General features: G+C 25.2%; 60 protein-coding genes and 3 tRNA genes (2 of these 63 running past the window's edge). 29 read left to right on the top strand and 34 right to left on the bottom strand.

The window, feature by feature from the left end; translation table 11 throughout:
- The 9 genes in view from CRU93_RS01160 to yedF are tightly spaced (at most 45 nt apart) and all read left to right on the top strand, a layout consistent with a single transcriptional unit that may run on beyond the window.
- On the top strand, positions 1–322 hold the 3' end of the coding sequence (locus CRU93_RS01160; RefSeq protein WP_129102347.1) for a hydrogenase 4 subunit F. It extends 1,163 nt beyond the left edge of the window; the window shows 322 of its 1,485 coding nt (coding positions 1,164–1,485); its start codon lies beyond the left edge, outside the window; its stop codon occupies positions 320–322.
- A gap of 11 nt (positions 323–333) precedes the next feature.
- A complete protein-coding gene (locus CRU93_RS01155) occupies positions 334–2,073 on the top strand; it encodes an NADH-quinone oxidoreductase subunit C (protein ID WP_129102346.1) in 1,740 nt (579 codons plus the stop codon).
- A 9-nt stretch (positions 2,074–2,082) separates the two neighbouring features.
- Positions 2,083–2,631: a formate hydrogenlyase complex iron-sulfur subunit gene (locus tag CRU93_RS01150; RefSeq protein WP_129102345.1), complete on the top strand. Its 549-nt coding sequence runs from the start codon at positions 2,083–2,085 to the stop codon at positions 2,629–2,631.
- Positions 2,628–3,443: an NADH-quinone oxidoreductase subunit B family protein gene (locus CRU93_RS01145; protein WP_129102344.1), complete on the top strand. Its 816-nt coding sequence runs from the start codon at positions 2,628–2,630 to the stop codon at positions 3,441–3,443. Before CRU93_RS01150 ends, CRU93_RS01145 begins: the two co-directional genes overlap by 4 nt.
- Positions 3,444–3,453: 10 nt before the next feature.
- On the top strand, positions 3,454–3,801 hold the full coding sequence (locus tag CRU93_RS01140; protein ID WP_129102343.1) for a formate hydrogenlyase maturation HycH family protein: 348 nt from the start codon (positions 3,454–3,456) through the stop codon (positions 3,799–3,801).
- A complete protein-coding gene (locus tag CRU93_RS01135) occupies positions 3,798–4,253 on the top strand; it encodes a hydrogenase maturation protease (RefSeq protein WP_129102342.1) in 456 nt (151 codons plus the stop codon). Before CRU93_RS01140 ends, CRU93_RS01135 begins: the two co-directional genes overlap by 4 nt.
- Positions 4,254–4,266: 13 nt before the next feature.
- Positions 4,267–5,121, top strand: a complete 855-nt coding sequence (locus tag CRU93_RS01130) for a formate/nitrite transporter family protein (protein ID WP_129102341.1) — start codon at positions 4,267–4,269, stop codon at positions 5,119–5,121.
- A gap of 10 nt (positions 5,122–5,131) precedes the next feature.
- A complete protein-coding gene (locus CRU93_RS01125; protein WP_129102340.1) occupies positions 5,132–7,381 on the top strand; it encodes a molybdopterin oxidoreductase family protein in 2,250 nt (749 codons plus the stop codon).
- Between the two features lie 45 nt (positions 7,382–7,426).
- The gene (yedF, locus tag CRU93_RS01120) at positions 7,427–7,867 is read left to right on the top strand and encodes a sulfurtransferase-like selenium metabolism protein YedF (protein WP_309109271.1); all 441 of its coding nucleotides are present in this window, start codon (positions 7,427–7,429) and stop codon (positions 7,865–7,867) included.
- Between the two features lie 18 nt (positions 7,868–7,885).
- On the opposite strand, the gene CRU93_RS01115 is transcribed toward yedF, so the two are convergent.
- From CRU93_RS01115 to CRU93_RS01080, 8 genes are all read right to left on the bottom strand, one after another.
- Positions 7,886–8,254 carry an EF-hand domain-containing protein gene (locus tag CRU93_RS01115; RefSeq protein WP_129102338.1) on the bottom strand — a complete coding sequence of 123 codons (369 nt, stop codon included), beginning with the start codon at positions 8,252–8,254 and terminating at the stop codon, positions 7,886–7,888.
- A gap of 62 nt (positions 8,255–8,316) precedes the next feature.
- Positions 8,317–8,835, bottom strand: a complete 519-nt coding sequence (locus CRU93_RS01110) for a methyltransferase (protein WP_129102337.1) — start codon at positions 8,833–8,835, stop codon at positions 8,317–8,319.
- An 11-nt stretch (positions 8,836–8,846) separates the two neighbouring features.
- Positions 8,847–9,506: a TrkA family potassium uptake protein gene (locus CRU93_RS01105; RefSeq protein WP_129102336.1), complete on the bottom strand. Its 660-nt coding sequence runs from the start codon at positions 9,504–9,506 to the stop codon at positions 8,847–8,849.
- Positions 9,503–10,828: a TrkH family potassium uptake protein gene (locus tag CRU93_RS01100; protein ID WP_129102335.1), complete on the bottom strand. Its 1,326-nt coding sequence runs from the start codon at positions 10,826–10,828 to the stop codon at positions 9,503–9,505. The genes CRU93_RS01105 and CRU93_RS01100 overlap by 4 nt, the downstream gene beginning before the upstream one ends.
- Positions 10,828–11,520, bottom strand: coding sequence for a response regulator (locus CRU93_RS01095; protein WP_129102334.1), 693 nt, complete (start codon positions 11,518–11,520; stop codon positions 10,828–10,830). The genes CRU93_RS01100 and CRU93_RS01095 overlap by 1 nt, the downstream gene beginning before the upstream one ends.
- On the bottom strand, positions 11,520–12,545 hold the full coding sequence (locus CRU93_RS01090; RefSeq protein ID WP_129102333.1) for a DUF4118 domain-containing protein: 1,026 nt from the start codon (positions 12,543–12,545) through the stop codon (positions 11,520–11,522). The genes CRU93_RS01095 and CRU93_RS01090 overlap by 1 nt, the downstream gene beginning before the upstream one ends.
- Before the next feature lie 188 nt (positions 12,546–12,733).
- On the bottom strand, positions 12,734–13,486 hold the full coding sequence (locus CRU93_RS01085) for an acyl-CoA dehydratase activase (RefSeq protein ID WP_129102332.1): 753 nt from the start codon (positions 13,484–13,486) through the stop codon (positions 12,734–12,736).
- Positions 13,487–14,815, bottom strand: a complete 1,329-nt coding sequence (locus CRU93_RS01080) for a double-cubane-cluster-containing anaerobic reductase (RefSeq protein WP_129102331.1) — start codon at positions 14,813–14,815, stop codon at positions 13,487–13,489.
- Positions 14,816–15,050: 235 nt separating this feature from the next.
- Here CRU93_RS01080 and CRU93_RS01075 point away from each other — a divergent pair, with 235 nt between their 5' ends.
- From CRU93_RS01075 to CRU93_RS01065, 3 genes are all read left to right on the top strand, one after another.
- Complete coding sequence (locus tag CRU93_RS01075) at positions 15,051–15,851, top strand: AraC family transcriptional regulator (RefSeq protein WP_129102330.1); 801 nt, start codon at positions 15,051–15,053, stop codon at positions 15,849–15,851.
- 39 nt (positions 15,852–15,890) lie between these two features.
- Positions 15,891–16,787, top strand: a complete 897-nt coding sequence (locus CRU93_RS01070; RefSeq protein WP_129102329.1) for a DMT family transporter — start codon at positions 15,891–15,893, stop codon at positions 16,785–16,787.
- Between the two features lie 65 nt (positions 16,788–16,852).
- Positions 16,853–18,082: a DUF711 family protein gene (locus CRU93_RS01065; protein WP_129102328.1), complete on the top strand. Its 1,230-nt coding sequence runs from the start codon at positions 16,853–16,855 to the stop codon at positions 18,080–18,082.
- A 14-nt stretch (positions 18,083–18,096) separates the two neighbouring features.
- Here CRU93_RS01065 and CRU93_RS01060 read toward each other — a convergent pair whose 3' ends face one another.
- Positions 18,097–18,495, bottom strand: a complete 399-nt coding sequence (locus CRU93_RS01060) for a hypothetical protein (RefSeq protein ID WP_129102327.1) — start codon at positions 18,493–18,495, stop codon at positions 18,097–18,099.
- Between the two features lie 121 nt (positions 18,496–18,616).
- Between CRU93_RS01060 and CRU93_RS01055 the strand changes: the two genes are divergently transcribed.
- Positions 18,617–19,255, top strand: a complete 639-nt coding sequence (locus CRU93_RS01055) for a thioredoxin domain-containing protein (RefSeq protein WP_129102326.1) — start codon at positions 18,617–18,619, stop codon at positions 19,253–19,255.
- An 8-nt stretch (positions 19,256–19,263) separates the two neighbouring features.
- On the opposite strand, the gene CRU93_RS01050 is transcribed toward CRU93_RS01055, so the two are convergent.
- A complete protein-coding gene (locus tag CRU93_RS01050; RefSeq protein WP_129102325.1) occupies positions 19,264–19,926 on the bottom strand; it encodes a small multi-drug export protein in 663 nt (220 codons plus the stop codon).
- A 107-nt stretch (positions 19,927–20,033) separates the two neighbouring features.
- On the opposite strand from CRU93_RS01050, the gene CRU93_RS01045 reads away from it, so the two are divergent.
- The 3 genes from CRU93_RS01045 (at position 20,034) to CRU93_RS01035 (ending at position 24,047) form a co-directional block, all read left to right on the top strand.
- Positions 20,034–20,450 (top strand): DUF3010 family protein, encoded by a 417-nt coding sequence (locus CRU93_RS01045; protein WP_129102324.1) that lies wholly within the window; start codon positions 20,034–20,036, stop codon positions 20,448–20,450.
- 81 nt (positions 20,451–20,531) lie between these two features.
- Entirely contained in the window at positions 20,532–22,124 is a 1,593-nt protein-coding gene (locus tag CRU93_RS01040; RefSeq protein ID WP_129102323.1) for a cation:proton antiporter, read from the top strand.
- Positions 22,125–22,196: 72 nt separating this feature from the next.
- Complete coding sequence (locus CRU93_RS01035; protein WP_129102322.1) at positions 22,197–24,047, top strand: GGDEF domain-containing protein; 1,851 nt, start codon at positions 22,197–22,199, stop codon at positions 24,045–24,047.
- Positions 24,048–24,088: 41 nt separating this feature from the next.
- On the opposite strand, the gene CRU93_RS01030 is transcribed toward CRU93_RS01035, so the two are convergent.
- The 3 genes from CRU93_RS01030 to CRU93_RS01020 form a co-directional block, all read right to left on the bottom strand.
- Positions 24,089–24,652 (bottom strand): DJ-1/PfpI family protein, encoded by a 564-nt coding sequence (locus CRU93_RS01030; protein WP_129102321.1) that lies wholly within the window; start codon positions 24,650–24,652, stop codon positions 24,089–24,091.
- A gap of 53 nt (positions 24,653–24,705) precedes the next feature.
- Positions 24,706–24,927, bottom strand: a complete 222-nt coding sequence (locus CRU93_RS01025; protein ID WP_129102320.1) for a hypothetical protein — start codon at positions 24,925–24,927, stop codon at positions 24,706–24,708.
- A 67-nt stretch (positions 24,928–24,994) separates the two neighbouring features.
- Complete coding sequence (locus tag CRU93_RS01020; protein WP_129102319.1) at positions 24,995–25,966, bottom strand: endonuclease/exonuclease/phosphatase family protein; 972 nt, start codon at positions 25,964–25,966, stop codon at positions 24,995–24,997.
- A 54-nt stretch (positions 25,967–26,020) separates the two neighbouring features.
- Between CRU93_RS01020 and CRU93_RS01015 the strand changes: the two genes are divergently transcribed.
- Complete coding sequence (locus tag CRU93_RS01015; RefSeq protein ID WP_129102318.1) at positions 26,021–26,395, top strand: S24 family peptidase; 375 nt, start codon at positions 26,021–26,023, stop codon at positions 26,393–26,395.
- Here CRU93_RS01015 and CRU93_RS01010 read toward each other — a convergent pair whose 3' ends face one another.
- Positions 26,396–27,586, bottom strand: a complete 1,191-nt coding sequence (locus CRU93_RS01010; protein WP_129102317.1) for an EAL domain-containing protein — start codon at positions 27,584–27,586, stop codon at positions 26,396–26,398.
- Between the two features lie 146 nt (positions 27,587–27,732).
- Between CRU93_RS01010 and CRU93_RS01005 the strand changes: the two genes are divergently transcribed.
- The 3 genes from CRU93_RS01005 to CRU93_RS00995 are packed head-to-tail and all read left to right on the top strand — an operon-like array spanning position 27,733 to position 29,382.
- On the top strand, positions 27,733–28,161 hold the full coding sequence (locus CRU93_RS01005; protein ID WP_258238783.1) for a disulfide oxidoreductase: 429 nt from the start codon (positions 27,733–27,735) through the stop codon (positions 28,159–28,161).
- Positions 28,151–28,807 carry a thioredoxin domain-containing protein gene (locus tag CRU93_RS01000; protein WP_129102316.1) on the top strand — a complete coding sequence of 219 codons (657 nt, stop codon included), beginning with the start codon at positions 28,151–28,153 and terminating at the stop codon, positions 28,805–28,807. Before CRU93_RS01005 ends, CRU93_RS01000 begins: the two co-directional genes overlap by 11 nt.
- Complete coding sequence (locus CRU93_RS00995) at positions 28,804–29,382, top strand: TlpA disulfide reductase family protein (protein WP_129102315.1); 579 nt, start codon at positions 28,804–28,806, stop codon at positions 29,380–29,382. Before CRU93_RS01000 ends, CRU93_RS00995 begins: the two co-directional genes overlap by 4 nt.
- A 14-nt stretch (positions 29,383–29,396) precedes the next feature.
- Here CRU93_RS00995 and CRU93_RS00990 read toward each other — a convergent pair whose 3' ends face one another.
- Positions 29,397–30,272, bottom strand: coding sequence for a GyrI-like domain-containing protein (locus tag CRU93_RS00990; RefSeq protein WP_129102314.1), 876 nt, complete (start codon positions 30,270–30,272; stop codon positions 29,397–29,399).
- A gap of 147 nt (positions 30,273–30,419) precedes the next feature.
- On the opposite strand from CRU93_RS00990, the gene CRU93_RS00985 reads away from it, so the two are divergent.
- Positions 30,420–31,871 carry an acetyl/propionyl/methylcrotonyl-CoA carboxylase subunit alpha gene (locus CRU93_RS00985; RefSeq protein ID WP_129102313.1) on the top strand — a complete coding sequence of 484 codons (1,452 nt, stop codon included), beginning with the start codon at positions 30,420–30,422 and terminating at the stop codon, positions 31,869–31,871.
- A gap of 9 nt (positions 31,872–31,880) precedes the next feature.
- A complete protein-coding gene (locus CRU93_RS00980; protein WP_129102312.1) occupies positions 31,881–32,525 on the top strand; it encodes a carbonic anhydrase in 645 nt (214 codons plus the stop codon).
- 19 nt (positions 32,526–32,544) lie between these two features.
- Here CRU93_RS00980 and rraA read toward each other — a convergent pair whose 3' ends face one another.
- Entirely contained in the window at positions 32,545–33,030 is a 486-nt protein-coding gene (gene rraA / locus CRU93_RS00975) for a ribonuclease E activity regulator RraA (protein ID WP_129102311.1), read from the bottom strand.
- Positions 33,031–33,243: 213 nt separating this feature from the next.
- Between rraA and CRU93_RS00970 the strand changes: the two genes are divergently transcribed.
- A complete protein-coding gene (locus CRU93_RS00970) occupies positions 33,244–33,549 on the top strand; it encodes a hypothetical protein (protein WP_129102310.1) in 306 nt (101 codons plus the stop codon).
- 15 nt (positions 33,550–33,564) lie between these two features.
- The gene (locus CRU93_RS00965) at positions 33,565–34,320 is read left to right on the top strand and encodes a carbonic anhydrase (protein WP_129102309.1); all 756 of its coding nucleotides are present in this window, start codon (positions 33,565–33,567) and stop codon (positions 34,318–34,320) included.
- Positions 34,321–34,326: 6 nt separating this feature from the next.
- Here the strand turns inward: CRU93_RS00965 and CRU93_RS00960 are convergent, their stop codons facing one another.
- From CRU93_RS00960 to CRU93_RS00915, 10 genes are all read right to left on the bottom strand, one after another.
- Positions 34,327–35,085 (bottom strand): hypothetical protein, encoded by a 759-nt coding sequence (locus CRU93_RS00960; protein ID WP_129102308.1) that lies wholly within the window; start codon positions 35,083–35,085, stop codon positions 34,327–34,329.
- Between the two features lie 85 nt (positions 35,086–35,170).
- Entirely contained in the window at positions 35,171–35,680 is a 510-nt protein-coding gene (locus CRU93_RS00955; protein ID WP_164967596.1) for a GNAT family N-acetyltransferase, read from the bottom strand.
- Between the two features lie 31 nt (positions 35,681–35,711).
- On the bottom strand, positions 35,712–36,215 hold the full coding sequence (locus tag CRU93_RS00950) for an NADPH-dependent FMN reductase (protein ID WP_129102306.1): 504 nt from the start codon (positions 36,213–36,215) through the stop codon (positions 35,712–35,714).
- A 307-nt stretch (positions 36,216–36,522) separates the two neighbouring features.
- Positions 36,523–37,845 (bottom strand): hypothetical protein, encoded by a 1,323-nt coding sequence (locus CRU93_RS00945; RefSeq protein WP_129102305.1) that lies wholly within the window; start codon positions 37,843–37,845, stop codon positions 36,523–36,525.
- A 12-nt stretch (positions 37,846–37,857) separates the two neighbouring features.
- Positions 37,858–39,405 (bottom strand): P-loop ATPase, Sll1717 family, encoded by a 1,548-nt coding sequence (locus CRU93_RS00940; RefSeq protein ID WP_129102304.1) that lies wholly within the window; start codon positions 39,403–39,405, stop codon positions 37,858–37,860.
- Positions 39,406–39,984: 579 nt separating this feature from the next.
- A tRNA-Leu gene (locus tag CRU93_RS00935) sits at positions 39,985–40,072 on the bottom strand.
- 21 nt (positions 40,073–40,093) lie between these two features.
- A tRNA-Phe gene (locus tag CRU93_RS00930) sits at positions 40,094–40,169 on the bottom strand.
- A 14-nt stretch (positions 40,170–40,183) separates the two neighbouring features.
- Positions 40,184–40,268 (bottom strand) — tRNA-Tyr (locus tag CRU93_RS00925).
- 106 nt (positions 40,269–40,374) lie between these two features.
- On the bottom strand, positions 40,375–41,991 hold the full coding sequence (locus tag CRU93_RS00920; RefSeq protein ID WP_129102303.1) for a UvrD-helicase domain-containing protein: 1,617 nt from the start codon (positions 41,989–41,991) through the stop codon (positions 40,375–40,377).
- 3 nt (positions 41,992–41,994) lie between these two features.
- On the bottom strand, positions 41,995–42,744 hold the full coding sequence (locus CRU93_RS00915) for a hypothetical protein (protein WP_129102302.1): 750 nt from the start codon (positions 42,742–42,744) through the stop codon (positions 41,995–41,997).
- Positions 42,745–42,956: 212 nt separating this feature from the next.
- On the opposite strand from CRU93_RS00915, the gene CRU93_RS00910 reads away from it, so the two are divergent.
- The 4 genes from CRU93_RS00910 (at position 42,957) to CRU93_RS00895 (ending at position 48,735) form a co-directional block, all read left to right on the top strand.
- A complete protein-coding gene (locus CRU93_RS00910) occupies positions 42,957–44,015 on the top strand; it encodes an FIST C-terminal domain-containing protein (RefSeq protein ID WP_129102301.1) in 1,059 nt (352 codons plus the stop codon).
- Complete coding sequence (locus tag CRU93_RS00905) at positions 44,009–45,655, top strand: HAMP domain-containing sensor histidine kinase (protein WP_129102300.1); 1,647 nt, start codon at positions 44,009–44,011, stop codon at positions 45,653–45,655. The genes CRU93_RS00910 and CRU93_RS00905 overlap by 7 nt, the downstream gene beginning before the upstream one ends.
- 104 nt (positions 45,656–45,759) lie before the next feature.
- A complete protein-coding gene (locus CRU93_RS00900) occupies positions 45,760–47,538 on the top strand; it encodes an ATP-binding protein (RefSeq protein WP_164967595.1) in 1,779 nt (592 codons plus the stop codon).
- A gap of 84 nt (positions 47,539–47,622) precedes the next feature.
- Positions 47,623–48,735 (top strand): hybrid sensor histidine kinase/response regulator, encoded by a 1,113-nt coding sequence (locus CRU93_RS00895; RefSeq protein ID WP_129102298.1) that lies wholly within the window; start codon positions 47,623–47,625, stop codon positions 48,733–48,735.
- On the opposite strand, the gene CRU93_RS00890 is transcribed toward CRU93_RS00895, so the two are convergent.
- The 8 genes from CRU93_RS00890 to CRU93_RS00855 all read right to left on the bottom strand — a co-directional run bounded on the left by CRU93_RS00890 (position 48,732) and on the right by CRU93_RS00855 (position 56,837).
- Positions 48,732–49,994, bottom strand: coding sequence for a response regulator (locus tag CRU93_RS00890; RefSeq protein ID WP_129102297.1), 1,263 nt, complete (start codon positions 49,992–49,994; stop codon positions 48,732–48,734). The genes CRU93_RS00895 and CRU93_RS00890 overlap by 4 nt on opposite strands.
- A gap of 42 nt (positions 49,995–50,036) precedes the next feature.
- The gene (locus CRU93_RS00885) at positions 50,037–50,669 is read right to left on the bottom strand and encodes an HAD family phosphatase (RefSeq protein WP_129102296.1); all 633 of its coding nucleotides are present in this window, start codon (positions 50,667–50,669) and stop codon (positions 50,037–50,039) included.
- Between the two features lie 171 nt (positions 50,670–50,840).
- On the bottom strand, positions 50,841–51,185 hold the full coding sequence (locus CRU93_RS00880) for a hypothetical protein (protein ID WP_129102295.1): 345 nt from the start codon (positions 51,183–51,185) through the stop codon (positions 50,841–50,843).
- 290 nt (positions 51,186–51,475) lie between these two features.
- On the bottom strand, positions 51,476–52,036 hold the full coding sequence (locus CRU93_RS00875) for a TIGR00730 family Rossman fold protein (protein WP_129102294.1): 561 nt from the start codon (positions 52,034–52,036) through the stop codon (positions 51,476–51,478).
- A gap of 22 nt (positions 52,037–52,058) precedes the next feature.
- Positions 52,059–54,542, bottom strand: coding sequence for an RND family transporter (locus CRU93_RS00870; protein ID WP_129102293.1), 2,484 nt, complete (start codon positions 54,540–54,542; stop codon positions 52,059–52,061).
- The gene (locus CRU93_RS00865; RefSeq protein ID WP_129102292.1) at positions 54,539–55,117 is read right to left on the bottom strand and encodes a phospholipid-binding protein MlaC; all 579 of its coding nucleotides are present in this window, start codon (positions 55,115–55,117) and stop codon (positions 54,539–54,541) included. Before CRU93_RS00865 ends, CRU93_RS00870 begins: the two co-directional genes overlap by 4 nt.
- 3 nt (positions 55,118–55,120) lie before the next feature.
- Positions 55,121–55,888, bottom strand: a complete 768-nt coding sequence (locus tag CRU93_RS00860) for a VacJ family lipoprotein (protein ID WP_258238782.1) — start codon at positions 55,886–55,888, stop codon at positions 55,121–55,123.
- Positions 55,889–55,973: 85 nt separating this feature from the next.
- A complete protein-coding gene (locus CRU93_RS00855; protein WP_129102291.1) occupies positions 55,974–56,837 on the bottom strand; it encodes a M23 family metallopeptidase in 864 nt (287 codons plus the stop codon).
- A 159-nt stretch (positions 56,838–56,996) separates the two neighbouring features.
- Here CRU93_RS00855 and CRU93_RS00850 point away from each other — a divergent pair, with 159 nt between their 5' ends.
- Positions 56,997–57,671 carry the 5' portion of a YebC/PmpR family DNA-binding transcriptional regulator gene (locus tag CRU93_RS00850; protein ID WP_129102290.1) on the top strand. The gene runs 36 nt beyond the window's last position, so only the first 675 of its 711 coding nucleotides appear in the window; its start codon is at positions 56,997–56,999; its stop codon lies beyond the right edge, outside the window.

The raw sequence follows: 57,671 nt of genomic DNA, 5'->3' as shown, positions 1-57,671 counted from the left end.
TTGTTCTCTTGTTGGGGTACCTGGCTTTGCAATATTTGTAAGTGAGTTCTTGATGATTAAACAATCAATTATTGGTAATTTAAATATTGAAGTTACACTATTTATTATTGGTTTAATTATTATTTTTATTGCAGACTTTTCTCACTTTAATCTTGCAACATTTGGTGAAAGTAGATCAAAAGTATTAACAAATGAGTTGCCATTAAGTGCAAACTTACCATTAATTGGTCTAGCTGCATTAATTTTAATCTTTGGATTGTTTACAGTTAGTCCTTGGGTTACATTACTTAAAAATGCAGTAAATATTATTATGGGAATATAAGGAGATAGGCTATGAAAATAGGTGAAAATTTAATTAATAAAGTAAAAGAGAAAATAGCCATTAGTGATGTATATAGACAACCAGAAGATCAAATCACAATAACTGTTGATAGAAACGATCTTCCAGAAGCGGTTAGAATTTTATATTATGACTTAGGTGGTTGGTTATCTTCTATGGTTCCAAATGATGAAAGACAAATAAATGGTAATTATACTCTTTATTATATTTTATCAATGGAAGGTGGAAAAATGACGCCAGATGATGAAATTGCAAAAGAGGATAAATGTTGGATAACAGTAAAAACATATATTCCAGCAAATGATCCAACATATCCGTCTGTAACTCTTAAAGTTCCAGCAGCTGTTTGGTATGAAAGAGAAGCTTTTGATATGTTTGGCTTAACTGCAGTTGGTTTACCAGATCCTAGAAGATTGATGGTATCTGATGATTGGCCAGAAGATCTTTTCCCTTTAAGAAAAGATTCAATGGATTATAGACATAGACCAAATCCTGTTGATCATAAAGATGAACCAGAACATGAATTTATAAAACCAGAAGGTGCAGGAGTTTTAGATGTTCCTTTAGGTCCTTTGCATATTACAAGTGATGAACCGGGTCATTTTAGATTGTATTGTGATGGGGATACTATTATTGATGCTGATTATAGACTTTTTTATCAACATAGAGGAATGGAAAAATTAGCAGAAAATAGAATGAACTATGACCAAATGGGTTATTTAGCAGAAAGAGTTTGTGGTATATGTGGTTATGCTCACTCTATTGCTTGTATAGAAGCAGCTGAAAAAGCAATAGGTTTAGAAATTCCATTAAGAGCTCAAGCTATGAGAGTTATATGTTTAGAGATTGAAAGATTACATTCTCATCTTTTAAATATAGGTCTTGCTTGTGAAGTAACTGGTAATGTAAATGCATTTATGCATATTTTTAGAATCAGAGAATTTTCTATGGAATTAGCTCAATTAGTAACAGGTGGACGTAAAACTTACGGAAATGTTGTTGTTGGTGGGCTAAGAAGAGATATGACAGGTGATGAGATAAAACAGAGTTTAAAACTTTTAGAAACAATTGAAACTCAAACAAATGAAGTTTGGGATGCAGTTATGGATGATAAAAGTCAAGTGGGAAGATGGAAAGGTGTTGGAATATTAGATAAGCAAGTTGCAAGAGATTTTTCAGCAGTTGGACCAAATGTTAGAGGTAGCGGATTTAAAAGAGATTCAAGATATGACCATCCATATGATTTTTTAACTCAACTTGATTTTGATATTCCAACTGAAGATGGTTGTGATGTATTTGCAAGAGAGACAGTAAGATATAAAGAATTATTACAATCAGTTTCAATAATTAGACAATGTTTTGAGATGATGCCAGGAGGATTAACTGTTATTAAACCTCAAACGCTAATTAAACCTCAAGCTTTTGCAATTGGTAATGATGAAGCACCAAGAGGTGAAAATATTCACTGGATTATGCATGGTAATGCACAAAAAGTTTATAGATGGAGATGTAGAGCTGCAACTTATAATAATTGGCCATCTTTAAGATATCAGTTTAGAGGAAATACAATTGCTGATGCAGCACTAATTGTTTGTTCTTTAGACCCTTGTTATTCGTGTACAGAAAGAGTTACTGTTGTTGATGTTAAAAGTAATAAATCTAAAATATTAACACATAAAGATTTGAAAAGATATTCTCAATCTTTGAAAAATCATCCACTAAAAAATATGTAGGAGTAAGAAATGAAACTACTTGATATGGCAAACAAATATGGAAAAGCAACATATGCTTATCCTTTACAACCTTATGAGGTTGCAGAGAATTTCAGGGGTAAACCATCTTATACATATGAAAATTGTATAGGGTGTACAGCTTGTGGTGTTGCTTGTCCATCAAATGCAATAAATGTAAAACTTAATAAAGACAAAACAAAATTAGTTTGGCAATTTGATGCAGCAAGATGTATTTTTTGTGGTAGATGTGATGAGGTTTGTCCAACTGGTGCAATTGTTTTATCAAATGAGTTTGAACTAGCAGTTAAATTTGATAGAAATAATTTAAAAGAAAAAGGTGAACTTGATGTAGAGTATTGTGAAGTTTGTAATAAACCTTTTACAACAAAAAGATTAATTGCTTATGATATCGAAAGATTAAAAAAAGTAGGTTGGAGTAAAGAGAATATAGATTTAAAAGTTAAATATATAAGAACTTGTCCTGATTGTAAAAGACAAATAGAAACAGAAAAAATGTCAAAATATTATTATTCTAATAAAATAAGAGGTGCAAAATGAGTAAAACATACATAGTACCAGAAGATATAAAACAAGCAAATAATCTTGAAGCAAAATTAGAACATCTTAAAAATATTAAGCAAAGTTTTAATGTTTATAGAGTTGATTGTGGTTCTTGTAATGGATGTGAAATTGAAATTTTTGCAGCAACAACACCAATGTGGGATCCTGAAAGATTTGGGTTCAAACTCGTGGCAAGTCCAAGACATGCAGATATTTTAATCTGTTCTGGACCTGTTACAAGACAAATGTATTATCCTCTGTTAAGAGCATATGAAGCAGCTCCTGATCCAAAAGTAGTAGTTGCAATTGGTGCATGTGGTTCTAGTGGAGGAATTTTTCACGATGCATATAGTGTTTGGGGTGGAGTAGATAAAGTTATTCCTGTTGATGTTTATATTCCAGGATGTCCTCCCCATCCAGCAACTATTATTCACGGTTTAGCATCTGCACTTGGTATTTTAGAACAAAAACTTGAGTATAAAGAACATAAAGACGGTTCAAATGAAGCACCTGTAGTTAAGAACTCATTATTAGGAAATATTCTTTTTGAAAGGGATACTCTTGCTGAAGCAAAAAGATTAATGAGTTATTTCTTTGGTAGAAAATTATATGAAAAATATATGCATGCTTTATCTCAAGTTAAAGATATAAAAAATGTCCAAGAGACTAAAAAATTAATGGAACTTTATATTGAAGATGAAACAGATGATAGATATAAAGAGTGTATGAAAAGATTACATAATAGTGTTTATTTAAAATATATGAAACACTATAAAGTAATAAAAGAAGAAGATAAATTCCAACTTTAAGAAGTTTATTATGATTGAAGTATGTAGATTAACAAAAAGAAGAGTAGATCCCACATCAGAAAAATTGCCTCATAAATATGAGCAGGTAAAGATTTTTTCAATGGCTGTTGGGCATGGTGTAGGAACAGTTGATTTTATGGAGTGCATAGAAAAAATTGATGAAAAAGAGTACGAAGTGATTTTAAATAAATGCGAAGAGTATGCAAAATTCAAACTAGGAAATTTAACTAAATACTTTGAAGTTGAAGTATTTCCAGAACATGCACAACAGTTAATTCCTCAAATGCCAGATTGCTCTTTAAAAGAGATATTTAAATCTTTAAAAGAAGGATTTATAGTAATAAGGAAAAATCTATGAAAAAAGCAATCTTAACAATTGGAAATATATTAAGAGGTGATGATGGAATTACAAATTACTTAGGAAATTTAATAGAGGAGGAAGATAAGTTAGATTGGAAAATATTTTATGGGGAAGATATCCCTGAAAGTCAATTTAATAAGATAAGAGAATATGCTCCTGATCTTATTATTGTTGCAGATGCTATTACCGGTATAAATGTAGGAACGGTAGAGGTTATAGATGTTTCAGATGATGTAGATTATATGTATTCTACTCATAATCTACCAGCTCCTATTTTGATGAGTTATTTAAAAAATTTTTGCAAAAGGGTGCTTTTTTTAGGTTTAAGTGTTAATTTAGAAAATGTCTTAGATATTAACGATAAATTATCACAAGAAGCAGTAAATACAGCTCATAAAGCTTTAAAAAAAGTTATTGAAATAGATTCAATTTTTGAATCAGATAAGTAAATAAGGATTTAATATGTTATCGCCAGCAGATACGGCTCGTTCATTAGAAGAAAGTTTTGGTCATAAAGCAAAGATGCCAATTATTAGTATAATTTTTTTATCAATAATGGCTGGAGGTTCTATTGGTATGGGTGATATTTTTTGGGCCCATTCAACAGTAGGTGTAGCGCAAGCTTCATCACCAGGAGTTGCAAATTTTATAGGTGGTTTAGCTTTCTCTGTAGGACTTATGATGGTAGTTTTCTTTGGTGGACATCTATTTACAAGTTCTTTGATGACAGGGGTTAATACAATAGATCATAAATTATCATTTATTAAAATGGCAAGTTATTGGGTTATTGTATGGGTATTTAATTTTTTAGGGGCATTTATAGTTGCATATATGTATTATAAAAGTCAATTACCATTGAAATATGATGGAGCAATTCTTGAGCATTTCTTGCATTTAGGGATTGTAAAAAGTAACCTGTCTTTTGAAGCTGCTTTTTTAAGAGGAATTTTCTGTAATGTATTTGTATGTATGGCTGTTTGGTCAGCTCAAGGTGCATCAGATACATCAGGAAAAGTACTAGCTATAGCATTTATTATTGCAGCATTTGTTGCTTGTGGGTATGAACACGTTGTTGCAAATATGTTCATATTTAGTGAAGCTTTACTAGCAAAAGCATATTATTTACATGAAGTAGGAGGAACTCTTCAAGCATTGGCAGAATTTGCTCATACTTCAGTTGATAAGTTAGAAGCATTAAGTTTTGCAAATATTTTCCCTAAAAATTTATTACCAGTAACACTTGGTAATATTGTTGGAGGATTATTTTTTGTTGGACTTGTTGGATTTATGTCTCATAAATCAGATATGAAAAAATAAAGGTAATATTATGAAAAATACGAAAGTTATTTGTCCCTATTGTGGGACAGGTTGTGCTGTTACATTATCTTCAGAAAATAATAAGATAATGTCTGCACACGGTGTAAAAGGACATCCAGTAAATGAGGGAGAACTTTGCTTAAAAGGAAAATATGGTTGGGATTATGTAAGTTCAAAAGAAAGACTTACTAAACCTTTAATTAGAAAAAAAGATGGTGTTTTCTCTAAAGAAGGTTCTTTTGAAGAAGTTTCTTGGGATGAAGCAATCTCTTTAGTTGTTTCGAAAATGAATGAAGTAAAAGAGAATTATGGATCAGATTCTTTAGTAGGAAATTTTTCAGCTAGATGTACTTTAGAAGAGAATTATTTAGCACAAAAATTAATGAGAGCAGTAATAGGAACTAATAACGTAGATCACTGTGCGAGAGTTTGACATGCACCAACAGTAGCCGGTCTGGCTAAAACAATTGGTAATGGTACAGCAACAAACAGTTTTACAGAATTAGGAGTTTACTCAAATTGTATTATGATGATTGGTTCTAATCCAGAAAATGGACATCCAATAGCAGCAATGCATATTCAAAAAGCATTGAATAGAGGTTGTAAATTAATTGTAATTGATCCAATAAAAACAGAGTTTGCTCAAAAAGCAGATGTTCATATTCAACTTCCAGCTGAATATAATATTCCGATTATTAATGCTCTATTAAATCATATAATTGCAAATAATTTACAAGATGAAGAGTTTATTAATAGTTGTACAAATGGTTATGAGTATGTGAAAGAAGCAGTTAAAGATTATACACCAGAAAAAGTTGCACAAATGACAGGTGTAGATGAAGAATTAATTAAAAAAGCAGCAGAACTTTATGCTACAACAAAACCAGCTGCAATTACTCATGGTATGGGAGTGACACACTTCAATCATGGTGTTGGAAATGTTTATGATGTTTCTAATTTAATGTTAATTACTGGAAATATAGGAAAACTTGGAGCAGGAGATTTACCTTTAAGAGGTCAACAAAATGTTCAAGGTGCATGTGATATGGGTGTATTAGTTGATACTTATCCAAATCTTATGAAAGTTACATCAAAAGAAGGAAAAGAGTTTTTTGAAAAAATCTGGGATTGTAAACAACCTTTAAGTACAAAAATTGGTATTCACAAAACAAAAGTTCCAGATGCAATTATGGATGGAAGAGTTAAGTTCTTCTATACTATTGGAGAAAATCCAGTTATATCTGAGCCTAATACAAACCACTTTTTAAGAGGTTTATCTGAGCTTGATTTTTATGTAGTTCAAGATATTTTCTTAACTGAAACTGCACTAAAAGCTGATGTAGTTTTACCAGCAGTTAGTGTTGCAGAAAAAGAAGGATGTTATTTAAATGCAGAAAGAAGAGTTCAATATAATGAAAAAACATTAGAACCAAAAGGTGATGTAAAACAAGATTGGGAAATTGTTTGTGAAATTGCTAAAGCCTTAGGAGCTACAGATTTTAATTATAATAGTGCAGAAGAAATTTGGGAAGAGATTAGAAAAGCTGATCCTAAAAGATTTGGTGGAATTAGCTATGCTAGATTAAAATCTGAAAATGGTATTGCTTATCCTTGTCCAGATGAAAATCATCCAGGAACACCAAGCCTTTATATGGATAGAAAATTCTTTACAAAAGATGGAAAAGCAAATTTTGCTCCAGTTATTTTTATTGATGATAAAAATGATACTGAACAAGCCCATGAAGAATTAAAAGCAAAATTGAATCTTCCTCAAAACTATCCAAGTATGGTAGGTTCAGTTGATGAAAAAACAGATAAAACATATCCAATTGTATTATTAACTACAAGAAAAGTTTATCAATATACAGTTGGAACAATGACAAGAAAATCAAAAGCTATAGAGCATGGTGGAGATATTCATGGTCCTAGTGCTGAAATAAGTCCTTTATTAGCTGAAAAATATAATTTAAAAGATAATGATTATATTAAAGTTGAGAGTAGATATGGATATATAGCTGTAAGAGTAGAGACAACAGAAACTGTTCCAAATGATGTAATGCAAATGACATTTCACTATTGGGAAGGATTATGTAATGAATTAACAAGTGGTGGTTTAGATCCTATTTCTTTAACACCAACATATAAAGCAGCAGTAAGAATGGAAAAAATTACTGAAGATGAATATATTGAAATTTTAGCACTTAAAAAAATAAAATTTAAATCATCTAAAATTATATTTGATGATTATCATCACGCTTAATAAAAAAGAGGTTTTCCTCTTTTTTATTATTAAAAGTGCTTCTTTATAAAATTAATTATACAATACCTCTTTAAGCTTCTAGTTAGAAGAGAAAGCTATGGCAAACAAAGCTTTTTTATTAACTTACAAAAAAGGCAATTTATGCAAAATACATTAAATAAAACTGTTTTTATAAAATCAGATAAAATTGGTGAGGGTGAATTAGGTTCAATGCTTACAAAAGGTTTTTTAAATGCAATGAGTCAACAAGAAAACTTACCAGAACAAATTATTCTTGTAAATAGTGCAATTTTACTAGCAACTGCAAATGAAAATGATGAAGTTTTAGCAATACTAAAAGATTTAGAACAAAAAGGTGTTAAAATATATTCTTGTGGAACTTGTTTAGATTTTTATGAAAAAAGAGATGATTTAAAAGTTGGAAAAGCAGGTAATGCAAATGATATTATTAATGCTCTTTTAAATACAAATACAGTTAGTTTATAATAAGTAAGAGTAAAACTCTTACTTATTATTCATCATTCTTCCCATTCCTTGACCATTATTCCCACCAGGCATTCCTTTACCTCTTTGCATTTGTTGCATTCTTTCTGAACGGAATTTGTCAAATTCCTCTTTTGTCAATTTACCATCACCATTTTTATCCATATCTTCAAATGATGGTGCATTGCCTGCATTTCTCATAGGCATATTTTGTTGAGCTTTTTGAGTCATTCTGTCATTTCTAACTTTATAAAACTCTTTTGATGTAACAATGTTATCACCATTTATATCAAATGAGTTAAAAGGAATTGGCCCTCTATTGGGGAAATTTTGGGCAGCCAAAAAAGTACAAACAGCTACACTTAAAGTAGCAAGTTTTAAAATTTTCATTAGTTATCCTTTTCTTTAACTTAATAAAATTATACTACTTATAGTTTAACCAATATTTAATATTATGTTTTATATATAAAAATGGGATTTTTTAGAATAGAAGTATCATTTAGAACTTCTTTTTCTTTTATATTTCTAAAAGAGAAGGTATTACTTACAATTGTGGTATTTATAGTCTCTTTAAAAAGTTTATTTTCTAGTTTTTTCATTCCATTAGGATACAAATAACATACCAAATCACAATCTTTTAAATTTTGTTTTAAAAAATCTTTTTTGTAAAAATGTACATTTTTAACTCTTAATATATATTTTAATATAACAGAAATATAAAAAGGAATAATAGATACTTCATAACCAATGATTTTTTTATTTGGAAAGTTTACTGCTAGGTGAATAGCAAGTGTTCCAAATCCTGAACCCAAATCTATAATTGTATTATTTGAAGAGTTTTGTAAATATTCTAAGATTATTTTTTGTGAAGGTTTAGAAGTTGGCATTGGAGAAATACCAACTTTAAGAGAACTAATAACTATAAATAAAATAAAAATAAGTAGAATTAATAGTAAAATATATTCAAACATTTACATCTTTTTTAGCTTTCACTACAGATTTTCTTGTATAAATCTTGCATAAATTCTGCTTTTCCTAAAAATACAAGAATATCATTTTCTTTTACAGTATGATTTAAATCTGGAACAATTACCCATTCTCCTTCAGTTTTATAAGAAACAATTCTTATTTCATTATAATATTCTTGAATTTCTCCTATTGTATGAGAAATCACTTTTTTATTTGCTAAAAATTTTACCATTTTAACTGAATTACTTAAATCAATTTCATCAACTGTGATATTTTGAACAAGCTTTTTTACAAGTAGTCTTCCTGCTAGTTTTTCTGGGTATATGACTTTAAAAGCACCAATTTTTGATAAAATCTCTCCATGAATTGAAGTTATTGCTTTAGCAATAATATTTTTATTGTTCAAATCTTTCAGTGCCATAACTGTTAGAATACTTGATTCTATATTTTCACCTATACTTACGATTACAGTACTTAAATTATATATTCCAACTTCTTCTAAAGCTTGCTTACTTGTACTATCAATAACAAATGCATTGTCAACATATTCACTTATTTCTTGAATCTTATTTTCATCATTATCAACTGCAATAACTGTATGATTTAATCTTGATAAAGATTTTGCTACATAAAATCCAAATTTACCAAGTCCAATAATAGCAACTGTTTTCATATAATTATCCTTCCTGTAGGGTATTTAAAATGTTTTGCTTTTGCTTTTCCTATTAATGCTATACCAAAGGCAAATACACCTAATCTTCCTGCTAACATTAAAATTATTATTATAAATTTTCCAAATGTATCAAATTGTTGTGAAAAACTTAATATTCCTCCATTACCTGTAGAAACTCCAACTGTTCCAAAAGCTGATACAACTTCAAATAGAGTTTTCAATAAAGGTAGTTTTTGAGTTTCAATTAAAATAAGAGCTGCCATAAGTACAAAGAATGAAGAACACATAATAATAGCAAGTGCTTTGTTTATCAATTTTTGATCTATTGTTCTTTTAAAAATATTTGGTTGTTGATTACTCTCTTTTAATATATATATTACTGTGATAATTAGTACTGCTACAGTTGTTATTTTCATTCCTCCAGCTGTACTTCCTTGTCCTCCTCCTATCATCATAAAAAGACAAGAGAAAAATAGTGATGAATCTTTCAATGCACCAATATCAATACTATTAAAACCACTTGTTCTAAAGTTAATTGAGAGAAAAAATGAGTTTAATATTTTTTGATAAATGGACATATTCCCAAAAGTATTTTTATTATTCCACTCAGTTGATAAAAATAGAACCATTCCAAATATTATTAAAATTATAGTTCCATATATCATAATTCTTGTATGAATAGAAAATCTTTTTGATACTTTTCTATTTTCATATATTTCAATCAAAACAAAATAACCAAGACCACCACAAATAACAAGAAGTGATATAATTGTTAATACTAAAGCATTATTTTGAAAACTCATCATACTATCAGGAAATAAAGAAAAACCTGCATTATTAAAAGCACTTACACTATGAAAAATGCCATACCAAATTGAGTCTAACAAAGGATATTTTTCATAAAAACCAATTGATAATAAGATTGCTCCAATTAATTCGATAACCAAAACAATTAAAATAATTTTTTTTACAAATGAACTTACGTGTAAATCTGGTAAATCAAGAGATTCCTTCATTGCTCTTTTTTCGTTTATTGTAAGCTTATTTCTAATAAAAATATAGAAAATAATCACCAATGTCATATACCCAATACCACCACATTGAATTAAAAGTAGTATAATTATTTCACCAAATAATGTAAAATTATCAGCAGTACTTGTTACAATAAGTCCTGTTACACAAGTTGCACTAGCTGATGTAAAAAGGGCATCTATAAATGATAATTCTGCTTTATGACATATTGGAAGACTTAAAATTATAGCTCCAAATGTAATAATAATTAAATATCCATAAAAGATATTCCTAACATATTTATACCCCATTAATCCTCTTTGTTACAATAAAACCGATAACCAACACCAGAGATTGTTTTTATGTATTTAGGTCTTGTACTCTCTTCTTCAATTTTTTTTCTTAATGTATTCACATAAGTTCTTAGGTATTGCATTTCATTTTGATACCCTGTACCCCAAACTTCATTTAAAATTTGTTTATGAGTTAATGTTTTATTTGCATTTAAAATGAAATATTTTAGTAAGTCATATTCAATTGGAGTTAATTTTAAATTTTCTTCTTTAAAAATAACATCTCTAGTTGAAATATTTAACTTTAAATCATTGCAAACATGAATTTCATTGTTGTCATCAGCAGAAATATTTCTTCTTATATTCGCTCTTATTCTTGCAAGAAGTTCTTTTACAGAAAAAGGCTTAGTAATATAATCATCTGCTCCTGCATCTAGAGTAGAAATTATCTCTTTTTCATCATCTCTTGCAGTTAATACAATAATTGGAACTTTTGAAATCTCTCTTATTTGTTTTATAAAGTCTTTACCATCGCCATCAGGTAAACCTAAGTCTACAATTAGAAGATTTGGATTATGACTTAAAAACATAATCATCGCATTTTTTTTACTTTCACTAGTAATATAATTGAAATCATACTCTTTAAAAGTTACTTCTAAAAGCTTTCTTACTGATGTGTCATCTTCTATTATATGTATTAATTCTTTCATTATAACTTCGCTTTTTTCTTAACTGGTAAATCAACTTCAATTAATATACCATTATTTTTATGAGATGCTTTTATATCTCCACCATGTAATTTTACAATATTTTTGCATATTGCTAAACCTATGCCACTACCTGAAATATCATTTGTATCTTCTAATCTATAAAATTTATCAAATATATTTTTTAATTTCTTTTTATTTATAAATTCACTTTTATTAAATACAGTAATTTTTATATATTCATTAAAGTTTTCAATTTGTAAATCAATTTTTGAACCTGATTTAGAGTATTTGAATGCATTATCTAATAGGTTTGTTATAAGTTGTGTTAAAAGTGTATTGTCACCCCAATATAATCCTAACTCATCAAGTTCAATATTTAAGTAATCCTCATTTTGCTTCTGTGAAAAATTTTCAATTGAAACACCAACAATATCTTCAAAATCACACCATTCGTATTTTAATTTAATTTGTCCTGATAATCTTGTGCTATCAAGTAAATTTGTTATTAATCTTTTCATTCTCAATGAAGCATAATTGATGTCTTCTAATAAATCTCTTTGTTTTACTTGGTCTATATCATCATTTGACAAAATTAAATTTGTAGTTCCGTGAATTGTAGCAAGAGGAGTTCTTAGATCATGTGAAATTATATTTAAAAGACTCTCTCTTAATTGATTTTGTTTTTTTTGACTATCAAGTTTTTTAGCTTGATAAGTAATAATTCCTCCTACAATACCAAAAATTATAAAAGTTATTAAATATAGTTCTTCATGTACATTAAAACTATATAGTGGTGGAATATATAAAAAATTAATACAAATAACACTTATAAGTGTTATAAAAAAAGTTGCTTTAATTTTTCCACGAATAGCTACATATATAACAGGAATAATATGCATTAGTGCGATATTTATTATATCTAAGTGTTCTCTAAATAGATGACTAACTACAGTTATAATCAGCAATATTACAATTGCTTGAACAAAATAGTTAAATTTTGTATATTTACTTAAAAAATTTTTCATATTACTTTATGCTTTTATTAATTTTATTAACATAATAAATGTCAATATAAATAAAATAGCTAACATTATATAATTAGATATTGACATGTTATTCCTTCTATCTTTTACAAGATTATAATCTAATAAAATTGAAGGAGTAATCAAAATAAACACCAAAATATAAAAATTTTATTAAAATTTTTATATTCTTAAATTATTTCGTATCCACTATAGGCTGCACCAATGGCACCTATTAATTGTGGATGTTTTGCTGGAATTACTTCTTTTTCTAGTTTTAATGATAAAAGATGTACTAAAAAGGGGTTTAATGCTCCACCACCTGTAAATATTATTTTATCACTTTTAGATGCAAATTTTCTTGCCATTGATGCAAGTCTTGATGCAATTGAATCATGTACAGCATAACATATATTTGCAGCACTCTCTTTCTTTGCAATTAAGGAAATGACTTCAGATTCAGCAAATACTGCACACATACTTGATATTGATAGTTCTTTTGTTGCTTTAAATCCTATTTGCGAAAAATCATCAAATTCTAATCCCATTCTATTTGATGCAATTTCTAAAAATCTACCAGTTCCAGCAGCACATTTATCATTCATCTTAAAATCAGTAAAACCACCAGACAAATCAAGTTTTATAACTTTACTATCTTGTCCACCCAAATCAATAACCATATCTGCATTTTTTAAAAAGCTATAGGCACCTTTTGCATGGGCTTTTATTTCACTTATTACTGGACAAGAGTAAACTTCTTCTATCATATGTCTTCCATATCCAGTTGAGACAAGCATTTTTATTTTTTTGTCTTGTAGATACTCTTTTACAATTTCATCTTGATTTACAATTGTTGGAATAACTTTTATATCGATAATATTTTTATTTTCATCAAGTCCACATATTTTTGTATATGTGGACCCTACATCAATTCCCCAAAACATCTATTTTTCTTGAAGTTTTTGAAAATTCTTTGCTTTATTTTTAAAACTAATACTTTCTAAAAATGCCTCAACTCTTGTTTTAATTTGACCTGCATCTTCAGGTGAATAATCAGATTCAATAACTAAACAAGGAATTCCTTCATTTTCTAAAGCTTGAGTTACTAAGTGTGCTTCAACATTATATGTATGACAAAAAGATAAAGTATAATATATAACACCATCTAATTTTCTATCTTTGTACATTTGAAGAACTTTATCAATTCTTGGAGCATTTGGTGTAAAACATGCACAATCAACTGCACTATATTTATCTAGTAATTTTTGCATTAATGTATCTTCATCTTGAACATCATCTAAATCTACATTATCTTTATAATATCTGTGTCCTATACAAGACTCTTCATTTACAATTGCTCCTCCACTTGTCTCAACTGCTGTGTGAAGTTTCCAGTTTGGTGGCGCAAAAGGAGTTCCTAAAACCATAAGTCTTGGTGTATATTTTTCAAATACACTTACTTTTTCTTGAACTCTTTTTTCTAATTCATCACATAATTCATTTACTTTTTGAGTATATCTTACTGGATCATCTAAAAATCCCATTTGAGTGATAAATAATCCATCTTTACCACTAATTGGTATAATATCTGGATTCATACTTCTTAATCTATCTAATCTTTGTAATGCTTTTCTTTTTTCATTTACAATTTTTACTCCCTCTTTCATTTTTTCTAATGAAAGCTTTTCTTCAGTAATCTCTTCTAAATGTTCTTTAAATTCAAATAACTCTTCTTTCCAAAGTTTTAAATCTTTTTCTCTTTTCATATGAGGAATATTCATAACTTTTACAGGATGGTGTTTCCCTAATATTTCCCATGTTTTTTTCTTAGCTTCACATGTAGTTTCACCATAAATAAAATCAGATGATTGAGTATAAGCACATGTTTTTTGAAGTTTAAATCCATGAGCTGATTTTATTAAAGGACAGATATTTCTAGGTAGTTCAGTCTCAGCATCTGCAATTGTTGCTGGACTTCCTCCACATAGTCCAAAACATGCTCCTCCAGCTCCTACAATCAATTCTTCTGGAACAAAGATACAAAAAGCACCAATTGCTGGTTTTTTATTCTCTCTTAATTTATTTATTTCTGCAATTCTTTGACCTTGCATTTCACTCATAAACCAATCAAAATATTTCATAGCTTCAGGTCTATTTTTTTGACTCATAAATTGATTTTTATATGATTCAAATCCCATTTCCATCATTTTTGCGTGTCTTGGTACGTCTACGCCTATTTTTTCAAGTAGATCTTTATGTTCATGTACACCCATTTTATTACCTTTTTGTTGCTGCGTAAAATTAGAATTACATGTATAAAAAAGCTTTATTTTTTTATAAATGAGTTGCTTTTACATGCATGTCTAATCCATAGACCTAATATACAGCTTAGCTTATAATTATAATATAAAATAATTAATTAAGGTTTAAATAATATAAGAAAAATATATATATCACATTAGCAATTTTATTCTATTTTTATTTTTTAATTTTAGTTATAATTAATAAATGAAACTACAGACACTAAATAATATACGATTTGAAAACATAACAAAAACGGATAATGATTTTTCTAAACATTTTCATAATACTTTTACAGTGGGTGTGACTCATGATGGTATGTTTAAATCTATAAATCAAAATAATATTTCTCTTTCTTATAAAAACTCAACAAGAATAATAAATCCAGGGGAAGTGCATAGTGGAAGCTCAGACTCTTGGAAATATACAAATTTTTATCCAACAATAGAATTAATGAGTGAAATTTATGAACAAATGTTTTTTGAAAAAAAATTGCCAGAGTTCTCTTCACATATTATACAAGATGATTATTTGTATTATTTATTATCAAAATTCTTTATTAGTATATATTCAAATATTAATAGAATGGAGATTGAAACTAATTTAATAGATGCATTATCTTATTTAGTAAAAAAATATACAACTAAAACAAAAAAATGTGAGCCAATCTTTAATGATATTAAAATTATTAGAAATAGTATAGATTTTATAATAGATAATATAGATACAAATATCACTTTAGATGAACTGTCTTTAAATGTAAATTTAAGTAAATATCATTTTTTAAGAGTTTTTAAAAATAGTATTGGTTTGACTCCTCATCAATTTATTCTTTCTCAAAGGTTAGAAAAAGCAAAAGAGTTTATTGCAAAAGGTATAAGTTTAAATGAAACTGCTTTAAATGTTGGTTTTAGTGATCAATCTCATTTTATAAGAAACTTTAAAAAAGTATATGGATACGTTCCTAGTAAATTAAGAAATAGTAGCAATTATATTCTATACAAATAACTTTTTAATGGATAAACTTCCGATAAAAAAAGGGTTATTATGTTAAAAACAAATAAAAATATATTTTATATATTATTATTTTTATCTATGTTTGCTTGGGGTGCTTCTTGGGTAAATGTAAAAGTTTTAAGCGAATATATAAATGAGTTTCAAACAATGTTTTTGAGATTTTTTATTACTGCACTTACAATGATTCCTATAATTATCATCTTAAAAAAGAGTTTTAAAATTGATTTCAAGACTTTTTGTTTAGTTGTTATTACATCTATTGCATTAATACTTTATATGAAATATTTCTTCTTAGGTACTAAATATGGAACAGCAAGTTTAGCAGGAGCTTTTGTTACTACACTTGTTCCAATAAATACATTTTTAATTTTAGCACTTTTAGGAAAAAGAAAAATTGAAAGAAAAGATACAATCGCATTAATTATTGGTGCATTTGGAGTTATGATTATGCTTCGTATTTACACTTTTGATGCATCTTCCATATTTACTTTACATAATTTATATTTTATTCTTGCTTCCATTTTTTGGCCAATTGTTACAATATTGAGTTCAAAATCAACAAAGATATCGCCAGTAGTTTTTACTTTTTATTTATATGTAGTAACTTCTATTTTGAATTTGATATTTTTTGTAGATATTACAAACTTGCCTTTTAATGAATTTGACTTGAAATTTTGGATTAATATTTTTACTCTTACAATTTTTGCTTCAACCTTTGCAAATACAATTTATTTTTTAGGTATTGAAAAACTTGGAGCAAGAGAAGTAAGTTCATTTATATTTTTTGTTCCAATGTCTGCAATTATACTAAGTGCAGTTTTTTTAAAAGAGAGTATAAATTTTTCAATTGTAATAGGAACTATTTTAACTTTAATATCAATATCAATTTTAAATAATATTAAAGTAAGAAAAAGAAAAAATAGATGATTAAGCAATATTTGGATTGTAAAAAAAAAAGAACTTTGATAATATTTGCGTATTAAAGGATACATATGATTTATAAAAATAAAAAACTTTGTAAAGTAAGAACAATTACAACTTTTTTATCTTTAAGTAAAGATAAAACTTTATGGGAAGAAGAGATTAAAAAAGCATGTAACTTTTGTATAGATTTAAGTAAAAAATTTAATAAAATAGATTATGAAGTACAATCTATTAGAATTGTTACAAATGCTTTTGGAGAGTACCTTGATACTACAAATTTTGAAAATACAAAAAAAGAATTTGAATTAATTTCTTCTTATTTAACTAAATATTCAACTAAAAGTTTGAGAATGAGATTTGCAATTGGTGAAGCAAAAACAAAAGAAGAAATAGAAATGTTGCCTAAACTTATTAGCCAGTTTGGTGATTTATCAAATGCATGTGTAAATATTAAAAAAGATGATTTTGATATTTTGGATAATGAGACAATTTTACAATGTGCTAATACAGTTAAAAAAATAAGTGAGATAACACCAAGAGGTGAGGGTAATTTTAACTTTACAGTAAATTTTAATTGTAAACCTTTTATTCCTTATTTTCCAGCTTCTTTTCATGATAGTAATTTAGAAAACTCTTATGTTGTAGGACTTGAAACACCTGATTTACTTGTTGAAGTTTTAAAAGATTTTAATTCAAAAAATAAAAATGTAAATCATCAAAAATTATTTAAAGATTATTATGATGTTTTATCAAATGCATTGCAGTACCATGTAGATAATATAAATGAAGTAATAAATAACTATTCAAATAAAGATTTTAAATTTGTAGGAATTGATAGCTCAGTAGCACCTTCTAAAAACTGCTCTTCAATGGTAAGTGTTTATAACGAGCTTGGTGTTGAGTTTTTTGGTGCAGCAGGAAGTGTAGAAGCATCTTCATTATTAACAAAAGTATTTAAAAGTGTAAAAAATGTTCCATTAGTGGGATTTTCAGGACTTATGTTAGCAGTAATTGAAGATTTAGGTTTATCAAAAGGAACAATAAATAAAGATTTTGATGTAAGAACGCTTCTTACAAATAGTGCAGTTTGTGGAATTGGACTTGATACTGTTCCTATTGAAGGTGATACATCAATAGAAAAAATATCTTCAATTATGAGAGATACTGGAACTATGGCCTTTAGATTAAACAAGCCTTTAACTGTTAGACTTTTCCCTTATCCAAACTTAAATGAAGGTGATATCACAGCTTATGAGAGTGATGATTTATGTAATAGTGCTGTTTTAAAAGTAAAGTAAATAAAGAATAAATCTCAATTTACTTCTAAGTAAAATTTATGTTCAGTGTTATTTTGACATTGAATATATTCTGTATTACTTTTTTTAACAATCTTTAACTGCCCACCACAAGTAGGGCAGTCACCTTTTAATTTTGTAAGATATAAATCTCCTGCATTTGAACATTCAATACTATAATTACCAAAATATACAATTCTATTTTGATAAAGCCTAAGAGATATAATAAATAAAATTGCTGGAATTATTCCTATAATTAATGGAGTTAAAGTTTTGATTTCAATATATAAACTTATAAAATATATCAATCCAACAGATAAAATAAGTAAAACTCTTGTTAATTTTAATTGTTTGCCCCAGACTTTAATAGGTTTTTCTATTTCTCTTTTTAGTATGACTTTTTTATTTTTTTTCATTTATGCTCTTTATTTTATTTTTGTAATGATACAAAATTAGTTTTTAACTATTGATTATTCTACACACAAGCTACACATGAAAAAAAGTAAAATATATAATAAATAAACATTTGGAGTGAATATGAAGAATAAAAAGATAGTGTTAGGTTCTATTTTAACTTTGTTAATTGCTTTTATTGCAGTAACTTACTATTATCAAAACAAAAAATCTGAAGAATATAGTGCTTTATTAGCTAAAAAACAACAATATTTACAAAGAGATTATTCTATTGTAGAAGGAAATAAAGATGCAAAAGTTCAATTAGTAGAGTTTTTTGATCCTGCTTGTGGTACTTGTGCACAGTTTTATCCACATGTAAAACAAATAATGAAAAAAAATGAAGGAGATATAAAGCTTGTATTAAGATATACTCCTTTTCATCAAAATTCTGATTTTGCAGTTAGAGTTTTAGAATCAGCTAGAAAACAAGGTAAATTTTTTGATGTCTTAGAATTTATGTTTTCAACTCAAAGATATTGGATTGATCATCATGTTGTGAACCCTAAAAAATTAATTTCAATTTTACCTAAATCAGGTGTAGATATGAGTAAACTAGCAGAGCATATAAATGATGAAGAAATAACAAAAAGAATAAAACAAGACTTAGCAGATGCAAAACAATTAAATGTAACAAAAACACCAGAGTATTTTGTAAATGGAAAACCTTTAGAAAAATTTGGTTTACAAGAATTAAAAGATTTAATTAACTCTGAATTATAAAAGGAATTTTAATTCCTTTTATGAAATAGTTTTTTTATTTTATTTATTAATAAAATTATTACAAAAAATAGTAATAATCCCCACATGATTCTTATATCAATTTGTACAATAAAATTAATTATTTCATTTAAAAACATCCCCCAAAGTATAATTGCTAAACAAGTTGCAATGAAAACAATAAACATTGTTGTATAGTGTTTTAATCCAATTAAGTATCCAATTATTGCACCTACAATTGGTCCTGTCATCCAAAAAGGAATAAAAACAAAAATAAAAAGTCCAATTTTCCCATATTTCTCAAATTTTGCTTGATTTTGTTTTTTCTTTTGCTTGATTTTTGAAAAAAAATCATCAAGTAGTTTGATTTTCAATATACCTTTAAAACTAAAAACAAATAAAGGATATAAAAGAGTGACAAGAATTAATTCTGTTATTATATTAGTAGTAATTACAATAAAATGAGATAAATTATATGTATAACCTAAGGATAAAGATGGAACTCTTCCAAGAAAGATATTAGAAAAAACCAATGAAGTGATTTTATTTGCTAATTTTGCATCAAATGTATAAGTCAATAAAATTGTAGAAATTAGTATAAAAATTAGTAATAAACATAGTATTAAAATAGAACCTACTTGCTCTTTAAATAGTAGTTTTATTATATTTTTCATCTCTTACCTTTAACAAACGATTTTAACATAGAAAAATAAAATATTTCATTTTGTAATAAAAGTTTAATATGTGATTTTTTTTATATATAATAACAAAAAGGAGAAATATGATAGTTTGTGGTATCGAATTAAAATCAAATTATGCAGTATTGAGTGTTTTAAAAAATAGTTTAATAGATGATATTGTAGATTATATTGATTTAAAAATAAAAAAAATTACATTAGAAGATGATGAAAAACAAAATAATATTAAGAATTTTTATAAACAAATAGAAGAGTTTTTATCTTTTAATAATATTGAAAAAGTAATTATCAAAAAAAGAGCAAAAAAAGGTAATTTTTCAGGTGGTGCAGTTACTTTTAAAATGGAGAGTTTAATTCAATTAAACACTATTTGTGAAGTTGAACTTATCTCTGCACAAGCACTTGGCTCTTTTGAAAAGAAAAATGATATTCTTTATCCTAAAACATTAAAAAAGTATCAAGAACAAAGTTATATTTGTGCATTAACACAGTTTAATTAAATTATGATTATTTTTTATTATTTATTTTATTAATAATAATGTATTAATTTAGTATAATATTATTTAATTAAAAGAGGAAAAATGCAAAATATTCTATTTACACTATTTTTAACAATTGCAATATCAACTGTACTTAATATTATTTTAAAAAGATTTGGAATTTCTCATATTATTGGATATATAGCTACTGGTACTATTATTAGTTATATTTTTAATTTTAATGGAATTGATATTCATTCTTTAGAACTTATTGCAGAATTTGGTATTGTTTTTCTTATGTTTACTATTGGCTTGGAGATGAGCTTTGAACGTATAAGGAAGATGAAAGAGATACTACTACTTAATGGGTTTTTACAAGTTAGTTTAAGTTCTATCATTATATTTTTATTTTCACATTATGTTTTAAATCTTGGTGTAACTGCATCAATTATTATTTCACTTGCTTTTTCACTTTCATCAACTGCAATTGTATTAAGTTATTTAAAGCAATCAAAAGATATTTATACGCCATTTGGTGAAAAATCGACTGCAATATTGATTTTTCAAGATTTGGCAGTTATTCCTATATTATTACTAATATCATTTTTAGCAAATGATACTTTATCTATAAGTGAAGTTATTACGAATACTTTGTTTTCAGCTATTATTGTGATTGCTTTTTTATTTACAATTGGAAAAAAATTGATGAATTGGTTGCTTAAATTTGCTTCTAATACTCATGTTGAAGAGCTATTTTTAGGTTCTATTTTTTCTATTGTGATGGGAGCTTCTATTTTAGCTCATGAAATGGGATTTACATATTCTCTTGGGGCATTTATTGCAGGGATGATAATCTCTGAAACAAGTTTTAGAATAAAAATTGAATCTGATATTGCAACATATAAAGATTTTTTATTGGGCGCATTCTTTTTTAGTGTTGGGACAAAAATAGATATATTCTATTTTTTCAGTTATATTCATTATATATTTGCAATATTTTTAGCAGTACTTCTTATTAAAGCCTTTGTTGTTTATTTCATTATTAGAAGAAAGTCAAATAAAAGTACAGCTGCAAAAACAGCAATTTCTCTTTGTCAAGTTGGTGAATTTTCATTTGCTATTTTTGCTCTTGCAACAAATGATGGTTTATTATCAAAACAGTTATCAAGTTTTTTAATATTAGTAACAGTTTTATCCATGATTTTAACACCTTTTCTTATTAGTAATGTATATAAAATTGCTTCATATTTTGAAGTTGAATTTTTTGAATCAGATAAAATTACCCCAATTGAAGAAAAAAATCATATAGTAATTTGTGGTTTTACAACATTAGGTAGAATTATTGCAAGAAGATTAAGTGAAGAGAATAAATCATTTGTAATAATTTCAGATGATTTAAGACATGTCCTTTTAGCAAGAAAACAAGGGTATAAAGCCTATTTTGGGCATTTAGATAAAAAGCCAGTATTGGAGTCATTAAAAGTTGATGAGTCATCAAGTATAATAATTACTTTATCAAATATAAAAAGAAAAAGATTAATATGTGAAGCAATTTTAGCTTTTTATAAAGATGCAAATATTGTACTAAAAATCAACTCTTCTAGTGAAAGAAAAGATTTAAAAGATTTAAATATTAGAAAGTTTGTACATGCTCATCATGAAGTGGCAAATTTATTAATAAATAAGGCTACATAATTTTTATTTTTATCTTTTATAAATCTTTTTAATGTATAATAAAATAACTATATTTAAGGAATTTTTTGTTAAATGCGTAAAAAATCAACTCTGCTATTTATAATTATTGGATTTCTTTTAATTATTGCTATTACATCTTTATGTTTATATAATTTAAGAAATGCAAATTTAAAATCATCTATAAAAAATGCGCAAGTAATAGCAAATGTAGTAGAAACAGGACTTCTGTCACATATGATAAATGGGAATACTAATCAAGTTAATACATTTATAGATTCAGCTGCAAGAATTAAAAATATAGAAGAGTTATGGGTAGTAAGAAGTGATTTAGTAAAAAAACAATATGGAAATAGTAATTTAAGAACACCAAAAGATGATTTGGATGAAGAGGTCTTAAAAACTGGAAAGTTAAATTATTCTTTAGATGAACACTTTACAAAAACATTAATGAGAGTTACAGTACCTTTTAATGCAACTTCAGAAAAAGGTATGGATTGCACAAGTTGCCACCATGTAAACCATGGAGATACTTTAGGTGCAGTATCTATGAAAATGGATATTAGTGAGTATAAAAATAATGGACTAGAAATAATATATTTAATTCCTATGATTCTTATTTTTACTATATTTATAATGATTCTAATTTCAAGAAAAGAGAATGATTACTACCTTGATATTTTACAACAATTAAGTTCAAGTATTAGACAAGCTGTTAATGGAAAGTTTAGAAGAATACATAATAGTAATGAATATGAAAATGATAAAATAACAGATTTAATTAATGATTATAATAAAATGATAACAACATTTAAAGATACATCATATGATATTGAAAGAAAACTTCAAGGTTTTATTGGACAAACTGCAAATAGTTCAAATATCAATCCTTTAGAAAAATCAAAAGATATAATTAAAAACTTATCAAACTTATATCAATTTAAAAAAGAAATTGAGTTAGATAATACAAAAGATGAAATTTATCAAAGATTATCAGAAGTATTTATAAATCAATATCAAATAAGTAATTTTACATTTTTAGAAATAGATACTTTAAAAAATAAAATACAAATAGTTAAGGAAGTTGGAGAAGAAGATCTATATTGCAAAGATAACATTATAAATGATCCAGAGTTATGTAGATGTGCAAGAACAAGAAATGATGTAATTTCTGTAGATTTTCATCATAGTTGTCCTTATTTTAAAGAAAAAAATAAATTTCATTATTGTATTGATGTAGAAATAAGTAAAAATATTTGTTTAATTATAAATTTTATTTGTACTTCTAGAAGAGAGTTAGATAACTTAAAAGATAAAATTTCATTTATAAAAAGTTATATAAATGAAGCTGCACCTTCTGTTGAAGTTAAATTATTAATGGAAGCCCTTCAAGAATCAGCTTTTGAAGATGGCTTAACAGGACTTTATAATAGAAAATTCTTAGATGAGCATAGCAAAAAACTTATTCCACAAGTAAAAAGAGAAGATATAAGTGTTGGTGTACTTCTTCTAGATATGGATCATTTTAAAGCAGTAAATGATGAGTATGGACATGATATTGGGGATAAGGTATTAAAAGAGTTAGCTAGAATATTAAATGAAACAGTAAGAGAATCTGATTTAATAGTAAGATATGGTGGAGAAGAGTTTATAGTATTGTTAATTGGTGTTAATAGTGAACAAGATGCAATGAATGTAGCAAATAAAATTAGACAAAGAGTAAGAGAAAATGAAATTGATGTCTATGCAGGAAATAAACTTAAAAAGACAGTAAGTATAGGTTTATCTATGTTCCCTGAAGATTCTAACAATTTAGATAGCGTAATAAAAAATGCAGATATCGCACTTTATGAAGCAAAAAATGGTGGTAGAGACCAAGTAGTTAGATTTCAAGAAAATCAAGTTTCAAGTGTAGATCTTTTTTAGTATAGTTACAAGTATATAACTTGTAACTAACTATATTTGGATTATATTAGTAATTTATTAAATTCAGCTAACCATTTTGGGTGAGCTGGCCAAGCTGCAGCTGTAACTAGATTTCCATCTACTAAGGCATCTTCAAAACCTATATCTTCCCATGTTCCTCCATTTATAATTACATCAGGAGCACAAGCAGGATAACAAGAACAAGTTCTATCTTTTATTATGCCTGCAGCAACTAATACTTGTATACCATGACATATAGATGCTATTGGTTTATTTTTTGTATTAAAATCTCTTACAATTTCTAATACTCTTTCATTTAATCTTATATATTCAGGAGCTCTTCCTCCTGGTACAACAAGTGCATCATATGTACTTTCATCAATTTTATCAAAAGTTTCATTTAGTGTAAATTTATGACCTGGTTTTTCTGTATAAGTTTGGTCACCTTCAAAATCATGAATGGCAGTTTTTATCTGTTCACCAGCTTTTTTATTAGGACAAACTACATCTACTTGATGACCTAACATTGTTAGAGCCTGAAAAGGTACCATAAGTTCATAATCTTCTACAAAATCACCTGCTATAACTAATAATCTTTTTGACATTTTTTATCTCCTTTTATAAGTTGAAAAATATCTATTATCCCAATGATAACACCTTATTTTATTACACGAGCTTCTCTTATGAATTTATCCATTCCATAATCATCTGTAACAATAAATATAATTTCATTGTTACTAATTACTGCTTTTGCTTTACCTATTGCGGTTCTTATTTCAGCATTGTAGTAATCTCTATGTTCATATTGAATTGTATATATCTCATCTTCTTTAATATCAATATTTTTCAATTCTTCTTGTGTATGTGGTATAAAATCCATAATACTCCTTTACTGGTAAAAGAATATTATGATGAAATAAAGATTATATATGTCTTATGTAAAGAAGTTAGTTTAATAAGATTGTTGAAACAATCTGCGCATGATCTGATTGTAATAAAGATCCATCTTTATTATCTTTTAAATGAGTGTTAAATTGCTCAAATTTAGTTACTTTTATGTCTTTTGAAACAAAAATATAATCTAATATATTTCCAATAGTTTTATAAAAAGAAGTAGGTTCTCTTTTGCTTTTAGTTTCAGCTTTTTCATAACTATCATACATAATAAAATCTTCTTTTAAATTGTATTGATTTACTTTTTTGAAAGAGTTAATATTTAAGCAAGCTTTATTTGTAAGTACATCAATACAAAGACTATTTTGTCTATCATTTAAATCTCCAATTAAGATAATATTTTTATTCTTTTTTATAGTTTTTAATACATCAAAGCAAATATGATAAGCTTCCATTAATCTTTGTTCTAAAGCTTGTGAATTTCCTCTATTAAGTGAAGGAATGATTTTATTTAGTTTTTCTTCAATTGTATTATTTTCATTAAATTTATATTCATATTCATTTAATCTATTTGATTTTAGATGAAAAACATATGTAATAATCTTTTTATTTTTTACTTTTATTGTTGCTTTTATTGGTAATCTTGAAAATTCAAAATTATCTTTTTCAAATAGATTTAATATTTCATTGTTTATAGTTAATGTATCAATATTTACTATTGGATATTTTGATGCTAAAGCAACAGTTGTTGAGATATATACATTTTTATTTTGATCTGAAACTTTTGCAGTATCAACACAATAAAAATATTCATACCCTAATTGTTTAGTTAATTCTTTTAATGCATCTTGTGAAAATACCTCTTGAAATCCAACTACATCACAATTCATCAGTTTTAATTGCTCTTTTATCCATGAGGTTTTTTTTATCCACTCTTCTTGTGAAAACTTGTCTTTTTTTATATACCAACTATAAGGAGGTTCTACAAATTGAAAAAGGTTAAATGTTCCTACTTTTATATTCATATTTTATTTTACAATATTAATTTTTAAGTAATAGTTTTTTGGTATACTTTTTTTATGAATGAAAATATAATTACACTTGAATATGTAGATGTTTTTGATAATGATAAACAAAAAAACATTAGTTTTTCAAAAGATTTAGTAAACCACAATTGTATTAAATCACTTTTTGCATTGCTTGTTGATGGAGAATCAATGCAACCATTAATAAAAGATAAATCAGTAGTTATTGCAGATTTGTCAAAAAAACAACTAGAAGATGATTCTATTTATATAATTTATTTCGAAAATAAAATGTGGATAAAAAAAGCTAAATTTTCAAATGATGAATTTAATTTTATTTCTATAAATGATAATTTTAAGCATCTTGTATATAAACAAAAAGATGTTCATGTTGTAGCTAAAGTAGTTTTGACTTTTACGAAACTTTAGTTAATCAGCTAATATATCAAAGCAGATAATAAAACTTTGTGAATTTATCAAGATTACTTTTGCATATGTTCTACACATATTTCCAGAAGCTTTTGAAATGTATTTTTGACTTAAAAACTCTTTTGATTTAGACTCTTTAGTTATGTAAAAATACTCTTTTAAACTATGGTCTTCATTATGTTTTGATGCTTTATATAAGCTACTTGATATAGAGTTTTTTGTTATTGTATCATTTACTTGATTTCCTGTATTAAAATCAATTATATAAATAGCTTCAATAAGTTCATAAGAACCTATAATTGAACGTGCTCTTTCAAGATAAAAATTTTCTTCATAAGATATTAATGTAAGAATATTTTTTGTTAAATCTTTCATCTTCTTAAAAAGCTTTTTCTTTGTTTTTATATGACATTGCACAGCTTTTTTATACTCTAAACCTATATTTGAAATTTTTTTATTTATATTTGTAATTTGGTTTTCTTCTATATTCTCAAGAGCTTTTTCAAAATAAAATCCTTGGAAAATATCTATATGTTTTTTCATACAAGAAAGAATTTCTTCTTTTCTTTCCACACCTTCTGCTAAAGTTAGTGCTCCAATTTTATTTGAGATATCTACGATTGATTTAAGTACAGAAGAATTCACATAGTTATTATCAATGTTATCAATTAGACTTCTATCTATTTTTACGATATCTGGATTTACTATTGCTAATCTATCAAAACTTGAGTATCCTGTCCCAAAGTCATCAATTGCAATTACATATCCTAAATTTCTATGAATTAGACAAAACTCTTTTAATAAATTACTGTCTTTTATTGTGTCTTCTTTTATCTCTAATACAATATTATTTGGATTTATTCCTAATTCATTTACTTGTTTTATAAAATCAAAGTCAATATTATTTTTTATATTATTTTCAATTACAGAAGATTCAAAATTTAGAAATAGAAGTATATTATTATCTTCTTCATAATATTTATGAAACTTTTTTATTGCTTTTTGTCTTACATAATTATCTAAATCATCTAACTTTCTATTTATTTTTGCTTCGTTAAAAAGTTTAAAAGGTGAAATATAATTATTATCATTATCAAAGGCTCTAGTTAAGGCTTCAAATGCAAATATTTTTTTCTCTTTTATTGATATTATAGGCTGAAAATAAACCTCAATTTTTATATCTAAAAACATTAATCTCCTAATAAAATTATAAATATTATAACAAAGATAAACAGTTGTATAATTTGTATACTGTATATTTTTTATATAATTTTATAATTAAATACACATTTTCTACACGTATTTTTAGATAAAATAAATAAAAAATAGGAATTTACGTGAATACTGTTAGTTCAAAAATAATCTTTCTTTCTTTCTTGGTATCATTATTTGCCACATTTGGAAGTCTTTTTTTTAGTGAAGTTATGGAATTTATCCCTTGTACAATGTGCTGGTATCAAAGAATTTTTATGTATCCTTTGGTATTTATTTTTTTAGTGGGACTACTTTATCCAGATGACAAAACATTTAAATATTCGATTGTTTTGGCTATTTTAGGATGGATATTTGCTTTTTATCATAATCTTTTAATGTTTAAAATTATTTCGGAAGATTTAGTTCCTTGTGTGCAAGGCGTTCCTTGTAGTACAGAGTATATAAATTGGTTTGGTTTTATTACTATTCCTTTTTTATCTTTAATGGCTTTTTCTTTAATAATTATTTTATTAATTTTAGGGAAAAAAGGATTTTTAAAAGATGAAAAATAAAAGTCTAATTTCTATTTCTTTAGTTCTTGTTGTTGTACTTTTTATTATTGCAGGATTCATTTATGAAAACAATAAAACTAATAAAATTAACAGTTTCACAAGTAAAAATGAACAACCATTTGTAAGAAATAACTCAGTATTTGTAGGAAATAAAGATGCAAAAATAACAATAGTTGAATTTTTTGATCCTGAATGTCCAGCTTGTGCTGCTTTTCATCCAATTGTAAATGCTGCATTTAAAGAATATTTTCCAAATATTAAGATTGTTTATAGATACTTGGCAAATCATAAATATTCAAAATATGCTATAAAGATAATAGAAGCAGCAAGAAAACAAGGAAAATATAAACAAGCTTTAGAAATAGTTTTAAAAACACAACAATTTTGGGCAGATCCACAAGATTTAAGACCAGAATTAATTTGGCAGTATTTAGCTAATTCAGACATTGATATGAAACAACTAAAGAAAGATTTTTTAAAAATAAATATTGATATAATACTAAAACAAGCAAGAGAAGATGCAAATAAACTTAATATAACAGGAACACCGACACTTTTTGTAAATAGTAAAGAGTTAAAAGAATTAAGTTATAAAGCACTGTTTGATTTAGTAGAAAATGAAATCTTAAAAGAAGGAACAAAATGAAAAGTTTTTATCTAATATTTTTAATACCAATAATATTATTTATATCTGGATGTAATGATGAAAGTGATGAATCAAATGCAGTAGTAATAAAAGATTCAAATAGTTTTAAAGATTTAAAAAAACAAAGTAGTATTTACTATACACTAAAGACTGTTGAAGGAAAACAAATAAAATTAACAGTTGATAATGGAGTTTTAAAATCTGATGATATACAATTAAAAGGTAAGACTGTTTTGATTAACTTTTGGGCAACATGGTGCCCCCCTTGTGTAAAAGAGATACCAATTTTAAATAAACTTTATTCAAAATATAAAAAAGATTTTGTTGTTTTAGGTGTATTGTATGAAAGAAATAAAGATATTGATGAATTAAAAGCTTTTTTAGATGAGCATAACATGGAGTTTCCTATTTCTATAAGTGCAGATGAAAATTTTAGAATGGCTAAAAATATAAATAATGTTAGAAAAATCCCAGAGTCATACTTATATGGAAAAGATGGAAAAATCTTAAAAAAATATATAGGTTTAATTGATGAAAAAGATTTAGAATCTCGCATTAAAAATAGTATTAAATAGAACTTTTTTTCTATTTAATATTTTATAGATACATAAAAACTAATATCAAATCTATTATCATCACTTAAAAAGTTGTTTTTATGATAAACTGCATATGAAGGTTTTGTAGTTGTTTCATACTCGCTATTTACTAGCCACTCATGATATACCCAGTGAATGAATTTTAGCATATCACCATGAACTCCTTCTAAATCAAATTTTGCGTAAACTCCATCTGAAATTTCAAAGTTTGGAAGTCTATCACTTTTTACATCATCTTTATTTTCTGGCACAATACAAGCAATATATTGGCACTCACTTAATGGCGTAATAGTTGGATTGTCATGTAAAAGTGCAATTTGTTTATAATTTTCTAATTCATTATTCAAAATTAATGTTTGAAGTTTTTGCCAAGTCTCTTTTACATTTACGTTGTAACCTTTATTTCTGATATAAAAACTATCAAGAGCAGGCATTTTTACAATTTTGGGAGTTATTTTTGAAAAATCAGCATTTGATTTTAATGCACTTCTAGATTGTTGCAAAATATTGCTAGAGTACTGTTTATATCCAAAGTTCTTCCATTGCTTTGGTGACATATTAAATCTTTGTTTAAAAGCTTTGATAAAAGATGATTGAGAACTATACCCACAAAGATTTGCAATATTTGAAATAGTAGAATATTTATTTGTTAGAAGTAAATTTGCAGCTTTTTGCAATCTTATAGATTTAATACTTTCATATATGTTTTTTCCAAACTCTTCTTTAAATACTCTTTGCATATGAAATTTACTTATGTTTAAATCATAACTTAACTCTTCAATATCAATGTGAGTTTCAATATGAGTATAGATATAAAACATTATATCATTTGCAATTTTAGTTCTTCTTTGCAGAGTATTTTTTTTCATGGGAAAATTATAGCATAAATAAACTATAGAATAAGCACAAAATATAATTTTTTTTAGCACAAATGAACAATAAAACTAGCAATAAAGAGGAAGAATTATTTCTTTTTTAATTTTAAAATAAGAAGTAAATTTTTTATAGGAAGAATCATGGAAAAAATATCAAAAGTTTTAATAGCAAATAGGGGAGAGATAGCATTAAGAATTATAAGAGCATGTAAAGAATTAGATATTACTAGTGTTGCTATCTTTTCAGAAGTAGATGTAGAAGGTGTTTGGGTAAGAAAAGCAGATGAGTGTTATCCAATAATGGGAGATGTAATTAAAGCATATTTAGATTATGATGTAATAATCTCAATTGCGAAAAAAGCAAATTGTGATGCTATTCATCCAGGATATGGGTTTTTAAGTGAAAATGCAGACTTTGCACAAGCTTGTGCAGATAATGGAATTACATTTATTGGTCCAAAACCTGAACATATTGCATTATTTGGTGATAAAATGGCATCAAAAGTTGCAATGAAAGAGGTTGGTGTTCCAGTTTTAGAAGGTACAGATGAACCAATTGATGATGTTAAAGAAGCTCAAGATATTGCAGAAAACATTGGATTTCCAGTAATTATCAAAGCTGCCTTTGGTGGTGGAGGTAGAGGAATGAGAATTGTTAAAAATAAAAAAGACTTTAAAGAGATGTTTGATAGTGCAAAAAATGAATCTATTAAATATTTTGGTAGAGGTGAAGTTTTTATTGAAAAATATGTTGAAAATCCAAGACACATAGAAGTTCAAGTTATTGCAGATAAATTTGGAAATGTTTTACACTTAGGAGAAAGAGATTGTTCTATTCAAAGAAGACATCAAAAAGTTGTAGAAATTGCTCCTTCTCCACTATTAAATCAAAGTGCGAGAAAAGAACTATTTAGAATAGCAACAAAAGCAATGTTTAAATTGGGTTATGAAAGTGTAGGAACAATCGAGTTTTTACTTGATAGTGAAGATAATATATATTTTATAGAAATGAATACAAGAGTTCAAGTAGAACATCCAGTTACAGAAATTACATCTGGTGTTGATATTATTCAAAGAATGATTCAAATAGCAGAAGGTGATAAGTTACAAATGTTACAAGAAGATATAAAATTTAGAGGTTATGCAATTGAATTTAGAATTAATGCAGAAAATCCTCATAAAAACTTTATGCCTTCAGTTGGTAAAATAACAAAATATTTAACTCCAGGTGGACCAGGAGTAAGATTAGATACATCAATTTATTCAGGATATAAAGTTCCTGCAAACTATGATTCTATGGTTGGTAAATTAATTGTATGGTCTTTAGACTGGGAAGGTACTGTAAAAAAAGCAAGAAGAGCACTTGATGAGTTTTATATTGAAGGTTTTCCTACAAATATCAGTTTACATAGAGAGATTGTAAGAGATGAAGATTTTAGAAATGGAAAATTTACAACAAGTTATTTAGATGAAAAATTAGAAACTTTTACTTTAAGTAGTGAACAACATATTAAAGAAGAAGAGGAAAAGATTTCTAAAATAGTATCTTTTATTTCAAAATTAAAAGAGAAAAATATAAAAACAAAACAATAAGGTTTTAAGATGGGGATAGAACAATTAATAGAAGGGAATTTAACTTTTAAAAATTCAAGATTTAAAGATTATAAGGATGATTTTAACTCTTTAGTTGAAAAAGGACAAAGTCCTGAAGTTTTATTTATAGGATGTAGTGATAGTAGAGTTGTTCCAGAATTAATTATGGATTCAAAACCAGGTGATATGTTTATCGTTAGAAATGTTGGAAACTTTGTACCTCCTTTTGAAGAGGACAATGATTTTCATGGTAGTTCAGCTGCAATAGAGTTTGCAGTAAGTGTCTTAAATGTAAAACATATAATTGTATGTGGTCATTCATATTGTGGTGCTTGTAGAACACTATATAAAGAAATAGATGATAACAATATTGGAATGGTGCATGTTAAAAAATGGTTAGAATTAGGACAAAAAGCTAAAAATTATGTTTTGACTAACTATTTAGATTTATCAGCAGAAGAGATATATACAAAAACAGAGAAAACATCAGTTGTTTATCAATTGCAAAATCTTTTATCTTATCCTGAAATTAAAAAAAGAGTTGAAGAAAAAACTCTTGAAATTCATGGATGGTATTATCGAATTCAAGATGGTTCAATCTTATATTATGATATCTCTGATGAAAAATTTAAAGAATTAAAATCAAAAAGTTAAAAGACTCTTTTAGAGTCTTTTATACAAGTTTTTTATCTGTAATAATTACACCATCACAATCTGCATAAATGTAATCACCACTTTTTACAGTAACACCTTCAAAATTTAGTTCCACATCTCTTGCTGATTGTGTTTTATCAAAGTTTCTTTGAGGGCATGTTCCAACTGCATATAGTCCAACATCTATATTTACAGTTTCATTTGTATCTCTTACATATCCATTGATGATAATTGCTTCGTAGTTATTATTTTTTGCAAATGCCATTAGTCTATCACCAACTATTCCAAAATAAGCTTGATCTACATCTACTACAACTACTTTTCCTTCACCTTTTTCATCTCTTAACATTGAAAGAAGAAGCCAATTGCTTTTATCTAATTTTACTGTTATTACTTCACCTTGAAATTTTTTTTTGCCACCAAAAGATTTAAATTTTGGTGAAAGTACTTGTATATTAGCAGTATCTTTAAAATCATCACATATATCTGCTGTGCTAAAACTCATTATAATCCTTTCTATTTATCTAGCCTATATAGATTATAATAGAATCATATGTATATAAAGTGTTGAAAATGGTAAAATATAGAATAAAATTTAAGCTTAATTTTATTTATTAAAACTAATTAAAGTTAAAAATATGCTATTTCTTATACTCTTTTATATAAATAAGATAAAATAATTGTTACAATGAATAAATTTACAATTTAAAGAGATAACATGGATATATCAAACTTATTATTAATTATTCTTTTTATAGTATTCTTTTACTTAATTTTTAAAAAATATTTTATTCCTAAAAAAGGTTCAAAAACAGCAGAAGAAAAAAAAGAAGAAATAGTAAAATCCTATGAAGATGAGATGAGTAGAATTCTTTATGAAAATAAGCATAATAATGAGGTTTTATTAAAGAAGAAAAAAGAGTTCTTATTAAAAGTTAATAATGAGTTAAAAATGAATATCTTTTTTGATGATAATGAATCACAAGCAATCATTCAAAAGCTTATTCATATGAAAATTGATTAAATATAAGGAGAATATATGAAAAAAACAATGATTTACATATTAATAGTTGCTCTAATTGCAATATTCTTAGGTGAGGGTGATAAACATAAGCCTTTGGCTCATTGGGGTTATAATGGTGATATCTCACCTAATAATTGGTTTAAACTTGATGAACGATACAATATGTGTAAAGATGGAAAACATCAATCTCCTATAAATATAGTTACAGATGAATTAACTAATGTAGTTTTAGAAGAGATTACTTATTATGATGATTCAATTGCAAAATCTTTTGAAAATAATGGGCATACATTAAAAGTAAATTTTTTAAGTGGAAATATGATTGAGTATGGCTCTAAAGAATATGCTTTAAAACAGATGCATTTTCATACACCAAGTGAGAATAAAATTGATGGAAAAACTTATCCAATGGAAGCACATTTGGTACATAAAGACTCTAATGGGAATATATTAGTAATTGCTGTTATGTTTGAATTATCAGATGATACAAATGTTATAATAGACAAACTTTTAAAAGATTTACCAACAAAAAAAGGTGAAAAAAATGATTTAACATCAGATATTTATGGTTATGATATTTTACCTCAAAATAAAGAATTTTATACTTTTGATGGTTCTTTAACAACACCACCTTGTAGTGAAAATGTAAAATGGATTGTATTAAAAAATCCAGTTAACATTATTAAAACTCAATTAGAAGAATTTAAAAATATTATGCAAAAAAATAATAGACCAATTCAAAGTAAAAATAATAGATATATTTTAGGATAAAGACAACTAATTGTTGTCTTTATTTTCATCTTTTTCAAAATCAATCTTTTTTAGATTATCTTGATTTTGAATATTTTTAAAATCATTGTTTTGTTTTGTATCTGGATTTGTTCCATTTAGTGAGGATATTAATCTAGCTTCAGTTTCTGCTTTTAAATCACCTTTTGCAATAGTATCAAGTATTTTATTTGCAATTTGAAGTTTGGCTTCAGTCTCTTTTGATCTAAAGTATTTTTCCATGTTATCTTCATATGCTTTTAATTTGTCTTTTCTTTTATTATTTAAATAATAAAATATTAATAGAGCAATTATAAGTAAAATAAATCCAATTAAAATTATAAAGTAAGTATCAAGTTGTTTATCGTGTTCTTTTTGCAATCTTTCAAGTTCAAACTTTAGTCTTTTCTCTCTATTTGTTGCTTTTATTTTTTCTTTTTCAATTCTTATTTTTTCTTTTTCAATCTCTGATTTAATTTTTTGAATTTCAATATCTTTTTTACTATTTATTTCAGCTTTTTTTTCTTCAAGTTTAGCTTCAGTCTCTTCGGTTTTTATTTGTTTATTTTGTTCTAACTCTTTTTCTTTTAATGATAATTCACGCTCTTTTAAAGCAATTTGTGCATCAAGTTCTTTTTGTTTTAACTCTTTTGCTTGTTGTAGCTCTTTTTTCTTTAATGCAATCTGTTCATCACTAGGTCCAAACATATCGCAGCCACTAAAAAATATGGCAATAAGAATTACTTGTAATATAAAAATTTTTTTCAAATCATATCCTTTAATTGACCTTTAGAATATAACATAATTGTTATAATTTTTTATTAAAAAAGAAGTATATGAAATTGTAAGAAAATTAAAAATTTAAGATATACACATCTCTTAGTTTTCTAGAGTCACTTGTAGTTATACTTTTGAAATAATCAAACCCTAGTGATTTAATAGTTTTTATTGAGTTTGTATTGTTTTTATCTACAAGTGCAAGTGCTCTTTTTGCTTTTAGTTCATCTTTAATAAAATCAATCTGTGCTTGTCCTATCTCTTTTGCAAATCCTTTTTTCCAAAATTGTTTAGCTAAGATAAATCCAATTTCATAATCAATTTCATCTAAATATTTACATTCTAATACACCGCCAAGTCCTATGACTTCGTTTGTATCTTTTTTTTCTATAATACTAAGTCCAATTTTGTTTTTAAAATTGCAGTTTTTATTTATAAAGTTTTTTGTTTGCTCATAAGAGAAGTTTTCATTGCCAAATGTGTATTTTACTACTTCACTACACTTAAATATCTTTTTGTACAAAGTATCAATATCTGTATTATTAAATGTTCTAAGAAGAACTCTTTTTGTAGTTAATATATTCAATGTTTTTCCTAATATATGGATATTCCATATATTAAGATAATCTAGCTAATTGTTGAATTATACTTTTTGCAGTATCTTCATTTAGCGGTTTATCATATGATGTTAAAATCTCTCTAGCTAAGATATTTGCTCCTAAGTGTTGGAACATAATTCTCATAGCTTGAAGCCCTTTTGCTCCACCTCCACCACTGTGTGTTGCAAGTGCAAGAATTTTTTCATTAAATGCATCTCTCCAATCTTTTGTACTTCTTGAAGTCCATGCCATTGCATTATTTAATACAGGAGGCATAACTCCATTATATTCAGGCGCAATAACAATAAATGCTTTTAATCCTAAGATTTTATTCGCTAATTCTAAAGCTTGAGGAGGAAGTCCATTTTTCTCTTCTGCAACAGTTGAGTATAAAGGTAAATCTAAATCAACTAAATTTATAAACTCTACTTCATGTCCTAATTCAAGTGTTAATTCTTCTATTCTTTTACCAAGTTTTACATTATTTACAGCACTAGCTACTAGTATTCCAATTTTTGCCATAAAATCTCCTATATTTTTTAATTGCAAGATTATACTCTTAAAAATTTAAAGATTCTTTGTAATCAATAACTAATATCAAATATAAGGTTTTACGTAAAATAGAAAAAATAAATTAATAAAAAATATATAAGTATAAAATAATAAATTAGTTTTGTAAAATTTAATTTGATTGTAAAAAATAGTTTTGGAAGTTTGATTATTATAAGTGGTGCGAATCTAGAATCTGAATAATAAAATACTATAAATAGCGTCCTTTAAGTATATTCTTTTTTTAATAGTTGTTATATTGACATATTAAGACACAAATTTAGCACATTATATTACTTTTTTTGCGTGAACTTAATCTCTTATTTTCAAGTTCTAATAAAGTTTTTAATTCTTTTTTTACTTGACTACTATGTGTTATGGATAAATTTTTTGAAACACGCATTCTTCTTTTTCTTTTTTCTTCAGTAAAAAAGTTTTGAGCATATTCTTCATTTCTTAACCTTAACATCTCTTCTTTATAAATATAGGTAACAATTTGTTCTTGCCTTTCTTTTCGAATTACAATTAAATCAGGTTTAATACTTTCATACATTTTCTTTAAACCTTCGTCTTGAGTATAAAGAATAGGAATAATTCCTTGTTTATCGTAAAAATTTTGGGGCATCATACAAATGAATAAATCAATAGCAGTATTGTTTAGTCTTTCTAAATAATCTTTTTCATTATTTAATTCCCTTACTTTTGAAAAAAATAGATGTGAATCATCTTTTATAAATTCAGTTAAAATTTTAAACATTCTAGTAGAAAATAACAATGATTTTTCATCAATTTTATTTAGAATATATTCTTCTCTTTTCTTTATATGCGAAGTTTGTCTTTTGTCTTTTTTTGGGAAAAGTAATCTTGATTGAAGCACAAATATTAAAAATAATCTAGAGTTATTAAATATTTTAAAAATAAAAGGTATTTGCTTATTTGTTTGAAGAATAAAATCTTCTAATTTAGGTAAGTTTAAACTTTTGAAATTTTCATAAAGTATATCTAGATTTTGAAACATTCCTTCTTGTATAGAATCTTTTCTATTTAATTGAATATTACTTCCTTTATGAATACAAAAGTTAATTATATTTTCTAAACAATATGGTAATAAATCAAAATTGCATTTTTCGTTAATAATTAAGTTTGAATTATCTACAAAATCTTTCTTATGAATTTTTTGTTCTTTAAAGTATTTTTCTAAGTCGCTAGTAACATTACTATCTAAAAGAATTGAATAGTCAAGTTTAAATTTTTTAGAAGGAATGAAAAGTTCTAGTTTTTCATTCCCTATGGTATTTATAAATACATTATTATTCTTAAGAAAAGGAAATTCACATACTATCGATGATAATAATTTACCTTCAAATTCTTTTATAAATTTTATTTCATATTTTTTGAGTACATTAATATATTTCTTATATAAATAATCGATTTTTTCAGAACTAAAATCATTTAATGTGTCAAATTCATCATAAAAGTCTTGGATAGTTTTAATTTGAGAGGTTTCATAATATTTTTTTTCCTCTTTTTCATAGGGAATTATTTTTTCTTTATTAATAAATTTATTTTTAAAAAAGTTTTTAAATATTTTTAGAATACTCATTAGTATAACTATTTAAATTGTTAAGTTTGATTGACATCTATTGCATTGCCAATGAACTAATCCATATGAATTATTCTTATTGAAAACATTAATGGTATCACATTCTTCACATTTTATTAAGTTATCTGAAATAAATTCTTCAATTTTTTTATCTGAGCATACATGTCTAGCAATTCTTAAATCTTTAATTGTATATACATTTATGGGATTTTGGCTTTGTTTGACTTTAATCTTATTACTAGAAGATATAACATATTCTGCTCTTGTCCAAGGCATTAATATATTTCTTGCAGTACTGTCATTACACTTAAAAACTTCATTGTATAGATATGGAATTGTAAAAGTTGAATGTTTTATTCTTTTTAAATCTTTTCTTTGTTTATCTTTTAATATTAATTCTTCAAATTTGTTTTTACAAAAGATATCAAGACCTTTGTTTATTGAACTATTATTTGGAAATAAATTTTCATCTTTTGAAACAAAGAGAAATTGATCAAAAATTGATTTCATTATATTAATTGCATCACGAGGAGAATTATTTGCAAAATCTAAAATATAATTAATTGTAGATTGTTCTGCTTCTAGTATGTCATAAAGTGAACTATATTTACCATTACTAAATGCAATTAATCTTTTATTTATCAGTTCAATAATTTTTTCTTTCGACCATGTCATTTCAAAAATTTCAATTCTATCTTTTCTTATATCTTCTGCCCAATGTTCTTGTATTTTATCCCATAAGAAAAATTTAAAAACAATTGTTCTTTGTTCAAGTATTTTTAACTCTTTTATTAATGGTTTTATAAGTTCATAAGACTTATTTGAATCACTACCTGTCAATACTGTTTCATCTACTGAGTCAATTAATATAAAAACTGCATTAACCCTTATTTTGTTAAATAATTTCTCTATTATTTTTATAGTATCTAGTAGTTCTTCATGTGATATATATTGTTTTTTATCTTGAAATTCTAAATTGATTGGTTTAATACCTAGTTTATCTAATACTGAATTAATTATTGAATTAATTGAATTTCCTGCACTTTTCCATAATTGAGTAACTTTTTCGGATACTCCTTTAATGGAATCAAGTGCATGATTAACTTCACTTTCTGTTATTCCTGTCAGAAAATTTGATGTTAAGATATTAATATTCTTTTTATCATACTTATCATAAATATTTTTGTCATTAAGAGTATTTATTTTAGTTAAAAGTGCAATTAATAAATATTTAATTATTCTTCTTAAGTGCATTTCATATGTAATAGAAGTAATGTTTTTTAAGTTTTCAATAGGAAACTGGTCATAAACAATACTAATAATATTATCTTCACTTGCTGACATTATTTCAATCATTTTTCTTTGTGCTGTTTTCCCAGCACCTCTTGGTGCAATGACAATTGAGGATTTAGGTGTTTGTATTGAACCAATTAATGAATAAAAATAAGGGGGAGTAATAAAAAACTCTTCTAATTTATCTTCATGTACTGCATTTGTAGAAGCAAAAGGGTCTGAAACAAAACCATGATTAATAAAATATTTATCTTTATTAAATATCAAATTTTCTTCTCCATCTTGAAATTAGTACATAATACATAAAATAGAATTAAATAATAATTATTTAATTCTATCTATTTGCCTTTAATTGTTTAAAATAAAGTTATGCAAATAAAAGAGCTAAAAAAATAAGAAGATTTTATAGATATATTATATATAGAAAAATTCATTGAAGAACAGAAAAAACTCTATAATGACGCGCATTTTTATAAAATAGAAAAGAAAAAAGCATTTAGAAATACAATTTTGTTGATTTAACATTTATTTAACTGAAAATATTTTATAGATTAATTGGATTTGACAAAATGTATATTTAGAAGATTCAAGAATATTCTTAAAATTGTTTAGTTCTACTAATACACCTTGAAACGTTAGATGAACTTTATGAGTTAGAGACTAGACTTTTATATGAAAGCAGTATTGAAAAAACTTCTTAATCTAAAGTAAATGAAGCAATCATTCCTAGAATAATTTTAGTAAAATAGAAATAATAATTTAATAAAAAATATAAGTATAAAAAAATAAATTAATTTTGTTAAGTTTGATTGTAAAAAATAGTTTTGGAAGTTTGATTATTATAAGTGGTGCGAATGGTGAGAATCGAACTCACACTCCCAAAACGGGAACGGGATTTTAAGTCCCGCGCGTCTACCAGTTCCGCCACACTCGCACAAATAATAAATAAAAAAAGTGGTGGCGCGGGGCAGAATCGAACTGCCGACACAAGGATTTTCAGTCCTTTGCTCTACCGACTGAGCTACCGAGCCACTGTTAACTTAAGTGGTGGTGAGAGAAGGATTTGAACCTTCGAAGCCATAGGCGGGAGATTTACAGTCTCCTGGATTTGACCACTCTCCAACCTCACCGATTGTTAAGTTTATGTCGCTTTTTTGTTAAGCGGGTGGAATTATAATAATTACTATATTAAAACAAGCTGAAATAATCTGAAATCATTAAAAAAACTTATAAATTTCAATAATGTTTAATATTATTGCTTTTTAGCCACTCTTCTTGTAAAGATTTAAGTCTTTTCATCGGAATCTTTTTTTTAGATTTTTTTATGAAAGGTTTATTCTCTTTTTCCTTTGTATTTGAGCTATAATCCAAATGTAAATCTGCCATATTTAATGCATCAATTGTTCTTGTTGCAGCTACATAATAAATATTTAATTCTTCATTTATTTTTATATTATTATATTTATTTTTTTTATTTAATATCTCTTTATTTGATATAAAGTCGTCATCGCACATCACAACTTGAGAATATTGCATACCTTTTGATTTATGAGCAGTAGTAAAGATTATATCTGCATTATTTTTATTTTCTGTTAGATTATTTTTAATTTCTTTGTTTATTTCAAAAATGCTATCATTATAAGTATTAATAAATTTTATAATATTTAAGTATTCCTGATTTTTTGTATCTTTTGAGTACTCTTCTAAGTCTTCAATTGATGTAAACTCTTTTAGCTCTTCAATTGTTACTTTTTCATATTTTTTTTGTTTTAAATAAAAGATTGAGTATACAGTTTGATTCATAAATGAGTATGAACTATAACCACCTTCAAAATATATTTTATAATCTTTTTTTCTTTTTAAAAATCTTATAACCTCTTTTATTAGAGCAAAACTTGTTCTACTTATTACACAAAACTGTTTATCAAAATCAACTACATTTTTGCCAACTTTAGATGTTTTATTATCAAGACCTGAAATATTTAGTGTTTTTAACTCATTTTTTTTATAAATAATATTTAGGTTATCTTGTACAACTTTTGCTAATTCATTTGAAAATCTAAAACTTTTACTTAAATTATAAGTGGGTAGTTTTATTTTGTCAAGTGCATTTATTGCAAATCTAAAAGAGTATATTTGTTGAAAACTATCTCCTACATATACTCTTTTGCAATTTTGGTTTTCTACAATAGCAATCATCACATCTGAAATATCTTGAGCTTCATCTACAAGAATTAAATCATATCCTAAATTAGAAGATATTCTTTTATTTAAATAAAAGAACTTCAAATAAAAATCATGAGTTGATTCAATTTTCCCTTGTTTCATACAAGTCAAAATATATTTTGTATGATTTAAAATATTATCTTCTCTGATTTTTAAAAGTTTTAATATTTTTGCATCTAGATTTGAGTATTTTTTGTAACTTTGTAATAAATTTGAATCAATAGGTATAATTGAACTATTGCAATAAAAATTAACAATATCTTTTAATAAAGCTGTATAATTTGGCGTGGGATCATAGACTCTATTTTGTTCAAACTGTTTTATACATTTTAATATAGTCTGTACTTTTAGCTCATGTGTTAATCTAAAATTCCATGCTTGCATTTTGTTATAAGCAAGTGAATGAATTGTTTTTACTTGCATATTTGATATTTTTAATTTATGAAGTTTTTTTTCTAGTGATGTTTGTAGTGATTTATTATATGCAAGGTATAAAATTTTTAGATTAGGAAACTGTTTTGCATACTCTAATAAAGTGGTAGTTTTACCACTTCCTGCAACTGCATTTATTTTAAATGAGTGCTTATTAGAGTTTATAATTGAAAGTTGTTCGTCTGTAAAATTCATATACTAAAAAGTTGTAATTTTAGGTGGAAATTCTTCAAATGATTTAAATATAGCCTGAGTAATATCATTTTTGTATTTTAAATTTTGCATTGGATTTGCAAATTGCAATAATTTTTTTGAAAACTCTTCTGTTTTCTCTGCTTTATAAACAAATGCAATCTTTTTACCTAATTTTTCACAGTTTTCAAATAACATTCTTGCATAATCATCAATATAAGTAAACTCTTTAGAGTTTATCTTTTCTCCCCATGCAAAAAATACAAACTTACCACTTGGAATTAAATTTTGTGCATCTAAATACATGATATCTCTATCAAACTCTGTATTTTGAGAAGAGTAGTATTTTTCTAAATCATCATTAAACTTCATCAATAAAGATGATGCATCAATATTTTTTTCATTTAAGTTAAAAAGATTTCTTATTTGTACAATTTTACCTCTGTATTCATCATTTTTCATTGCATTTTTGAATATTGTCATATAAGTCTCTATTTTTAGTTCAACTAATTCTTCAAACTTGTCAAAATCTTGATCAAGTAAAAAAGTATTTGAATCATAATCCATTGGTGAAACAATTGGATTGTAAAGAAAAATAGTACCAATGATATTTTTCTTTTTAAGTTTGTTATTCTTTATTTTTTCTTTTAACTCTTTAGGAGTTATTACATCCTGTTCATTTTGACTTATGTATAGATAACTTTCAGTTAAAAATACCTCTTCATATTTAGTTTCAAAAGTACCAAAATATTGCATGTTATTCCTCTTGTTTTATTAAATGTAATATTATCAAAAGAAAATAGTTATTAAGCTTATTGTATAAAGTAACACTTTTTTTAAAAAATAAAACAAAATTATTATTAAACTAGGAAAATAAAATATTGTTTTGATACTATTATAATACTATTATTAAATAAAATGTAATTATATATTTATAAATTTTTATTAATATATAAAAGGAGTTTATTATGACTACTAATATTAAATATTATTTAAATTTGGACTCATTTGTAAAAGATTGTAAAGAGACTGAAAAAAAGTATTTGTTACTTGTATCTCAAAGATGTAAATTTTATATATCATTATTAAGAAACTCTAAAATAGAAGCATATGGAGCTATCTTCCCTGAAATTATTTTTGATGGTAAAAATTATAATGATGGATTAATAGCATATGAATTACAAGAAAATGAAAATATTTTTTTACAAAAAGATATGCTTAATCTTACTTTAACTGAACAAGATTTTGAAAATACAAAATCAATTATTACTTTTGTAGATGCATTAAGTGCAAATAAACAAACTTATTTAGACTCCTTATTTGAAATTATTGGTGCAAATACAACTGTTATGGGTGGTGGAGCAGGTGAAATTCCTTTTAATAGAAAAGAAGTGATATTCTCAAATGAAGGAATGTTTATAGATGCAGCTATTTTATTAACAAAAACAGATACTTTAAAAGTATCAAATGAACATGGTTGGGAAGTTTTAAAAAATGAACTTATAGCAACAATGAGTGATAAAAATGTATTAAAACAAATTGATTATACTGATGTTTCTATACTTTATAAAAGTATATTAGAAGAAGATTTAGATAAAAAAATAACTAGTCTAGATCCTTATTTATTAACTTATCCTATAGGCTTAGTTAACTTTGATAAACAAATATATATAAGAGATATAATTGAAAGCAATAGTGATGGATTTAATTTATCTTTACCTATAACACAAAATTCTGTTATTTGTATTTTAAAAGGTAAAAAACAAAATTTACTTAATGCAGCTTATCTTGCAACAAAAAATGCAGTTGAAGGGTGTAATCACAAACAAAATTTAGTTTTTTTATTTGAATGTATAAATAGAAGATTATTATTATCAGATAAATATGAAGAAGAAATAGAAAAAGTAAAACAAATAATAGAAAACAGAGCATTAATTGGAGCAGCTACACTTGGTGAAATATTAAGTGAAGATAATATAAATATAAATTACTACAATAACACTTGTATAGTAGGTGCAGTATGTTAGTAGAACAGTTAGCCTTGACGTATAAATGCCATAGTGCAATAGGAAATAGCCTTGATTTAAAGGAGATGTTAAAAGAAGTTTTAAAAACTTTTTTAAATGAAACATTTGCTTTGTATGGAAGCTTTTATCTGTTTGATGAAGCTAAAGAAAGGTTAAATAAAGTTATTAGCATAGGAAAAATAAGAGATTTTGATATTGAAAGTTATAGTGATGTTTATGATAGTTTTAATATTTTAGATAATAGAAGTGATAGAACTCAAAGAGTCTTGATTCTTCCATTAGATAGAGGATTGATGTTTTTTATTTATAGTAAAAAAAACATGAATATGAGTTTTTTAGGTTCAATGTTTCAAGGATTAGCACATAAACTAAATATAAGTATTGACTCTTGTTTAAATGTTAAAATTATGAAAAAAAGAAATGAAAAATTAAAAGCACTTGCAATTGAACTAGAAAGACAAAGAAAAGAGTTAGTTGAAGCAAATAAATATAAAAATGACTTTTTAGCAAATATGAGTCATGAGTTAAAAACACCTTTAAACTCAATAATTGTAATTTCATCAGTAATGAAGAAAAACAAAAAAGGAAAATTAGACGAAGAACAAGTAAAAAATATGGGAATTGTTAATAACTGTGGAAATGATTTACTTGTACTAATAAATGATATTTTAGATATTTCTAAAATTGAAGCAGGGGAATTGTCTTTAAATTTAAAAAGATTAAATGTTGAAGAGATTATTGATATTTTATATGATTCTATGAAACCTTTAGCAGATGATAAAAATATTAATTTTATTAAAAAATTCAATATCAAAAATTTTGAGATATTAAGTGATGAATCAAGAATTAAACAAATAATTAAAAATTTACTTAGTAATGCATTTAAATTTACAGAAAATGGAACAGTAGAGATAAAAGTAGAAGAGAGCAATGAAAATATATTTATTTCAGTAATTGATGAAGGTATTGGAATAAGTAATGATAAATTAAAAAATATATTTGATAGATTTAAACAAGCAGATGGTAGTACTACAAGAAAATATGGTGGTACTGGTCTAGGACTTGCAATTTCAAAAGAGTTAGCTCATTTATTAGGTGGAGATATCACTGTAGAAAGTAAAGTTGGAGTAGGAAGTAATTTTAAAGTTACATTACCAAAAAAAGTAGTAATAAAAAATGTATCTGATGATAAAGTTGATATATCAAGTGGAGTAGATACTTCTGTAAAAACAGATGATATAGTATTTTTTAATCTTGAAGATAAAGATAAAATGACTGAAGATGAGATTAACAGTTTTGAAAATTTACTTATTGTAAAAGGGGATCATTCTACACTTTTCCCATTATTAGTAGCTTTGAAAAAAGAAGGGGTAGTAGTAAAACATAGTGATTCAATAGAAAGTGCACAAAAAATATTACAAAACAAAACTTTTGAAGCAGTGATTTTTGATGAAATAAATTGTAAAGATGCTGATATAGATACTTTTGTAAAGACTGCAAATGAAAATAATATTGCAATAATTTCAATTGCAGATAAAAATGTAGAAAATGTTGATATATGTTTATCAAGACAAGATGTTGATTTTTCATTGGTTAATAAGATGATGGATTTAGTAAAACAAAAAAAGAAAATTAAATAATCTATGATGAGGTTAAAATGAACTCATTTACAAGTTTTTTAGGCTTAGAAATATTTAAAAAAATATTTTACATTTATTTTATATTTATAGTTATATATACTGGAATGGAAATACGCTCAAAATACTATTTTACAAAAGATAGTTTAATAAGAGGATTTTCTTTGATTGAAAATACTTCAAAAAAAGAGTTAACAAAGGCCATTCATAATAATGATAAAAAAAGAGTACAAAATATAGTAGAAGAATTTTTAAAAAGTAAACATATTTTAGGTATAAGCATAAAGCTTATAGATAATGTAATAGTTTATGAAAAAGGTACTTTATCAAATAATGAAAAAGATTTTAATACATATCAATTTGATTTTAAAAAGAGTGTAAAATATAAAGAAAATATGGAAAGATTTACATACTTTTTAAACTCAAATAATAAACAAATAGCAAAAGTAAATATATATTATCATAAAGATGAAATATTTAAAATAATAAAAAATGATATTATATATATATTAATTTTTACATTTGTAAAACTTATTACTCTTTTTCTTCTTTTTATTTATTTTATTTATCACATTATTACTGCTCCATTAAAAAAGATAATTGAAGCTACAAGAAATCTTGATGGAGTCAACAGAACTTTTATAGATTTGGATAATACAAAAAAATATACAGAATTAAATGAATTAGCTGATAGTTTTAATTATATGTCAAAAAGAGTAGTAGAGGAGTTTGAAAAAGTTAAAAAGTTAAACTTGAAACTAAAAAAACAAAAAGAGGATCTAATAGAAGCAAATGAATATAAAAACTTCTTTTTAGCGAATATAAGTCATGAATTAAAAACACCTTTAAATCCAATAACACTAATATCTTCTGTATTGATAAAAAATAAAAATAGTGATCTAAGTGAAAAAACTATTAATGAGTTAAAAGTAATAAATAAATCAGCAACTGAATTAAAAATATTGATAGATGATATTTTGGATTTAACTAAAATTGAAGCCAAAGATGTAAAAATAAACTATCAAGAGGTAAATCTTAAAGAAATTATTGAAAAATTACTAAATAATTTTAAATTAATAGCAGCAACAAAAGAGTTAGATTTTGAAGTAAATATATCACTTGAAAATGAAATACAAATAATAGATATATTAAGGTTTAATCAAATTTGTAAAAACCTAATAAGCAATGCAATAAAATTCACGCATAAAGGTTCAATAAAAATTGAGGTCAATGAAACTAAGACACAAATAGAGTTAAATGTTATAGATACAGGAATTGGAATAAGTGAAAAAAATTTAGAAAAAATATTTTATAGTTTTAAACAACTTGATGCTTCACTAACTAGAAAATATGGTGGTACAGGTTTAGGTTTATATATTTCAAAAAAATTGGCAAAATTACATGATGGAGATATTCTTGTAAAAAGTATTGAAAATGAAGGTAGTTGTTTTTCTTTTGTATTTAATAAAAAAGATAAAAAAGATATATCTGTAAAAAGTGAAAAACTAGATAAAATAGAAGAACATATACAAGTAGAGAATATTTTAAAGAATAAACAAGAAGATAAAAAAGAGATTATTATTATTAATAATAATCCATTATTATTCTTTGAAGTAGGAGTTTTTTTAAACAAACAAATTAATATAAATTTAAATCAATTTGATAGTGTACTTAAAGCTTTTGAATATATTAAAAAGTATAATTTAGAAAAAACAATTTTAATAATAGAGGTAACAAAAGATGAGGAAATATTAAAAAATATAAAAGAGCAATTTGATATTAAGATAGTTGGAATAGGCCAAAGTGATAGTAAAATTTATAACAATTTAATTAGTAAACCAATTGATTGTGAAAATTTATTGAAATATATAAAAGATAATTCATAAAAAAATTTATTAATTTTAATATTTTAAATAGTTAAAATAAGAGTTAAAGTTAAATATATAATATATCTTCTAAAAGGATTGAAAATGGAAAAGTTTAGTATTTTATTAGTAGATGATGTAGCAGAAAATATACATTCATTAAAAATGATGATAGAAGATAGTTTTGATGTTGAGATTTTCAGTGCTTTAAGTGCCCAAGAGGGTATGGAAATTTTGATGAAAAATGAGATAAATCTTATTCTTACAGATGTTCAGATGCCTGAAATTGATGGATTTGAGTTCGCAGAATATTTAAAAGGAATAGAAAAAACAAAAGATATTCCTTTGATATTTATTACAGGTATTTATGATAAAGATGAGTACAAAAGAAAAGGGTATGATATTGGTGCAATTGAGTATATTACTAAACCAATTGATGATCTTTTATTAGATGCAAAATTAAAAGTTTACATTGATATATTTGAACGAAGTAAAAAAAGACAAGATGAAATAGAACAAAAAAATGAGATTTTGATTCACCAAGCAAAAATGGCAACTATGGGTGAGATGATAGGTGTAATTGCACATCAATTAAAACAACCTCTTAATGTTTTATCTTTATACTGCAATGATGTAAAAGATACTTATAAATTAGATGAAATAGATGATGCATTTATTGATGATTTTTCAAAAAACACAAAAGAAAATATTGAATTTATGAGTAAAACAATTGATGGATTTAGAGATTTTTTCAATCCTAAAAAAACAAAAAAGAAATTTTTATTAAAAAAAGTTATAGATAACTCAATATCGTTACTTCATAAACAATTAGAATCAAATAAAGTTGAGTTAACAGTTGATGTTAATGATGAAGAGGTTTATGGTGTTGATTCTGAATTAGAGCAAGTTGTTTTAAATCTAATTACAAATGCCCAAGATGCATTTATTGAAAGAGGCATTGAAGATAGAAAAATAAATATAAATTCAGGAGCACATAAAAATTATACTATTTTAGTTGTTGAAGATAGTGCAGGTGGAATAAAAGAAGATAATTTAGACAAAATTTTTGATCCATATTTTACTACAAAAGAGACAGGAACAGGGACAGGTTTGTATATGGTAAAACTAGTTGTAAGAACTAGTTTTGGTGGTGAATTGAAACTTGAAAATAGTAATATTGGTGCAAAATTTATATTAATTTTACCAAATTCAAATTAACTAAGTAGAGCTTTTGGATCTAGCTCTCTTAGCTGAGATTCTCTATGTTTTATTACATCTTGTAAGTCTAAAATTCTTTTATTTTTTACTTCAATAGTCTCTTCTTTTTTCTCAATATCAACTTTTTTAGCAAGTATATCTTCTTCTAAATGATGAATTTTTTCAAGAAGCAAATCTTTTTCTTTTTTTGTTCTTGCCATTGCTTCTTTATAATCATCTATTTGACTATTTTTTATTTTTAAAATTCCATCTTGTTTTTCGTTACTATTTAGTTTTTCATTTTCATAATGTTTTATTTGTTGAAGTTTTGCTTGACTTTTTTTCTTCTCTAATTCAAGTTCATTTTTAAGCATTGGTAAAATATTTTCATATTTTCTAAGTTTTATTTGTATCTCTTCTTTTTCTTTTTTTACTTTAGCTAAAAGTTCTTTATGCTCTTGAATATTTTTAATAACTTTTCTTTTAAATTCTCTTTTTTCTAAATTTTCTTCTGTAGATAAAAAACCAATGCTAATAAATAAAGACTTTTCATTTTCTTCTATTTCAAAAATATTATTGTTTGTATAAAAAGGTTCTTCTTTTATATTTTGAAATTTTAACTCACCTTTAAACTGTCTTTTTTCTAATAAAGTAGTAAAAATATCATCTATCATATCTTTTGAAATATCTTTGTGAATTAATTCTCTTATATTTGTATTTGTAATTTCTTCTTCTTTTTTTTCTAAAGATTCAATCATTGCTGAGTTTGCAAATTTTATATCACCATTTTCATCAAATTTTAAAACTACTGCGATATTATCTATTGCATTTAAATATTTTTCTAACTCTTCATTTTTTAGTGTTAGCATTCTTTCATAATATTTTTTTAGACATACCTCTTGAGATTTTAGTATTACATCTTCTGTGTCAATTGGTTTTAAAATATAGTGGTTTGCTTTTAGTTCAATTGCTTTTAATAAATTTTCTGATTCTGATCTTGCTGTAGTAAAAATAAAAGGTACTTCACTGTCTAATTCTCTTATTTGTTCAAGCATTTCAATTCCACTCATTTTAGGCATATTAATATCGCTAAGAACTAAATCAACAGGTGTTTTAGCAAGGTGCAATTTTTGAAATTGTAAGTATCCTTCCATTCCATTTGGCGCTAGATAGACTGTTTTAAAAAGTCTTTTTAAAGTTTTAGCTAGTTTCTCTCTTGCTAACTCTTCATCTTCTACATATAAAATTGTCAATTTTTTCAAAAAATCTTTATTAATCATAATGCACTCTTTTTATTGATGTACTAAAATTTTATCATAAAACTACAAAAGTTTTTTTAAATCCTCAAACTTATTAATAAAATATTTTGCTTTTTCAAAATTGTGTGATTTTGTAAACTCATTTTTTACAATTATACAATCAATTCCTGCTTTATAAGCAGAGTCTAAACCTCTTTGACTATCTTCTACAACAATAGTCTCTTCTTTTTTTGCATGAAATTTTTCTAATCCAGCCAAGTATGGATCTGGAAATGGTTTTGCTCTTTTATAATCTTCAACACACAAAACAAAATCCATAAAATCAGCAATTCCTCTATTTTTATGAATAAGTTCAAAATCAACTCTTCTAGCTGTTGTTATTATTGCCATTTTGTATCTTTTTTTTAGTTGTTCTAAAGTATCTTTGACACCTTCAATTTCTATATTTTTTGTTTGTATAAAGTGCTGATAAAGTTCATCTCTTTTTTCTCTTAATTTGTCAATTTTAGTAGCTGAATATCCTCTATCTTGTGCAAGTTCCCATGCTGTACCTCCACGAACCATAATCTTTTGGTAAGTATCAAAATCTAAAGTTATTCCAACAGATTGCAATATATCTTTATTTGCTTGGTAATACCACATTTCTGTTTCTACTAAAACACCATCATTATCAAAAAGTATATATTTTTTTTCCATCATTTTCTCTTTATTTTTATTTTGACAATATCTTATATCAAGTATTAACTTTATAAATTATTTAAGCAGTATAATAGAAGTAAGAATTAAATCTAATATGAATTAATTGGCATTATTTATTTCATAACTTTTAGTAAGTTATGAAATGGTGTTGTAAAATTAAAGTTCTATTTATAAGCAGTCAGTTTTATAAACAATTGAACTTAAATCAATTTCACTCACTGGTACACTTTTTTCTAGTGCTTGTTCTAAATCCAGATTTGCATCAATCTTTTCGTTGTTTTTTATAAGTGCATTATATATTTCATCATTTATATCTAAAAAACTAAGTTTATGTGATACATCAATTTCACAATTAGTAATAGTTATATTCATCTGTTTTATTACTTCTTGCATATCTTTTTTATTTAGTCCTATAAGTTGAGCAACCTTAAATGCTTTTAAACAAGATAGTTTTCCATCTTCATCTAAGTTTGTCATTAATAATTCAGTTTGTACATTATCTAATTTTTTCATTTTTACCTCAATACTATGAATATCTATTCATAATTATATATTATTTTCTATTATTTGTATTAAATTTTAATTATTTTTTTCAAAAAAATATTCAAATGTTTACTTTTCTTAACATTTTATAAATTTTAAAATTAATTTTAAAATTAAAAGGAGAAGATAAAATCTTCTCCTAAAGACATTTTTTAACAAGGAGAGTAATATACTATATCTATAGCATATTTAAAAATAATTATATATTTTAATAGTTAATAGAGTTATAACAAGACATTAATATTTTATTAATATAAATTTTATTCCCATTTTGATTTTACTGGAGTGTAATTTAAGATTTTTTGGCATATTTCATTTGGGTTATCAGATATAATTAGCATATCAATAAATCTTTTATTAATAAAATCTTCATTGGTGCAATTTTGTAAGAATTTTATTAAATTATCATAATATCCATTTACATTATAAAATACACAAGGTTTATTGTGATATCCAATTTGTGCATTTGAAATAACTTCAAATATCTCTTCAAAGGTTCCATAACCACCTGGCATAGCAATAAAAGCATTACTTAACTTTTCCATTAAAGCTTTTCTTTCTCTGATAGTTTCAACTTTATATAGTTTTGATAAATTAGTGTTAGCAAGCTCTTTGTTTATTAAATCATATGTAATAACTCCTGTTATGTTCATATGATTTTTTAAAGCTTGATTTGAGATAGTTCCCATTAGTCCAGATATACTTCCTCCATAAACTATAGAAAAATTATATTTGTCTAATGTATTTATTAATTTTACTGCTTCATCTTGATATTTTAAGTTTTTACCAAGCCTTGAACCACAATAAATAGCAATATTCAAAATGACTCCTTTTTATTACTATTTAAACCTTAGAAAAAGGTCTAAATAGTATAAGTAATCTTGGTAATAATAAAATTGCAGAAAGTAAAATAGTAGCCATAACAATTACTGTTAATAATCCAAAATATATAGTAGGAATTAGATTTGAAAGTACCAAAATTGAAAATCCTACCATAACTGCAACAGATGTATAAACCATTGCAAAACCAATTGTTCTATGAGATCTCATCATTGCATTTTCATAGTTGTGGTCTTTTTTGAACTCTTCTTTGAATCTATGAATATAGTGAATTGTATCATCAACTCCAATTCCTATTGAAATTGCTGCAATTGTTATTGTCATAATATCTAAAGGAATTCCAGCCCATCCCATAATACCAAATACTATAGAAATAGGTACCATATTTGCTAAAATTGCAATTGTTGCTAAAATAAATGATCTAAATAGAATAAGAAACATTATAAATAAAGATAAAATAACAAATCCAAGAGTTTTTACTTGTGAATCAAATAGTGATTGAAGCATATTATTATATAAAACCATTAAATTTGATAATCTTATTTGAACATTATCGTCATTTACTATTTTTTTTAGATCTCTTTTTATTTTTTTTAATAATTCGTCTCTTCTTAGATTTTTATCAGAATCTATTATTCTCATAGTAATTCTTGCTTGATTCTTATCAATATCAATATATGGATTTAATATAATCTTTTTATACTCTTGGGGAAGTTTTTTATAAAGTAGGGCAAGTTTAAATGAGTCTAAATCTTTTCCCTTATTCAAAATCTTACCAATTTTTAGCATAGTTGCTAATGATTGAACTTTTCCTATTGAATCAATACTTTCTAAATAATTATGAACTTTTTTTATGATATTCATTTTATAGCTAGTAAACCAATACTCAGCATCATTGCTAGAATTGTTAAACTCATCTTCAAATGAAGAAAGCATATCATTACTTTGTGATTCTTGATTATTATTTTCTTTTTGTTTTTTTACATCAAAATTGATAATAACATCTAAAGGGGTCGTTCCACCTAGTTTTTGATCGATTATTTTCATACTTTTATATATTTCAGTATCTTTTTTAAAGTATGAAATAAAGCTATTTTCAACTAAAAGTTTAGATGCCCCTGTTAAAGAGAATACTATTAAAATAATACTACCAATTAAAATCCAATTACCTCTATTTTTTACTAAATTAATAGATGTTTCAATAAAGTGAAGATTTTTTTCAAAGCTTTTATTTGGTTTTGATTTTTTTAAAAGAATTAATATTGCTGGAAAAATTAAAAATGCGATTAATAATGATATTGCAATACCAACACTCATCATCCAACCAAGATTTATTACAGGTTGAATATTTGATAATAAAAGTGAACCAAAACCTGCAATTGTTGTAATAATTGCAAAAAAAGATGGATTTAATTTTGATAACATTGTATTTAAAACTAATTTACTTTGTGATGCATTTTTATAATTTAAACTAAGTTCTCTATACCTTACAATTAGGTGTAGAACTATTGAAATAGTGATGATTAACTGTAAGGATATAAAATTAGAAGATATTACTGTTACTTCCCAATTAAAAAATCCTAACATACCACTTGTAGCAATTACAGAAAGTGTACAAATTAATACAGATATTAAAACCCATTTTATTTCTCTAAATATAATCCATAAAATAGCAATAAGTAATAATATCAATGTAGAACCATAGATGGCTAAATCATCTTTTACAAAAGAGATGATATCTGTAGCAATCATATTAACTCCACCTAAAAATAGAGTTCCTTTATCTTGATATTTTTTTATAATATTTCTAATATTTTGAATATATTTAGCTGTTAATTCTCTTTGTGTATCTCTATAATTTTTAAACTCTTTAGTAATTTTTTCATACTCTTTTAACTGTTTTTGTGTAGCAGTTCCATTGTTTTTTTTCTTTAATAAAGCATTTCTTTTCTCAACTAAAGTAAAAAATTCTTTTTGCCTTTTTAGATTAATTACTATTGCAGTAGTTTTAAAATCGTGACTTACAAGACTATTTTTATATAAAGGTGAAGTTAAAAATTCATGTCTAACAAGTTTTTTATCAAAACTCTTACTATTTTCTATGGTTTTTACATTATCAACTAACTCAGATATTGGTCTAACTGGTGATTGAAGTAATGGTACATTTAAAACAGATGTAATACTTTGAGTTTTGTTTAATTTAAGTAAATCATCACTAAGTTTTTTTATTGTACTTAAACTATCTTTTGAAAGTAAATCTTTTTTAGGACTAAATGTCACTATTAGCATATCTTGAGTTTTGTAATTTTGAGCAATTTCTCTTGAAAAAGCCAAATCTTTGTCATTCTCTAATAATAACGTTTCTGAAGATGCATCAATTTCTAATTTTGTTGCATAGTACCCTAAAATAGATATTAATACTAAAACTAATAAAATTATCTTTTTAGGGTTTTTAAATATAAAATTTGAATAAAATCTTTTTATCATGCTTTACTATTTTTTTCTTTTAAATATTGAATCAAATCATCAATAGATTTCTCTTTTAAATATTCGTCAAATTGTTTTCTGTAAGTTTGAATAATACTTACACCTAAAATATTCACATCGTAAATATACCATTGGTTGGCTTTTTTATTTTCATAAAATTTATAATCAATAGGATAATTTTCTTTTTTGCCTATTAAAATTGTATTTAATATTAATCTAGATTTATTTTGTTTTAGTTTATTTATTTCTATTTTTTGGTCATTGTATAATTCTAATTTGTCTATATAAGACTCTTTTAATCTTTCAATAAATGCTTTACTAAAACTTTTTCTTTGATCATTTGATATTGTTTTCCATGTTCTTCCAAGTGATAACATAGACATTATATTATAATCAAATGAATTATCCATAATATTTATTATTTTTTCATTTCTCTGTTTTTTCTTAAGAGAGCTATCTTTTAATATAGAAAGTACTTTATGTATTTTTTGAGTCATTTGTTCTTGAATATTATTTTTTTCAAAAGCAAAAAGTGATGTTACTAAACAAGTTATTAAAAATATTTTTTTTATCATATATTATTCCTTTATTTGTTTTTCTCTTAATTTATTATAATAATCTTTTAAGTATGGATATAAATCAATTGCATCTTTTCTCAATTTATCATATACAGGATATGAGTAAGATGTATTATTAATCTTTTTAAATGCTTTTAATCCAATAGATTTTTCTGTTGAATCTGTTAAGTAAAAAGATGTATCTTCTGGTTTCAATGGATTTGCATATTCATCTATGAATAGTGAAAATGTATCTCTTAAATTTGATGGTCCTAATATTGGTAAAACTATGTGAAAACCATCTCCAACACCCCAATATCCCAATGTTTGACCAAAGTCTTCATTATGATATTTTAAATTAAAATTATTCTCTTCTGCTACATTTATTAATCCAGCAACTCCAAAAGTAGTATTTAATACAAATAATTGTAATTCATCCCATGAATTTTTAAATTTTAATTGCAATAAATTATTTATAAATCTTATTGGAAAACCTAAGTTTGTAAAAAAATTAGATACCCCTTTTCTCGCTGTGTTGGGAACTACTTCTTTATATGTTTTAACAACTGGTCTAGTAAGATAAACATAAAATTTATCATTAAATTGTGTCATAACTCTGTTATATCCACTTAAGGGATCAAAATCATCACTGTAACTATCTTGAAATTCATTTGATATATCATCAAACTGGTTAATAGCAACATTATTATTAGTGCTATTTTCTATTTTTTGTGCATTACATGCATAAAAAATTGAAAAAAACGAAAATAAAATTATAATTCTCTTCAATTTCTTTTCCTTGTGTTTTTAGTGTGTATTTATTATATAGTAATTTTCTAAAAGAAATAGTTAAACTAAAAAATTATTATTATTTTTATAAATTATTTAATATCTCAATTAATTGTAGAGGATCTACTTGTACAGAATTTACTCTTGCACTAAAGTGTAAATGTGGACCTGTTACTCTACCAGTTTTCCCACTTAATGCGATAACTTGACCACGTTTTACTCTTTGATTTTTAGTAACTAAGAATTTACTCAAATGATAATAGCAAGTATAAATACCTTGTCCATGATCTATTATTATTGAATTTCCAGCATAGAATCTGTTTTTTGTAAGTACAACTATCCCATCATTCGCTGCGATTATTTTTGTACCAACTTTAGCTTTAAAATCAGTCCCACTATGATAACCTTTTAAAGTATTATTATAAACTCTTTTCGTTCCAAAAGCACTTGTAATAGGACTATTTAAAGGTAGTATAAATTTATCTTTCCAAAGTTTTTTTGGTGTAAAAGTATGATAGATTTTCATTGCATTTGAATATTCTGTTTTTGTTCTTTTTTTTGTTCTTTTATTTAATGTAACTTTTGAACTTTTTACTTTAATTATTTCACTTTTATAAGTACCTTCTTTTACATTTAAGTATATTGAATCAAATAATTTTTTATTATTTTTTGTATAAGAAACTATGATTTTAAGTTTTTTGTTTATGTCATAATATGAGCTAGGAACCAATGCATAGTATATATTTTTTTTACCATTTAATTTATGAAAATTAATGTTTATTTTATTTTCTAATATTGTTAATTTAGGATTAGTTATATCTTTTGCTTCAAGATATAAAACTGCAGTTTGTGCATTTGATATACTATTTTTATTAAAGTATAATTTTGTTTGATTTGCAAATAAATTTATAAATATAACTAAAGTTAATAATATGGATTTTTTTATCATTTGTGTACTCTTTTGTCTTAATATATGTATATAAATTATACCAAAAAGATTTTTTTATGATAATTAAATTTTAGCATTGGCTATAAATTTAGTTTGTAATAATTACATATTTATTACAAACTTGGTATAATCCGCAAAAAAAATTGATTGGAGTACTTTATGGGTAGAGCCTTTGAATATAGAAAAGCGGCGAAAATGAAAAGATGGGGGAATATGTCTAGAGTTTTCCCAAAACTAGCAAAAGCAATTGAAATTGCAGCAAAAGCTGGTGGTGGTGATCCTGATATGAATCCAGCTTTAAGAACAGCTATTTTAAATGCAAAAGCACAAAACTTACCAAAAACAAATATTGAAGCAGCTATTAAAAGAGCAACTGGGAAAGATGCAAAAAACTATACTGATGTTAATTTTGAAGGAAAAGGTCCTCACGGTGTTTTAATTTTTGTTGAGTGTGCAACAGATAATAATACAAGAACAGTTGCAAATATTAAAATGTATTTTAATAAAAATGGTGGACAAGTTGTACCTACTGGTTCTTTAGAGTTCATGTTTGATAGAAGAGCAATTTTTGAGTTTGAAAAAACAGAAGATATGGATTTAGAAGAGTTAGAATTAGAGCTTATTGATTCAGGTTTAGAAGAGTTAGAAGAAGAAGATGGATTATGTATTGCAATTGCTGATTATACAGATTTTGGTAATATGAATGCAAAATTTGAAGAACTTGGAATTGAACTTAAAAAAGCAGAATTAAAAAGAATACCAAATAATCCTCATGAATTTACAGAAGAAGAGCATGATGAAATTGGAAAATTATTAGAAAAGCTTGAAGATGAT

The organism is Arcobacter sp. CECT 8985 (assembly GCF_004116495.1).
Taxonomy (GTDB): domain Bacteria; phylum Campylobacterota; class Campylobacteria; order Campylobacterales; family Arcobacteraceae; genus Malaciobacter.
This window is presented reverse-complemented; position numbering and strand designations above follow the sequence as displayed.

Coding starts and splice junctions, on each gene's coding strand:
- CRU93_RS01155 (WP_129102346.1), top strand. CDS start 334: ATGAAAATAGGTGAAAATTTAATTAATAAAGTAAAAGAGAAAATAGCC.
- CRU93_RS01150 (WP_129102345.1), top strand. CDS start 2,083: ATGAAACTACTTGATATGGCAAACAAATATGGAAAAGCAACATATGCT.
- CRU93_RS01145 (WP_129102344.1), top strand. CDS start 2,628: ATGAGTAAAACATACATAGTACCAGAAGATATAAAACAAGCAAATAAT.
- CRU93_RS01140 (WP_129102343.1), top strand. CDS start 3,454: ATGATTGAAGTATGTAGATTAACAAAAAGAAGAGTAGATCCCACATCA.
- CRU93_RS01135 (WP_129102342.1), top strand. CDS start 3,798: ATGAAAAAAGCAATCTTAACAATTGGAAATATATTAAGAGGTGATGAT.
- CRU93_RS01130 (WP_129102341.1), top strand. CDS start 4,267: ATGTTATCGCCAGCAGATACGGCTCGTTCATTAGAAGAAAGTTTTGGT.
- CRU93_RS01115 (WP_129102338.1), bottom strand. CDS start 8,254: ATGAAAATTTTAAAACTTGCTACTTTAAGTGTAGCTGTTTGTACTTTT.
- CRU93_RS01110 (WP_129102337.1), bottom strand. CDS start 8,835: ATGTTTGAATATATTTTACTATTAATTCTACTTATTTTTATTTTATTT.
- CRU93_RS01105 (WP_129102336.1), bottom strand. CDS start 9,506: ATGAAAACAGTTGCTATTATTGGACTTGGTAAATTTGGATTTTATGTA.
- CRU93_RS01100 (WP_129102335.1), bottom strand. CDS start 10,828: ATGGGGTATAAATATGTTAGGAATATCTTTTATGGATATTTAATTATT.
- CRU93_RS01095 (WP_129102334.1), bottom strand. CDS start 11,520: ATGAAAGAATTAATACATATAATAGAAGATGACACATCAGTAAGAAAG.
- CRU93_RS01090 (WP_129102333.1), bottom strand. CDS start 12,545: ATGAAAAATTTTTTAAGTAAATATACAAAATTTAACTATTTTGTTCAA.
- CRU93_RS01085 (WP_129102332.1), bottom strand. CDS start 13,486: ATGTTTTGGGGAATTGATGTAGGGTCCACATATACAAAAATATGTGGA.
- CRU93_RS01080 (WP_129102331.1), bottom strand. CDS start 14,815: ATGGGTGTACATGAACATAAAGATCTACTTGAAAAAATAGGCGTAGAC.
- CRU93_RS01075 (WP_129102330.1), top strand. CDS start 15,051: ATGAAACTACAGACACTAAATAATATACGATTTGAAAACATAACAAAA.
- CRU93_RS01070 (WP_129102329.1), top strand. CDS start 15,891: ATGTTAAAAACAAATAAAAATATATTTTATATATTATTATTTTTATCT.
- CRU93_RS01065 (WP_129102328.1), top strand. CDS start 16,853: ATGATTTATAAAAATAAAAAACTTTGTAAAGTAAGAACAATTACAACT.
- CRU93_RS01060 (WP_129102327.1), bottom strand. CDS start 18,495: ATGAAAAAAAATAAAAAAGTCATACTAAAAAGAGAAATAGAAAAACCT.
- CRU93_RS01055 (WP_129102326.1), top strand. CDS start 18,617: ATGAAGAATAAAAAGATAGTGTTAGGTTCTATTTTAACTTTGTTAATT.
- CRU93_RS01050 (WP_129102325.1), bottom strand. CDS start 19,926: ATGAAAAATATAATAAAACTACTATTTAAAGAGCAAGTAGGTTCTATT.
- CRU93_RS01045 (WP_129102324.1), top strand. CDS start 20,034: ATGATAGTTTGTGGTATCGAATTAAAATCAAATTATGCAGTATTGAGT.
- CRU93_RS01040 (WP_129102323.1), top strand. CDS start 20,532: ATGCAAAATATTCTATTTACACTATTTTTAACAATTGCAATATCAACT.
- CRU93_RS01035 (WP_129102322.1), top strand. CDS start 22,197: ATGCGTAAAAAATCAACTCTGCTATTTATAATTATTGGATTTCTTTTA.
- CRU93_RS01030 (WP_129102321.1), bottom strand. CDS start 24,652: ATGTCAAAAAGATTATTAGTTATAGCAGGTGATTTTGTAGAAGATTAT.
- CRU93_RS01025 (WP_129102320.1), bottom strand. CDS start 24,927: ATGGATTTTATACCACATACACAAGAAGAATTGAAAAATATTGATATT.
- CRU93_RS01020 (WP_129102319.1), bottom strand. CDS start 25,966: ATGAATATAAAAGTAGGAACATTTAACCTTTTTCAATTTGTAGAACCT.
- CRU93_RS01015 (WP_129102318.1), top strand. CDS start 26,021: ATGAATGAAAATATAATTACACTTGAATATGTAGATGTTTTTGATAAT.
- CRU93_RS01010 (WP_129102317.1), bottom strand. CDS start 27,586: ATGTTTTTAGATATAAAAATTGAGGTTTATTTTCAGCCTATAATATCA.
- CRU93_RS01000 (WP_129102316.1), top strand. CDS start 28,151: ATGAAAAATAAAAGTCTAATTTCTATTTCTTTAGTTCTTGTTGTTGTA.
- CRU93_RS00995 (WP_129102315.1), top strand. CDS start 28,804: ATGAAAAGTTTTTATCTAATATTTTTAATACCAATAATATTATTTATA.
- CRU93_RS00990 (WP_129102314.1), bottom strand. CDS start 30,272: ATGAAAAAAAATACTCTGCAAAGAAGAACTAAAATTGCAAATGATATA.
- CRU93_RS00985 (WP_129102313.1), top strand. CDS start 30,420: ATGGAAAAAATATCAAAAGTTTTAATAGCAAATAGGGGAGAGATAGCA.
- CRU93_RS00980 (WP_129102312.1), top strand. CDS start 31,881: ATGGGGATAGAACAATTAATAGAAGGGAATTTAACTTTTAAAAATTCA.
- rraA (WP_129102311.1), bottom strand. CDS start 33,030: ATGAGTTTTAGCACAGCAGATATATGTGATGATTTTAAAGATACTGCT.
- CRU93_RS00970 (WP_129102310.1), top strand. CDS start 33,244: ATGGATATATCAAACTTATTATTAATTATTCTTTTTATAGTATTCTTT.
- CRU93_RS00965 (WP_129102309.1), top strand. CDS start 33,565: ATGAAAAAAACAATGATTTACATATTAATAGTTGCTCTAATTGCAATA.
- CRU93_RS00950 (WP_129102306.1), bottom strand. CDS start 36,215: ATGGCAAAAATTGGAATACTAGTAGCTAGTGCTGTAAATAATGTAAAA.
- CRU93_RS00945 (WP_129102305.1), bottom strand. CDS start 37,845: ATGAGTATTCTAAAAATATTTAAAAACTTTTTTAAAAATAAATTTATT.
- CRU93_RS00920 (WP_129102303.1), bottom strand. CDS start 41,991: ATGAATTTTACAGACGAACAACTTTCAATTATAAACTCTAATAAGCAC.
- CRU93_RS00915 (WP_129102302.1), bottom strand. CDS start 42,744: ATGCAATATTTTGGTACTTTTGAAACTAAATATGAAGAGGTATTTTTA.
- CRU93_RS00910 (WP_129102301.1), top strand. CDS start 42,957: ATGACTACTAATATTAAATATTATTTAAATTTGGACTCATTTGTAAAA.
- CRU93_RS00905 (WP_129102300.1), top strand. CDS start 44,009: ATGTTAGTAGAACAGTTAGCCTTGACGTATAAATGCCATAGTGCAATA.
- CRU93_RS00900 (WP_164967595.1), top strand. CDS start 45,760: ATGGAAATACGCTCAAAATACTATTTTACAAAAGATAGTTTAATAAGA.
- CRU93_RS00895 (WP_129102298.1), top strand. CDS start 47,623: ATGGAAAAGTTTAGTATTTTATTAGTAGATGATGTAGCAGAAAATATA.
- CRU93_RS00890 (WP_129102297.1), bottom strand. CDS start 49,994: ATGATTAATAAAGATTTTTTGAAAAAATTGACAATTTTATATGTAGAA.
- CRU93_RS00885 (WP_129102296.1), bottom strand. CDS start 50,669: ATGGAAAAAAAATATATACTTTTTGATAATGATGGTGTTTTAGTAGAA.
- CRU93_RS00880 (WP_129102295.1), bottom strand. CDS start 51,185: ATGAAAAAATTAGATAATGTACAAACTGAATTATTAATGACAAACTTA.
- CRU93_RS00870 (WP_129102293.1), bottom strand. CDS start 54,542: ATGATAAAAAGATTTTATTCAAATTTTATATTTAAAAACCCTAAAAAG.
- CRU93_RS00865 (WP_129102292.1), bottom strand. CDS start 55,117: ATGATAAAAAAAATATTTTTAATAACTTGTTTAGTAACATCACTTTTT.
- CRU93_RS00855 (WP_129102291.1), bottom strand. CDS start 56,837: ATGATAAAAAAATCCATATTATTAACTTTAGTTATATTTATAAATTTA.